Annotated in this window: 58 protein-coding genes and 3 tRNA genes (2 of these 61 running past the window's edge); 31 read left to right on the top strand and 30 right to left on the bottom strand. The window is 58.8% G+C overall.

Annotated elements, in window-relative coordinates; all coding sequences use genetic code 11:
• From tuf to ACO6TG_RS02665, 3 genes are all read right to left on the bottom strand, one after another.
• On the bottom strand, nt 1-671 hold the 5' portion of the coding sequence (gene tuf / locus ACO6TG_RS02655) for an elongation factor Tu (protein WP_422376726.1). Its footprint begins 520 nt before the window's first position; the window shows 671 of its 1,191 coding nt (coding positions 1-671); it begins with the start codon at nt 669-671; the stop codon falls past the left edge of the window.
• Nucleotides 672-838: 167 nt separating this feature from the next.
• Nucleotides 839-912, bottom strand: a tRNA-Gly gene (locus ACO6TG_RS02660).
• Nucleotides 913-934: 22 nt separating this feature from the next.
• A tRNA-Tyr gene (locus tag ACO6TG_RS02665) sits at nt 935-1,019 on the bottom strand.
• A 419-nt stretch (nt 1,020-1,438) separates the two neighbouring features.
• Between ACO6TG_RS02665 and ACO6TG_RS02670 the strand changes: the two genes are divergently transcribed.
• The 4 genes from ACO6TG_RS02670 (at nt 1,439) to ACO6TG_RS02685 (ending at nt 3,837) form a co-directional block, all read left to right on the top strand.
• Nucleotides 1,439-1,939, top strand: coding sequence for a MarR family winged helix-turn-helix transcriptional regulator (locus tag ACO6TG_RS02670; RefSeq protein ID WP_422376734.1), 501 nt, complete (start codon nt 1,439-1,441; stop codon nt 1,937-1,939).
• A 31-nt stretch (nt 1,940-1,970) separates the two neighbouring features.
• Nucleotides 1,971-2,468, top strand: coding sequence for a PaaI family thioesterase (locus ACO6TG_RS02675; protein ID WP_422376735.1), 498 nt, complete (start codon nt 1,971-1,973; stop codon nt 2,466-2,468).
• A gap of 102 nt (nt 2,469-2,570) precedes the next feature.
• Complete coding sequence (locus ACO6TG_RS02680) at nt 2,571-2,912, top strand: hypothetical protein (protein ID WP_422376736.1); 342 nt, start codon at nt 2,571-2,573, stop codon at nt 2,910-2,912.
• 109 nt (nt 2,913-3,021) lie between these two features.
• Nucleotides 3,022-3,837, top strand: coding sequence for a TrmH family RNA methyltransferase (locus tag ACO6TG_RS02685; protein ID WP_422376737.1), 816 nt, complete (start codon nt 3,022-3,024; stop codon nt 3,835-3,837).
• 100 nt (nt 3,838-3,937) lie between these two features.
• Here the strand turns inward: ACO6TG_RS02685 and ACO6TG_RS02690 are convergent, their stop codons facing one another.
• Nucleotides 3,938-5,128, bottom strand: coding sequence for an MFS transporter (locus tag ACO6TG_RS02690; protein WP_422376738.1), 1,191 nt, complete (start codon nt 5,126-5,128; stop codon nt 3,938-3,940).
• Nucleotides 5,129-5,442: 314 nt separating this feature from the next.
• Between ACO6TG_RS02690 and ACO6TG_RS02695 the strand changes: the two genes are divergently transcribed.
• Nucleotides 5,443-6,135 carry a hypothetical protein gene (locus tag ACO6TG_RS02695; protein WP_422376739.1) on the top strand — a complete coding sequence of 231 codons (693 nt, stop codon included), beginning with the start codon at nt 5,443-5,445 and terminating at the stop codon, nt 6,133-6,135.
• 6 nt (nt 6,136-6,141) lie between these two features.
• Here ACO6TG_RS02695 and ACO6TG_RS02700 read toward each other — a convergent pair whose 3' ends face one another.
• Complete coding sequence (locus ACO6TG_RS02700) at nt 6,142-7,248, bottom strand: YHYH protein (protein WP_422376740.1); 1,107 nt, start codon at nt 7,246-7,248, stop codon at nt 6,142-6,144.
• A gap of 331 nt (nt 7,249-7,579) precedes the next feature.
• Here ACO6TG_RS02700 and ACO6TG_RS02705 point away from each other — a divergent pair.
• A tRNA-Thr gene (locus ACO6TG_RS02705) sits at nt 7,580-7,655 on the top strand.
• 229 nt (nt 7,656-7,884) lie between these two features.
• Here the strand turns inward: ACO6TG_RS02705 and cpaB are convergent.
• From cpaB to cyoA, 10 genes are all read right to left on the bottom strand, one after another.
• Nucleotides 7,885-8,664 carry a Flp pilus assembly protein CpaB gene (gene cpaB / locus ACO6TG_RS02710; protein ID WP_422376741.1) on the bottom strand — a complete coding sequence of 260 codons (780 nt, stop codon included), beginning with the start codon at nt 8,662-8,664 and terminating at the stop codon, nt 7,885-7,887.
• A gap of 185 nt (nt 8,665-8,849) precedes the next feature.
• On the bottom strand, nt 8,850-9,131 hold the full coding sequence (locus ACO6TG_RS02715; RefSeq protein WP_422376742.1) for a hypothetical protein: 282 nt from the start codon (nt 9,129-9,131) through the stop codon (nt 8,850-8,852).
• The gene (locus tag ACO6TG_RS02720) at nt 9,112-10,599 is read right to left on the bottom strand and encodes a type II and III secretion system protein family protein (protein WP_422376743.1); all 1,488 of its coding nucleotides are present in this window, start codon (nt 10,597-10,599) and stop codon (nt 9,112-9,114) included. The genes ACO6TG_RS02715 and ACO6TG_RS02720 overlap by 20 nt, the downstream gene beginning before the upstream one ends.
• A 394-nt stretch (nt 10,600-10,993) precedes the next feature.
• Entirely contained in the window at nt 10,994-11,620 is a 627-nt protein-coding gene (locus ACO6TG_RS02725) for a hypothetical protein (protein WP_422376744.1), read from the bottom strand.
• Nucleotides 11,621-12,133: a tetratricopeptide repeat protein gene (locus tag ACO6TG_RS02730; protein WP_422376745.1), complete on the bottom strand. Its 513-nt coding sequence runs from the start codon at nt 12,131-12,133 to the stop codon at nt 11,621-11,623.
• A 630-nt stretch (nt 12,134-12,763) separates the two neighbouring features.
• Nucleotides 12,764-13,033, bottom strand: a complete 270-nt coding sequence (locus tag ACO6TG_RS02735; protein ID WP_422376746.1) for a hypothetical protein — start codon at nt 13,031-13,033, stop codon at nt 12,764-12,766.
• 73 nt (nt 13,034-13,106) lie between these two features.
• Nucleotides 13,107-13,412, bottom strand: a complete 306-nt coding sequence (cyoD, locus tag ACO6TG_RS02740) for a cytochrome o ubiquinol oxidase subunit IV (RefSeq protein ID WP_422376747.1) — start codon at nt 13,410-13,412, stop codon at nt 13,107-13,109.
• A gap of 10 nt (nt 13,413-13,422) precedes the next feature.
• The gene (gene cyoC / locus ACO6TG_RS02745) at nt 13,423-14,016 is read right to left on the bottom strand and encodes a cytochrome o ubiquinol oxidase subunit III (RefSeq protein WP_422376748.1); all 594 of its coding nucleotides are present in this window, start codon (nt 14,014-14,016) and stop codon (nt 13,423-13,425) included.
• 11 nt (nt 14,017-14,027) lie between these two features.
• Complete coding sequence (cyoB, locus tag ACO6TG_RS02750; protein WP_422376749.1) at nt 14,028-16,067, bottom strand: cytochrome o ubiquinol oxidase subunit I; 2,040 nt, start codon at nt 16,065-16,067, stop codon at nt 14,028-14,030.
• Nucleotides 16,067-17,008, bottom strand: coding sequence for a ubiquinol oxidase subunit II (gene cyoA, locus ACO6TG_RS02755; RefSeq protein WP_422376750.1), 942 nt, complete (start codon nt 17,006-17,008; stop codon nt 16,067-16,069). Before cyoA ends, cyoB begins: the two co-directional genes overlap by 1 nt.
• Nucleotides 17,009-17,039: 31 nt before the next feature.
• Here cyoA and ACO6TG_RS02760 point away from each other — a divergent pair, with 31 nt between their 5' ends.
• The 13 genes from ACO6TG_RS02760 to ACO6TG_RS02820 all read left to right on the top strand — a co-directional run bounded on the left by ACO6TG_RS02760 (nt 17,040) and on the right by ACO6TG_RS02820 (nt 30,864).
• Nucleotides 17,040-17,162, top strand: coding sequence for a hypothetical protein (locus tag ACO6TG_RS02760; RefSeq protein WP_422376751.1), 123 nt, complete (start codon nt 17,040-17,042; stop codon nt 17,160-17,162).
• A 173-nt stretch (nt 17,163-17,335) separates the two neighbouring features.
• Complete coding sequence (locus ACO6TG_RS02765) at nt 17,336-17,521, top strand: DUF4089 domain-containing protein (RefSeq protein ID WP_422376752.1); 186 nt, start codon at nt 17,336-17,338, stop codon at nt 17,519-17,521.
• Nucleotides 17,518-18,930 (top strand): AtzE family amidohydrolase, encoded by a 1,413-nt coding sequence (locus tag ACO6TG_RS02770; RefSeq protein ID WP_422376753.1) that lies wholly within the window; start codon nt 17,518-17,520, stop codon nt 18,928-18,930. Before ACO6TG_RS02765 ends, ACO6TG_RS02770 begins: the two co-directional genes overlap by 4 nt.
• A gap of 6 nt (nt 18,931-18,936) precedes the next feature.
• Nucleotides 18,937-19,830, top strand: a complete 894-nt coding sequence (locus tag ACO6TG_RS02775; protein WP_422376754.1) for a LysR family transcriptional regulator — start codon at nt 18,937-18,939, stop codon at nt 19,828-19,830.
• Nucleotides 19,831-19,946: 116 nt separating this feature from the next.
• The gene (locus ACO6TG_RS02780) at nt 19,947-22,001 is read left to right on the top strand and encodes an ABC transporter substrate-binding protein (RefSeq protein ID WP_422376755.1); all 2,055 of its coding nucleotides are present in this window, start codon (nt 19,947-19,949) and stop codon (nt 21,999-22,001) included.
• 200 nt (nt 22,002-22,201) lie between these two features.
• Nucleotides 22,202-23,194, top strand: coding sequence for an ABC transporter permease (locus ACO6TG_RS02785; RefSeq protein ID WP_422376756.1), 993 nt, complete (start codon nt 22,202-22,204; stop codon nt 23,192-23,194).
• Nucleotides 23,195-23,197: 3 nt separating this feature from the next.
• A complete protein-coding gene (locus tag ACO6TG_RS02790) occupies nt 23,198-24,349 on the top strand; it encodes an ABC transporter permease (protein WP_422376757.1) in 1,152 nt (383 codons plus the stop codon).
• Nucleotides 24,350-24,359: 10 nt separating this feature from the next.
• Nucleotides 24,360-25,382 (top strand): ABC transporter ATP-binding protein, encoded by a 1,023-nt coding sequence (locus tag ACO6TG_RS02795; protein ID WP_422376758.1) that lies wholly within the window; start codon nt 24,360-24,362, stop codon nt 25,380-25,382.
• Nucleotides 25,379-26,470: an ABC transporter ATP-binding protein gene (locus ACO6TG_RS02800; protein ID WP_422376759.1), complete on the top strand. Its 1,092-nt coding sequence runs from the start codon at nt 25,379-25,381 to the stop codon at nt 26,468-26,470. The genes ACO6TG_RS02795 and ACO6TG_RS02800 overlap by 4 nt, the downstream gene beginning before the upstream one ends.
• Before the next feature lie 8 nt (nt 26,471-26,478).
• A complete protein-coding gene (locus ACO6TG_RS02805; RefSeq protein ID WP_422376760.1) occupies nt 26,479-27,663 on the top strand; it encodes a 2-aminoethylphosphonate--pyruvate transaminase in 1,185 nt (394 codons plus the stop codon).
• 25 nt (nt 27,664-27,688) lie between these two features.
• Nucleotides 27,689-28,471 carry a phosphonoacetaldehyde hydrolase gene (gene phnX, locus ACO6TG_RS02810; protein WP_422376761.1) on the top strand — a complete coding sequence of 261 codons (783 nt, stop codon included), beginning with the start codon at nt 27,689-27,691 and terminating at the stop codon, nt 28,469-28,471.
• Nucleotides 28,468-29,961, top strand: a complete 1,494-nt coding sequence (locus ACO6TG_RS02815) for a sulfatase-like hydrolase/transferase (protein WP_422376762.1) — start codon at nt 28,468-28,470, stop codon at nt 29,959-29,961. The genes phnX and ACO6TG_RS02815 overlap by 4 nt, the downstream gene beginning before the upstream one ends.
• Before the next feature lie 75 nt (nt 29,962-30,036).
• Nucleotides 30,037-30,864: a trypsin-like serine peptidase gene (locus ACO6TG_RS02820; RefSeq protein WP_422376763.1), complete on the top strand. Its 828-nt coding sequence runs from the start codon at nt 30,037-30,039 to the stop codon at nt 30,862-30,864.
• Between the two features lie 246 nt (nt 30,865-31,110).
• Here ACO6TG_RS02820 and ACO6TG_RS02825 read toward each other — a convergent pair whose 3' ends face one another.
• The gene (locus ACO6TG_RS02825) at nt 31,111-31,410 is read right to left on the bottom strand and encodes a hypothetical protein (protein WP_422376764.1); all 300 of its coding nucleotides are present in this window, start codon (nt 31,408-31,410) and stop codon (nt 31,111-31,113) included.
• 214 nt (nt 31,411-31,624) lie between these two features.
• Here ACO6TG_RS02825 and ACO6TG_RS02830 point away from each other — a divergent pair, with 214 nt between their 5' ends.
• The 3 genes from ACO6TG_RS02830 to ACO6TG_RS02840 all read left to right on the top strand — a co-directional run bounded on the left by ACO6TG_RS02830 (nt 31,625) and on the right by ACO6TG_RS02840 (nt 34,961).
• On the top strand, nt 31,625-32,437 hold the full coding sequence (locus ACO6TG_RS02830; protein ID WP_422376765.1) for an NAD kinase: 813 nt from the start codon (nt 31,625-31,627) through the stop codon (nt 32,435-32,437).
• A 130-nt stretch (nt 32,438-32,567) separates the two neighbouring features.
• Complete coding sequence (locus ACO6TG_RS02835; protein ID WP_422376766.1) at nt 32,568-33,056, top strand: Hpt domain-containing protein; 489 nt, start codon at nt 32,568-32,570, stop codon at nt 33,054-33,056.
• Nucleotides 33,057-33,281: 225 nt separating this feature from the next.
• Nucleotides 33,282-34,961, top strand: a complete 1,680-nt coding sequence (locus ACO6TG_RS02840) for a caspase family protein (RefSeq protein WP_422376767.1) — start codon at nt 33,282-33,284, stop codon at nt 34,959-34,961.
• Between the two features lie 65 nt (nt 34,962-35,026).
• Here the strand turns inward: ACO6TG_RS02840 and ACO6TG_RS02845 are convergent, their stop codons facing one another.
• The 4 genes from ACO6TG_RS02845 to ACO6TG_RS02860 form a co-directional block, all read right to left on the bottom strand.
• A complete protein-coding gene (locus tag ACO6TG_RS02845) occupies nt 35,027-36,181 on the bottom strand; it encodes a DUF2336 domain-containing protein (RefSeq protein WP_422376768.1) in 1,155 nt (384 codons plus the stop codon).
• Nucleotides 36,182-36,283: 102 nt separating this feature from the next.
• Nucleotides 36,284-37,585, bottom strand: coding sequence for a transglycosylase SLT domain-containing protein (locus ACO6TG_RS02850; protein WP_422376769.1), 1,302 nt, complete (start codon nt 37,583-37,585; stop codon nt 36,284-36,286).
• 335 nt (nt 37,586-37,920) lie between these two features.
• Complete coding sequence (locus ACO6TG_RS02855) at nt 37,921-38,523, bottom strand: flavin reductase family protein (RefSeq protein WP_422376770.1); 603 nt, start codon at nt 38,521-38,523, stop codon at nt 37,921-37,923.
• A gap of 3 nt (nt 38,524-38,526) precedes the next feature.
• Nucleotides 38,527-39,123, bottom strand: coding sequence for a nitroreductase family protein (locus tag ACO6TG_RS02860; protein WP_422376771.1), 597 nt, complete (start codon nt 39,121-39,123; stop codon nt 38,527-38,529).
• 185 nt (nt 39,124-39,308) lie between these two features.
• Here ACO6TG_RS02860 and ACO6TG_RS02865 point away from each other — a divergent pair, with 185 nt between their 5' ends.
• Entirely contained in the window at nt 39,309-40,412 is a 1,104-nt protein-coding gene (locus ACO6TG_RS02865; RefSeq protein ID WP_422376772.1) for a hypothetical protein, read from the top strand.
• 270 nt (nt 40,413-40,682) lie between these two features.
• Here the strand turns inward: ACO6TG_RS02865 and ACO6TG_RS02870 are convergent, their stop codons facing one another.
• The 3 genes from ACO6TG_RS02870 to ACO6TG_RS02880 form a co-directional block, all read right to left on the bottom strand.
• A complete protein-coding gene (locus ACO6TG_RS02870) occupies nt 40,683-41,531 on the bottom strand; it encodes a lysophospholipid acyltransferase family protein (protein ID WP_422376773.1) in 849 nt (282 codons plus the stop codon).
• Between the two features lie 163 nt (nt 41,532-41,694).
• Nucleotides 41,695-43,665: a threonine--tRNA ligase gene (thrS, locus tag ACO6TG_RS02875; RefSeq protein ID WP_422376774.1), complete on the bottom strand. Its 1,971-nt coding sequence runs from the start codon at nt 43,663-43,665 to the stop codon at nt 41,695-41,697.
• Nucleotides 43,666-43,841: 176 nt separating this feature from the next.
• On the bottom strand, nt 43,842-44,297 hold the full coding sequence (locus ACO6TG_RS02880; RefSeq protein ID WP_422376775.1) for an Lrp/AsnC family transcriptional regulator: 456 nt from the start codon (nt 44,295-44,297) through the stop codon (nt 43,842-43,844).
• Between the two features lie 128 nt (nt 44,298-44,425).
• On the opposite strand from ACO6TG_RS02880, the gene ACO6TG_RS02885 reads away from it, so the two are divergent.
• Complete coding sequence (locus ACO6TG_RS02885) at nt 44,426-45,325, top strand: DMT family transporter (RefSeq protein WP_422376776.1); 900 nt, start codon at nt 44,426-44,428, stop codon at nt 45,323-45,325.
• 47 nt (nt 45,326-45,372) lie between these two features.
• Here ACO6TG_RS02885 and ACO6TG_RS02890 read toward each other — a convergent pair whose 3' ends face one another.
• The 3 genes from ACO6TG_RS02890 to ACO6TG_RS02900 are packed head-to-tail and all read right to left on the bottom strand — an operon-like array spanning nt 45,373 to nt 46,799.
• Nucleotides 45,373-45,954, bottom strand: a complete 582-nt coding sequence (locus ACO6TG_RS02890) for a class I SAM-dependent methyltransferase (protein ID WP_422376777.1) — start codon at nt 45,952-45,954, stop codon at nt 45,373-45,375.
• Nucleotides 45,955-45,969: 15 nt separating this feature from the next.
• The gene (yidD, locus tag ACO6TG_RS02895) at nt 45,970-46,320 is read right to left on the bottom strand and encodes a membrane protein insertion efficiency factor YidD (protein WP_422376778.1); all 351 of its coding nucleotides are present in this window, start codon (nt 46,318-46,320) and stop codon (nt 45,970-45,972) included.
• A 26-nt stretch (nt 46,321-46,346) separates the two neighbouring features.
• Nucleotides 46,347-46,799 (bottom strand): iron-sulfur cluster assembly scaffold protein, encoded by a 453-nt coding sequence (locus ACO6TG_RS02900; RefSeq protein ID WP_422376779.1) that lies wholly within the window; start codon nt 46,797-46,799, stop codon nt 46,347-46,349.
• 288 nt (nt 46,800-47,087) lie between these two features.
• On the opposite strand from ACO6TG_RS02900, the gene folE reads away from it, so the two are divergent.
• From folE to ACO6TG_RS02915, 3 genes are all read left to right on the top strand, one after another.
• Nucleotides 47,088-47,723, top strand: a complete 636-nt coding sequence (folE, locus tag ACO6TG_RS02905) for a GTP cyclohydrolase I FolE (RefSeq protein ID WP_094071152.1) — start codon at nt 47,088-47,090, stop codon at nt 47,721-47,723.
• Nucleotides 47,724-47,767: 44 nt separating this feature from the next.
• A complete protein-coding gene (gene hisI / locus ACO6TG_RS02910) occupies nt 47,768-48,223 on the top strand; it encodes a phosphoribosyl-AMP cyclohydrolase (protein ID WP_422376780.1) in 456 nt (151 codons plus the stop codon).
• A gap of 460 nt (nt 48,224-48,683) precedes the next feature.
• Nucleotides 48,684-49,880, top strand: coding sequence for a M10 family metallopeptidase (locus tag ACO6TG_RS02915; RefSeq protein WP_422376781.1), 1,197 nt, complete (start codon nt 48,684-48,686; stop codon nt 49,878-49,880).
• A gap of 187 nt (nt 49,881-50,067) precedes the next feature.
• Here the strand turns inward: ACO6TG_RS02915 and ACO6TG_RS02920 are convergent, their stop codons facing one another.
• Both ACO6TG_RS02920 and ACO6TG_RS02925 read right to left on the bottom strand, forming a co-directional pair.
• Nucleotides 50,068-50,499, bottom strand: coding sequence for a CBS domain-containing protein (locus ACO6TG_RS02920; protein WP_422376782.1), 432 nt, complete (start codon nt 50,497-50,499; stop codon nt 50,068-50,070).
• A 135-nt stretch (nt 50,500-50,634) separates the two neighbouring features.
• Nucleotides 50,635-51,417 (bottom strand): rhomboid family intramembrane serine protease, encoded by a 783-nt coding sequence (locus tag ACO6TG_RS02925; RefSeq protein WP_422376783.1) that lies wholly within the window; start codon nt 51,415-51,417, stop codon nt 50,635-50,637.
• Nucleotides 51,418-51,975: 558 nt separating this feature from the next.
• On the opposite strand from ACO6TG_RS02925, the gene ACO6TG_RS02930 reads away from it, so the two are divergent.
• From ACO6TG_RS02930 to ACO6TG_RS02940, 3 genes are all read left to right on the top strand, one after another.
• Entirely contained in the window at nt 51,976-52,623 is a 648-nt protein-coding gene (locus ACO6TG_RS02930) for a PAS domain-containing protein (protein WP_094071156.1), read from the top strand.
• A gap of 337 nt (nt 52,624-52,960) precedes the next feature.
• On the top strand, nt 52,961-53,596 hold the full coding sequence (locus tag ACO6TG_RS02935) for a PilZ domain-containing protein (RefSeq protein WP_422376784.1): 636 nt from the start codon (nt 52,961-52,963) through the stop codon (nt 53,594-53,596).
• Between the two features lie 513 nt (nt 53,597-54,109).
• Complete coding sequence (locus ACO6TG_RS02940) at nt 54,110-54,724, top strand: transglutaminase-like cysteine peptidase (RefSeq protein ID WP_422376785.1); 615 nt, start codon at nt 54,110-54,112, stop codon at nt 54,722-54,724.
• Between the two features lie 165 nt (nt 54,725-54,889).
• On the opposite strand, the gene ACO6TG_RS02945 is transcribed toward ACO6TG_RS02940, so the two are convergent.
• Both ACO6TG_RS02945 and ACO6TG_RS02950 read right to left on the bottom strand, forming a co-directional pair.
• Nucleotides 54,890-55,417 (bottom strand): gamma carbonic anhydrase family protein, encoded by a 528-nt coding sequence (locus tag ACO6TG_RS02945; protein ID WP_422376786.1) that lies wholly within the window; start codon nt 55,415-55,417, stop codon nt 54,890-54,892.
• Nucleotides 55,418-55,423: 6 nt separating this feature from the next.
• Nucleotides 55,424-55,750 carry a DUF6949 family protein gene (locus tag ACO6TG_RS02950; RefSeq protein WP_422376787.1) on the bottom strand — a complete coding sequence of 109 codons (327 nt, stop codon included), beginning with the start codon at nt 55,748-55,750 and terminating at the stop codon, nt 55,424-55,426.
• A 213-nt stretch (nt 55,751-55,963) separates the two neighbouring features.
• On the opposite strand from ACO6TG_RS02950, the gene ACO6TG_RS02955 reads away from it, so the two are divergent.
• Nucleotides 55,964-56,027 carry the 5' portion of a hypothetical protein gene (locus tag ACO6TG_RS02955; RefSeq protein ID WP_422376788.1) on the top strand. The gene runs 641 nt beyond the window's last position, so the window shows 64 of its 705 coding nt (coding positions 1-64); the start codon lies at nt 55,964-55,966; its stop codon lies beyond the right edge, outside the window.

The raw sequence follows: 56,027 nt of genomic DNA on the forward strand, positions 1-56,027 counted from the left end.
GAGATCGAGAACACGTCTTCGATCGGCATCAGGAACGGCTGATCCTTCGGACGCTCAGGCGTCGGGATGTAGTCGTCGACCTGAGCCATCAGCTCACGGATCGCGTCACGGCCGATGGCCGCATCGCGGTTCTCAACGGCTGCCAGAGCAGAACCCTTGACGATCGGAATGTCGTCGCCCGGGAACTCGTAGGAAGACAGCAGCTCGCGGATTTCCATCTCAACCAGCTCAAGCAACTCTTCATCGTCGACCTGGTCGACCTTGTTCATGAAGACAACCAGAGCCGGAACGCCGACCTGACGGGCAAGCAGGATGTGCTCACGGGTCTGCGGCATCGGGCCGTCTGCGGCAGAACACACCAAGATCGCGCCGTCCATCTGGGCAGCACCGGTGATCATGTTCTTCACGTAGTCAGCGTGGCCCGGGCAGTCGACGTGGGCGTAGTGACGGTTGTCCGTCTCATACTCAACGTGTGCCGTGGAGATGGTGATGCCGCGTGCCTTTTCTTCCGGCGCGCCGTCGATCTCATCATAGGCTTTCGCTTCAGCACCACCGGCTTCAGCCAGCGTCATGGTGATTGCAGCGGTCAGCGTGGTCTTGCCGTGGTCAACGTGGCCAATCGTGCCAATGTTAACGTGCGGCTTATTGCGCTCAAACTTTTCCTTCGCCATCGGCGTCGCTCTCTGTCCAATACTCAGTTCGGTCGATACGGGTCGAGGCGGGCCGCAATCCGGCGCCTTGGACAGATCCGCGAGCGACGAACTACTTCCCGTAGAACTTTTCAGGATTTCCGGGCGAAAGAGCCTTCCGTTCCGGACACTCCGATCAGCACCCATGATGGAGCGGGTGAAGGGAATCGAACCCTCGTCGTCAGCTTGGAAGGCTGCTGCTCTACCATTGAGCTACACCCGCACAACGAGAGAACCAGGAACGATGGTGGAGGAGGTTGGATTCGAACCAACGTAGGCATAGCCAACGGATTTACAGTCCGTCCCCTTTAGCCACTCGGGCACTCCTCCATCTCGTCCTGCTTCACGCCGAAGCGATCAGGATGGCTTACCGAAGAGCCCGCCTTGAAGGGGCGAGCAATCCCGTGGCGCGTGTTATGCAGATGCGGACCTCGTGTGTCAACGCTGATTTTGCAAAGAATTGAACAAAATCATGAGGACGCTCGAAACAGCTGCTTCGAACGCAACGGAATGCTCCAGCATCCATTCCCCTCACAGTGCCTGCCAACTGCTCGAATGTCACGGTTTGCCTCAGATTTTCCCGTTGATTTGCCTCCTGTTGCCCGCACCTGTGGACAACTTTGTCACTGCCTGTTTTGCGCAAGGACGCCATGAGCTTGCCTGTCGAAGCTCGCCGGATCTGTCTCAAAAACAGGATTGTACCGGCACTCAGCCTTGCCGGGATACTGTTGTTGTTGTATCTACAACATATGAACATATCCCTTGATGACATCGACTTCCTGCATATGGGCCGCACATGCCTGGGCCACGCGGCCCGCCGCACGGCCAATCTGCTGACGCGGCATTACAACAGGCATATGGTGGAAGTCGGCCTGGAGCTCACACAGGCGCAGCTGCTGGCAGCCATCGCCGACGGCTCCGCGTCCTCCGCAGCCGAAATAGCCAGGTTCCTGGGAATCGACCGCTCCACCCTCGCCCGCAATCTCAAGCCGCTTGAGGCTGCCGGCCTGATCACCCGGCAGGAAGGCCGCGGCCGCAAGGTACTGCCTGTTCTGACACCGGCGGGTGAGAAAAAGGTCATCGAGATCCACCAGACGTGGCTGAAGGCCCAGGAAGAATTGAACACACTTCTCGGCCCGGAAGGCGCGGATGCGGTGCGCAGCCAGATGTCAGCGCTCAGAAAGGCCGTCCATATCCTGGAAGACAGGGAGGCGTCTGTCCGTCCCGCTTCTTCCGAAAAGACCACCTAGTTCCGTTTCCTTCACATCAGGATTTTTCAAAATGAGTGACACGATTACCGAAAACGGCAAGACCCACACGCTTGGCGCCCTGCCCAAGAAGGCCTTTCATGAAATGACCGGCCTCGACATCTTTGAACGCATGATGGCGGGCGAATTGCCGGCGCCGCCGATCATGGTGCATTCCAATATCCGCATGAAGGAGTTCTCCGAGGGCCGCGCCGTCTTTACCGGTCAGCCAGCGAAGGAATTTCTAAACCCGCTCGGCACGGTTCATGGCGGCTGGATCTCAACGCTGATCGACACGGCCCTGTCCTGCGCGGTCCATACCACGTTGCAGCCCGGCGAGTTCTACACAACGACGTCGCTGACGGTAAACATGGTCCGCCCGCTCCAGGCCACAAGCGGAGAAGTCATCTGCGAAGGCCGCATCGTTCACAGGGGATCGCGCCTTGCCACGTCCGAAGGCGACCTGCGCGATGCCAATGGCAAACTGATCGCCCATGGCACGGTCAGCTGCATGATCATGAAGCCGAGCTGAAGGCTCTATTGTCGGCGGCCGGATTGCGGGCCCGTTAGTGGTTCGCATTCCGGCACGCTGGGAACCGTGTTCGGTTCAAGCTACAATGAAACTGGAGGAGCATTGTTTTTCTGGAGTTTGGTGCGAAAAAGAGCGGGCATTCTGTTTGGATATTTCAGTACGATCGCAATTGTGTTTGCAGCGTGCGGCTCTTTTCCCTTCGTCATTCTATATATTCTTCTGAACGGCGATGCCTTGAGTGGATACGTTCTCGACGGGCGATATTTCGTCTGCAACCGGGATAACTGCCACGAGGTCTGGCCTTTCTTTTACAACATCTCCTGGTTTTCCGGTGTCTTCATCGTTTCATGGGCTTTGGTGGGTTTTTGCAGCCGTCTAGTCGGCGACCTTCTTCTCCGCAAATTTGCGTTCCAGAAAGGCCCTCCACTTGACGACGCCGAATAAAAGGCGCTTGCACCGAGAATGCCTTTCTGAAAGCGAGCACATGTTACTGGGTTTTACCTCGCAGAGTTAACCCCTTCCCCTCCATCGCGTTTGGGTCTAGAGCTGCGCCATGAGTGACGACAAGAAACCATTCCGCCCGGGCAACAAGCCCGCCTATCGCGGCAACAAGCGATTTGCCGGCAAGCCTGCGCCGCGCCGGCCCGGCCTGCCGCCGGAAGGACCGGTGCTGCTTTATGGTCTCCACACCGTGGAAGCGGCCTTTGCTAATTCCGACCGCAAGCGGCTGAAGCTTTATGCAACGGAAAATGCGCAGCGCCGCCTGGAAGAACGGGGCGTCAGGATCGACGTTCCGGTCGAGACCATGATGCCGCGCGCGCTTGACCGCATGGTCACCAAGGACGCCGTCCACCAGGGCATGATCCTGGAAGCCGATCCCCTGCCCGCCTATGGCGCAGAACACCTCAAGGGCGCCCGGCTGATCCTGGCCCTCGACCAGGTGACCGACCCGCATAATGTCGGCGCCATCCTGCGTTCCGCCGTTGCCCTTGATGCCGACGCGGTCGTCACCACCGAGCGCCACGCCCCGGAGGAAGGTTCCGTGCTTGCCAAGGCCGCTTCCGGCGCGCTCGACATGATCAAGCATGTGCGCGTGAAGAACATGGCCCGCTTCGTCACCGAGATGAAGGACCAGGGCTTCTCCTGCATTGCGCTCGACAGCGACGGGCCGGCGAGCCTGGAAGACACACCTTTTACCGACAAGACCGTGCTGGTGCTCGGCTCGGAAGGCAAAGGCGTGCGGCAAGGCGTGCGCGAAGCCTGTGGCCTCACCGCCCGGCTCGACATGCCCGGCGAGATCCGGTCCCTCAATGTCTCCAATGCAGCCGTGCTGTCGCTTTATGTGGCCCGTATGAAGATGGGGCTCTGAGGACCGATCGGCTTCTGCCCTTGCATGTTGCATCCCGGTTTGGCGCATGTGCGACCTAACCGGGACATTGTACGTCGTTTCACCCTGAACTGGCCGCGCATCAGCTGACTTCACTGGGCCCGGGCTGGTTTTCTGCATGCGCCTTTGATACCGGACGCAGTCTCTGCGCCCTTGTCAGACACGGTGCAAAGAGCAAACTCAGCCCCACCATCGGCGCCATGACCATCAGCGCAGTGCGAATTCCATAGGCGTCAGCCAGCGGGCCGATTGCCAGCGGCCCCACAAGGAACCCGAGCAAGGCGATGAAGGACAGGACGGCGACATTGGCAGCCGCGCTTGTTCCCGGTGCCGAAGACGCCGCGGTAACGCCAAGCGGAAAGGCGAGCGCTGCTCCGACGCCCAGAACACCAAGCCCCAGAAGGGCAACGGGCACATTCGGCGCGAGCCAGATGAGGGTCAGGCCCGTCAGGCCAATCAGGGCCAGGGCCTGCCCCAACCGTCCCGGACTTGATTTCTGGCGCAGGCGATCCCCCAGAAGCCGCGTTGAGGCAAGGCACAGCGAAAAGACCGCAATGCCCAACCCGGCAAGACCCGGATGCGCCATGAATGCATCCCGCAGATAAACCGCAGCCCAGTCGGCAACAGCGCCTTCCACCAGCGTGGTGCCGAAGGTGAAGATGCAAATGCCAAGCAAGAGGGGATGCGGCAACCGGAACCCGGACGGCTTCTCCGCGTGATCTGCTTTGGTGGGCGCGGCCGGCAAGCGCCGGATCGCCGGCAGCACCAGCGCCTGTACGACCACCGCAATGCTTATGCCTGCCAATAGAGGCTCGAGACCGATACCGGCAACAGCCGAGCCGATCAGGGTTCCGGACAGGAGACCGAAACTCCAGCACCCATGCGCCCGGCTCATCACCTTGTGGCCGGTACGCGCCTCATATTCATCGGCCAGCACGTTCAGCCCCAGCTCCAGGACCGACATGGTGCTGCCAACCAGGGCCAGCGCGGCCATCAGGGCCCACGCGTTCGGCGACAGGAACGGCAGCAACATGGCGATGAGGAACAGCGGATACCAGACAAGCGTAATGCGCTTCGCACCGAGCCAGTTCGCAAGACGCCCGGCCACGAGCAATGTCGTCAGGGTGCCGATGGGCCCGCCGATCAGCGCCAGGGCCAACGCGCTGTTGCTCAGCCCGAGCTCCGTCTGGACCCCTGGAATATGAGGCAGCCAGGCCCCGAGCGCGATCGGCTGCAGATAGAAAATCAGGCAAATCCGCTGGGATTCGGTCATGAAACTGATCCGGACACTTTCGACAAGGTGGCGAGGTGATATCCGCTTGCCGCCTGTTCTTTTCGAAAAGGATGACGACAAGGGTGAGGTGAGACACACAGACACCAGACACGGAACCTGTCGGGGAATCAAGTCCTGCGAGCCTTGTTGGGCTGACGTGGCCAAAGTGCCCTAAGGGCAGTCAGATTCTTTGATGCAAGACAGACCAATCAATCAAAAAGTTTTCCAAGCAATTTCGCAATTTAAAATTGAAACACATTCCTATTCGCGACATTCTGGGATTCAGATTGCTGTCTGATCCGGAGGACCCAGGAATGTTTCCAACAACGTTGGATCCGTCGAGCGAGATCGATTTTGAGACGGTTGCCGGTCTGGTCTTCGAAGGTTCCCCTTGTTCCATATCCTTGTCGACGGCCCGCGTAGGCGCGTTTTCCATGCGGACGGAGGCAATCGACCTGGAACCGCATGAGCGACAGCCACGCGTCCAGATGCGTCAAAGCGAAGGCATTCTTCATGTTCACATCAAGAGCTCGAACGGCGACCATGCTGACGCGTCTTGTGTTCTGGGTGTAACAGGACTTGTGCCCGAAGGTGTTTCGCTCGCGGTGCGTCAACCCGCCGGCAAGATCGACCTGAAAGGAGACTATTCCAGAATCAGGGCCGATTGCGCGCAATTGAGCCTGTCCTTGTCCGGTACTGTTCGCGAACTTGTCGTGACCGGGCAAAATGCCGCCCTCAGCATTGATGGCAGGGTCGGCGATCTCAGCGCAGATCTCAACAGTGCCTCGGCCGATCTTCGGCTCGGTGACATGCAGAAATCGGACCGGTTGCAACTGAAAGCGCGCGTGCTCGCCGCAAAGATCGGCGTGCCGCCGTCAATTCAGCTTGCACAGGACATCGACGGCAATGTACGCGCGTTCAAAAGCAGCATTCCGCACGCAGCAGATGCCGCCGCGTTGCTCCGCTTGCACAGCAGGGTGCTGTCGGGGAAAGTCTATCGGCTTTGACCGGCTTCACTTCCGGGTTGGCGGCGGACCCTTGCGGCTCTGCGCTGGCCCCTCATAGGGCGTGAAGGTCGTCAAACGCGCGACGCCGAATCCGGCGGGACAGCCATCCGTGATGTAGTCGTAATAAATCGCCCGTCCCCGAAAGGTTCGGCTTTTGTCAGCCTCGAAGAAGAGACCGTAGCAGGCCTTGTTGCAATAAAAGAGGCTGCCCTCCTGCGCCCTGATTTTTCTGGCCCGGCCATTGGTCTGAAGGATCTGCTCGCCCTGAAGCGTTCCGGTCATCACATGGCAGACGTCCCGGCCGTAGGATGTGCGCGTGCTGTCCTTGATTGCAAAACGGATCGGAATACCGGTAATTTCCTTGCCAGTCCGATCGCTCCGATGGTTCCAGCGATCCCGGGCAAAATGCTGTGGCCGCCCGGCGAGGCAATGCAGAACATCCCAGCTTGAGGTGGTTTTCACATTGTAGAAATACTGTCCGGTGGCATCCTTCATGCCACGGCAGGGATCAAGATCCTGTTCGACCGCGTTCTTCTTGTCGAACCAGCCGAGGGCCAGGATCGGAAAACCGTCCATCGCGTAGCCGATCGGTTTCTTGTCCTGGTCCACCCAGGCCGGCCCGAGGTCATCGATCAGGCATTTCGGCGCGATGTGATAATGGTAGTCATCGCCGCGGCCGGCGTGGCCGCCGCAAACATCCAGCTCACCGGCTTCAAAGGCACTCGGCCGCCGCCCCGTCTTGCGGTTCACCGGTCCCTGTGTGCTCGGGTCGAAGATCGGCACGCCATTGATGGCAACCCCGACCGGCCCGGCCTCGGTCGGCGTCGGCTGCCGCGCCAGTTCCGGTTCCAGGAGGATTTCAAACTCGTAATTGTGTTCGGCCGGAAACTGTTGATTGGTGGCGGTGATGCCACGCATCATCGGGTCTTCCGGGTCGGGCAGTCCGTGTGAATGGAACCGAGCCTTGCCACGCTCGCACGATACCCGGCTGACTTCATCGGTGTAACAGGCCTTGTCGCATTTGCAGACCTTGATCTCATGCGCACGGGCGGCCAGCGGCAGACTGCCGATCAGGGCTGCGAGAAGCCCCATCCACCGAACCAACCTGATCACATGCATTTCCAGTCCTCCCTCACGGCCGATAGGTGAGCATCGCGCAGCGACCGGACGCAGGGCAACCGGTTTTGACCGTCCTGCAGATCCGCTCTTTGGTCTCCCACCTTTCCCTTCAACATCCGGCCAGCCAGGGCCGCCATGCGGTCGGGCAGTTCCAATCCAGAGCTTTCCTGCTGAAGTCTTCGCGGGACGACACCCGTTTATCCACAGCGGCTAAGCCGTTTTGGCTGAAAAGTGAGAGACTTAGGAGAATTTCCGGAATCAGAATGCAAAAAAGTTCGCCCGGGCATGGACAAGCGTGCGCAATCTGGTAGAAGCCATTCCCGGCGCCGGTATAGCTCAGCTGGTAGAGCACGTGATTTGTAATCTCGGGGTCGCGGGTTCGAATCCTGCTGCCGGCACCATTTCCCAAAAATCCGTTCAGGTCACAGTAGATACCGGAGACAGCGTCTACGCCTTCTCTCGAGTGCCCTTGGCCCATTTGATGTTCCGGCGCCAAACCTCAGGGTCGGAGGTCCCCCTGCTGGTCAAACGAGACACGCCATTTCCCGGACACGACGGCGCCTGTCCTGACCGATTGCAAATCGGCCAGTCACGCACATTACCTGCTCTGGACGGGCCTGTTGGTGCAGATCAAAACAGGGTGTTGTTGGCAACGATGGTCCACCGGCCGGACTGCACGCGAACAAATTTCGCCTGCCGTCCCATTGTCTGTTCCGCCTCAGAAACATCATAGGAATCTTCGGCGCTGCGCAACGCCAGAGCGATTTTTCCAACCTGCTGCGCCTGAACAATGATTTCCGACTGATCGGAGTTCAATTCCAGCGTCGCGGTTCGTTTGGGCGAAAGGTTCTTGGTCTCCTTCTCGCCCGCGGTCGTGCTGTCGATGGCAAGGACGCGAATGTTCTGCAAGATGGTATCGGCAACAAGGTTCTCGTCGTCGATTTCCCGCGTCAGGATCACGTCGACCTTGTCGCCCGGGAGGATGAAACCGCCAGCCGACGTCTCCTGTTCCACCTTGACGGCAATCGCAAGCTTACCCTTGGGCAGGATCGCAGCCATATACCCCTTGTCCGTGTTGATCAGCCGTTCTGCGCGGATGGCTTCACCTGAAAAGATGTGGCCTCTTGCGATCATGCCGACAAAGCTCTTGTTGGCTTTGGAATCGTCGCTCCTGATGATCACCCCGTCGGAGATCGTATTTTCCGGCCATTCACGCCACGTGACATCGGACGCCCGCACCTTCTTGCCCATGGGAATGTCCTTCACCGCGACCAGGACACCTTTCGTGACGACCACGGGTGCTGCTACGACCACCGGAGCTGCCGGACGCTGATTGTCCATCACAAGACGGAACGCCATGAAACCTGCGCCTGCTGCGAACAGGAATACCAGTATGCGAACGATCTTCATTTTCCAGTCCAGTGCATCCAGTGGGGAAATTCCTTCTGAACCCACACTAAAATCAACACCTCAAGACAAGACTTACCGAAAGGTAAAAATTAGAATCAATAAATATAAGCAATAGAGCAAAGCTGAATTTCATTGTTTTAACAAGGAACTATTGTGTAGTCAGCTTATCAAAATAATGAAAACTTTTACGGCACGGTCGCGGCCCGGTCTTCACTTCCGGGGACTTCAGGATCCCCAGGTGTCAGGTAACGTTCCTGGGCGTTGACCACCGATTTGCCGTCCCGGTCCAGGTTGGTGTTGTACGCCCGAGGCGGAAAGGGCCTTGCGGTGTGAATGGCCATGTTGGTCTCCATCGCGTTCCCGGCGCCGAACGTGACCGTGTCGCGATGGCTCATATAGTCCGCACAGCCGGAAAGCAGGGCCGCCGGCAGCAGGGCGAAGGCCCACTTAGTTCTTCGAATAGACATAGCCAGCCTCGAGTTCCAGGTCGACAATATGACCGTATGGTCCGATCAGCCCCGCCCCTTCGCGATATTTGCGCAGCATGTCCTTGTTGACCTCCAGCAGCCCAAGCGCAAACATCTCGACATCATCGGCTGGCCGGGTTTTGTCCAGTGGAGAGGCTAGATTCTCGCTGGGATTTGCCGGGCGCACGAGGCGTGGCGTCGCCACGATGACAAGATCCGTTTCCCGCTTCTGGAAGCTTGTCGATCTGAACAGAGTGCCAAGTACAGGAACCTGTCCCAGCCAGGGGATCTGATTGATATCCCGCTGGTCAATATTGTCCAAAAGCCCGGCCATGGAGAAACTCTGGCCATCACGGAGTTCAATCACCGCTTCTGCGCGCCGGGAACGGAAACCGGGATTGCCGTTGACATTGATCGACCCGTCAATGTCGCTGACTTCGGTCATGACGCGCAGGTTGATACGGCTGTTGTCGAGGACTGTCGGGACAAATTCCAATCGTACACCAAACGGCCGGTAATCGGTGGACGTCGCCACACCGCCGGCACTTGAAGTCGCGGTCTGAATGGGCACTTCCCCGCCGACATGAAACCGGGCCGCTTCGCCGCTGATCGTGGTCAGGTTGGGTTGTGCAAGACGGCGAACAAGCCCCTTGCCTTCCAGGGCATCGATAATGGTGTCGATGCGCAACCCGGCGGTTTCAAGAACTTTCGCAACAAGCGTTCCGAAAGGCAATGCCCCCTGCTGGGCCACGCTCGCACCGGTGCCAAGAACGGCAATCAAGCTGCCGGTGTTTTCATCGACGCCAGTTTGGACCCGGGCCCCGGACGTGCTGACATTGCCGTTGTCGGACCGCCCGACCCAATTCACGCCAAGGTCTCGCCCGATCGCACGGCTGGCCTCCAGAACCCTGATTTCCAGGGCGACCTGTTGCGGTCCCCGCACGCTGAGCGCATTGATCACCGGCAACTCCGAAAACTGCTGCGCAACTTCGAGGACTTTCGTCAAATCAGTCGGACTGTTGACGCTGCCGAACAGCCTGATGCGGTTGTTGACGTTGGAAACGCGAACCTGTGCGGTTGGCGCCACCGCACGGACCGCTTGGGCAACCTCGTCGAAATTCAGCTGAACGCGAACCTCGATCACGCCCAGCAGCGTTTTCCGGTCGCTGTAAATCGAAATGTTGGTCAGTCCCGGTGACTGGCCCTGGATGTAAAGTGACTGGCTTGAAAGCGGGACAATGTCCGCAACATCGGGATCGCCGACCACAAGGTCGGAAAAGGAGCGGTTGGTCCTGACAGTTCTGGTTGTGCCCGGTTGCATCGTGATTTTCGAAACACCGCCGCCGTTGACGACCAGTGTCACCTCGTCGACCTGGGCCTGTGCCACTTGCATGGAGCAACAGCCGAACACAAGCTCCCCAGCCAAGGTGGCTGCTGTCAGGAGCAACCTGGCGCGCGGGAACCGCATGTTGCAGAAGCCTGTCAATTCTCACGTGACATGAAACCACGTCCCCTTCAAGATTTTGTTTTTATCTGCGTCAGATCAGGGACGCCTCCGCCGACTCGTTACTTCGCATCTTATAGTCCTGTCGATTAACGCCTCGTGAAACACCAAAGAAGACATTGAGTCGAAAAGTATCCTTGGGACGAATTACAAGTGTAATTCTTTACAATAGCGGGTACTTTCTCAGATTTCCCTGACACCTGCTCTTACCGGTCCACACCGTCAAAACTCTGTTGACCTGCGCCCACCGGGTGAAGCCTCTTCGCCTATGGAGCATCTCCAGTCTTTCCAGACACTCTTCGTGTCTCGTAGTTTGCAACGTTCCGAAAATTCATGATCGGCAAGCAGGCCCGTCACACTACCTCTTCATCTCGTACCTGACTTTCCCGTCTGCGGTCATGACCCTGCTGAAGAGCGCGCCCCCATCTTCCGGCGGACCACCATGCGAGATTGCCGGGCTGCTTGAAGGCTGGTTCGGGACGAACCGCTGAGAGCGCTGCCCGGACAGTTCCGGGGTCAGCAAGAGTTCCGCCGTTGCCGTTCCGAAATAGGCGCCGTCATTGCGGATCAGTGTGGCAATGCGTTCAACCGTTGACGCCGGGTCCCGGCGCCCCTTGGCAACAAGGCTGACATCGGACCTGATGGCACCCATGCGTTGCTCCATTTTTGAAAGCCTGTGTTGAACACCGTTGTTCATCAAGTCTACGCGCGCCAAGATCCGTTTCTCGAACTGCTGCAAGCCCGCGAGCTCTTCCCTGACCGCGTTCAGTTCGGCATTGAGAGACCAGGACAGAAACAGCCCGCCGAACAGCAGCAGGGCAAGTACGATGGAAACGACGTTCAGGGCGATCACGACACGGATCTGGCTCAAGCGGACATGTTCCTGTCCTGCCGGATCCTCGGCCGAAACCCCGGACCGGACCAGCCTGGACAGGCTGTGGCTCCTGACAACGGTGAAGTCCGGGGGGATCGCGCTGTGTTTCATTCATCCCCGCTTCGCAAACGACACACTGTTACCCAACAGCTGCAGATTGTTTACCGTGGTTTCATTCTTCGGATCGAGTTCGTAGGCCTTCAGAAAATAGCGACGCGCTGCCACGAGATTGCCGCGCAGAAGATAGGAATACCCGACATTGTTCAGGTACTCGGGACGGCCGGGGATCATTCCCGCAAGAACCCTGTAGCCCTGGTCTGCACTGTCGAAGCGGCCGACCATATCGGCTGACGCCGCATATCCGATCCAGGCCACCGGATCCTTGGGATACACAGCAACCGCCTTTCTGTAGATCGAATAGGCCTTGCCATAGTTTTTCGCCTTGAACTGGACCTGCGCCTGCTTCAGCAATTCGTCATCTCGATAAAAGGAGACATCTGACAGGTCGTCGTTCGTGAAGGCCTTGTCGCCATAAGTCGAAAGCTCACCCAGGCTGTCCGACTGACAGCCGCTCAGGATGATAAGCAGCGCTGCAACGAGCGGGACCTTTTGACTGAGCGACATCTACATCTACCCTGACTATTCACTCAAGACGCAAACGAAAACAGAAACTCCGCAGAATTCACAGTAATTAAATTCCACTTCATAGTAATTAATAACTATCGATCAAAAATATTAAATATTGGCAAAAAACTTTAATAGATAAAATTGCCTACAAAACATCCGTCATTATGACAATGTCGCAATCAGTCTAAATAATATCTATTTTCTACTCCAAATTGCTCCTCTTGAAATCATACACCTGTTTGAATCCGTGTAATATCAGCGCCTTGACTGATTGCCGGGTTCTGAACGGGTCAACGGCTTTATTGAGACGGGGACAGCCGGGAGAGCATAACCTGTCACCACTGCAGCGGCGTAACCTGGCCGGACATTTTGTGTTGCCGCGCCATTCCAGCGCACATGAGCGCCGCCGGAGCGCGCAGATGCAAGGAAGCACCATCCCCTGGAACGGTCTCAAGCTCGCGGCGCCTGGACAAGGTGCTCGCCAGTTCAGCATTCTCCAAAAGGCAGAAGGCAATTACGGGGTCTGAGACAACAACGGCAAAGACTAAATGAAGCCTGCCCAGCCATCGAAGACTTTGGCGGGGCTTGTTTTGCAATGCTGACAGTGACGGGCCAGTCCTCGGCCTTCTACTCCACCCCGCCCATATATTTGGCCTGGTCAATCAGCTCCTGGCACTTCTTCTCGTTGCCCGCTTTCCGCTCCTTGTTGGCTTCCTGAAGCAGCGCGCGCATCTTTTCTGCCGTGGTGATGTCGATGCCCTCGCGCTGGTGGTGATCGACCGCATGTTCCACCTTGCTGATATCCTTGCTACACTGCGTAGCGGCGGTGGTGGGGACCGCCACCAGATTGAGTGCGAAAACGGCCAAACCTGTCCGGATCAAACGATTGATGTGCATGGGGTTTCCTTTTTGCTGCTGCGGCGGCGAAGGTGCCGAAGGCGTGTGGAGTCTCCCCTTTCCTGAACTCTCTCTACATCATCCGATGGTGCAGATCCGTCATGATCCAGAGGCTGCCGCCGACCATGATGAAGATCAGAACGGCTGCAAATCCAAGAAAAAAGACATTTTCCACCGGTGTCGATTTCAGGTCGAGGTGAAGGAAATAGACAAGGTGCACGATGACCTGCATCACCGCTCCGGCAGCAATGACCGCATAGGCTGGCGGTCCGGTCAGCAGTCCGGCACCAACGACTGTGAAAGGAATGGCCGTCAGGATCACGGCCAGAACGAAACCAATGATGTAGCGGGCGGCGGGACGGTCGGCAAATCTGTGCATGGCTTTGCTCCTACATCACGCCGGGCAGGTAAACGACCGAGAAAATCCCGATCCAGACAATGTCGAGAAAATGCCAGAACAATCCCAGCCGGAAGACCCGCGAGCGCACCGGCTGAGTAAGCCCCTTGACCTGGATCTGGCCGATCATCACGACAATGCCGAGACAGCCGAAGGCGACATGGAGGCCGTGGGTGCCGATCAGCGTATAGAAGGCCGACAGGAAACCTGACACGTCAGGCCCCGCCCCCTTGGCGATCATGCCCAGGAACTCGATCAACTCCATCGCCAGGAAGCCGAGACCCAGCAGCAGCGTCACAACGAGCCAGCGCACGACATGAGCCTGATGCCCGGCCCGTTGGGCGATGGACGCAAAACCGAAGGTGAGACTGGAAATCAGCAGAAGCGCCGTTTCGCCGGCCGTGTGCCGCAGGTCGAACAGCTCGTTGGAGGTGGGGCCGGCGGCTGAGTTCTTGGACAGAACCACATAGGTTGCAAACAGCAACGCGAACAGGATCGCGTCGGTCATCAGGTAGATCCAGAACCCGAATTCCCTGGCTTCCAGCGACTTCTTCTCTTCTTCTTCCAGAACGGCTGATACGGACATCCGGCCTCTCCTCAAACCGATCCCGGCAGCGGTGCACCTGAGGCGGCCCCGCGCGGCACAAAATCACGCATGTCATGCATGTCCGCCGGCGAGATCTGCGCCAGCCTTGCCTGCTCGATCTTCGCCACCTCGGCCGCGGGCAGCACATATTCGGAATTGTCGTCCGATGCCCTGATGCCGACGCAGATCAGCGACAGAACAAAACAGAGCGCAACCAGCCACCAGATGTACCAGACAAAGGCAAAGCCAAGACCGAAGGCTAGCGCACCGAGCACCGGACCGATCCAGGTGTTTTTCGGCATGACGATGTCTTCGTAGCTTGCCGGCGGCAGATAGATTTCCCCGCGGATCTTCATGTCGTGAAACGCATCCAGATCCCGCACCTCGGGCAGAACGGCGAAGTTGTAGGGCGCGGGCGGCGACGATGTTGCCCATTCCAGTGTACGGCCGTTCCAGGGATCACCGGTGACGTCCCGGGCCGAGCCCCAGTTGCGGGCGGAGACAATCAGCTGGACCGCAATGCAGACGATGCCGATCAGCACACAGACCGCGCCCAGCGCCGCCACCACCAGGTAGGGCTGCCAGTTCGGGTCGGCATAGTGTTCCATCCGTCGGCTCATGCCCATGAAACCAAGCACGTAAAGCGGCATGAAGGCGAGATAAAAGCCAATGATCCAGAACCAGAACGAGCGCAGGCCCCATTTGACGTCAAGCTTGAAGCCGAAGGCCTTGGGGAACCAGTAGTTCATGCCGGCGAAATAGCCGAACAGCGCGCCGGGGATCAGCATGTTGTGGAAATGCGCGACCAGGAAGGTCGAGTTGTGCATCAGGTAGTCGGCGGGCGGCAGCGCCAGCAGCACGCCGGTGACACCACCAATGACGAAGGTCACCATGAAACCGATGGTGAACACCATGGACGGGTGATACTCGATCCGGCCGCGGAACATCGTGAAAAGCCAGTCGAAGATCTTCACGCCCGTTGGCACTGCGATGATCATCGTGGCGATGCCGAAGACCGCATTCACATTGGCCGAGGAGCCCATGGTGAAAAAGTGATGCAGCCAGACGGTGAAGGACAGAAGCGCGATACAGGCCGTGGCATAGACCAGCGAGGCATAGCCGAAGAGACGTTTGCGCGAGAAGGTCGCGACCACTTCGGAAAAGATGCCGAAGGCCGGCAGGATCAGGATGTAGACTTCCGGATGGCCCCAGATCCAGAGCAGATTGGCGTACATCATCATGTTGCCGCCATCGCCATTGGTGAAGAAGTGAAAGCCGAGCGTGCGATCAAGTGTCAGCTGGGCGGCAACGACGGTCAGCGCCGGAAAGGCAAAGGCGATCAGGATCGAAATACACAATGCTGTCCAGGTGAACAGCGGCATGCGCATGAAAGTCATGCCCGGACAGCGGTTCTTGACGATGGTGACGATGAAATTGATGCCTGACAGCGTCGAACCGACACCGCTGACGATCAGGGCCCAGAGCCAGTAATCGACGCCGACACCCGGGCTGTATTCAATGCCGGAATATGGCGGATAGCCGGTCCAGCCGGCTTGCGAGAACTTGCCGATCACCAGCGACACCAGCACCAGTGCGGCTCCAGCGGCGGTCATCCACAAACTGACGGAGTTCAGAAAGGGGAAGGCAACGTCGCGGGCACCAATCTGCTGCGGCACGATGATGTTGATCAGACCGGTCAAAAACGGCATCGCCACGAAGAAGATCATGATCGTGCCGTGGGAAGAGAAGATCTGTTCAAAATGCTCCGGCGGCAGATAGCCCTCGCTGTTGAGCGCAATGGCCTGCTGGGCCCGCATCATGATGGCGTCGACGAAACCGCGCACCAGCATGACCAGCGCGAGCACCACATACATGATGCCGATCCTCTTGTGATCGACGCTGGTCAGCCAGTCGGTCCACAAAACCTTCCAGGCGCGCAGGTAAGTGATCAGCAAAAACACGGCGACACCGCCGCCGACGGTTACGAGTGCACCGCCCATGGCGACCCAGGAATAGAACGGCAGGGCATCGATTGTCAGACGTCCCAGCATTATGAATCCCCCTCGCCCTCGCCATGTCCCTGATGAGCCGGCCCTGAGGCAGGCGCCGAGACTGGCGCATATTTTTTCATGATGGTCTTGAAGAGGTCTGTCTCGTAACTGCTGTAATAAGTGACCGGGTCGGCAATGCTCTGCTTGTGCAGGTCCGCATAGGTGGCCGCATCCAGCGCTGATCCGCTGTCCCCCACTTTACCGTTCCAGGCCTTGAAATCGGCCTCGCTCATGGCATGCGCCTTGAAGTGCTGGTCGGAAAAACCGTCACCGGAATACATGGTGTTGCGTCCCATGAAAACGCCCGGCTCATCGGCAATCAGATTGAGCTCGGAGCGCATGCCGGCCATGGCATAGATCTGTCCGCCGAGGGCCGGGATCATCAGCGAGTTCATCACCGTGTCGGAGGTGATCTCGATCCTGAGCGGCCGGTTGGCCGGAAATGCCAGCTCATTGACGCTGGCCGTGCCCAGTTCCGGGTAGAGAAACAGCCATTTCCAGTCGAGCGCGATGGCCTGTACCGTGAAGGCCGGGTTTTTGCCCTCCGGAACGAGTGCCTTATAGGGATCGAGCCTGTGGGTGGACTCCCAGACCAATGTGCCGATGGCAATCACGATGGCCGCCGGCACCAGCCAGACAACGGCCTCGATGGTCCAGGAGCCTTCCCAGTCGGGCGTATAGGCCGCGCCGTTTTCGCGGCGCCGATAGCGCCAGGCAAAGAAGAGCGTCAGCAGGATGGCCGGTATGGCGACAATCATCATCAGCCAGAAGGCGGTGAACAGAAGGTTCCGTTCTGCCAGGGCGATGGGGCCTTTTGGATTGAGCACCGGCGCGTCGGAAAGCGCACAGCCGGTGAGCAATAAACCGGAGGCCAACACCAGGGTCAGCCGCGCCACGCCGTAAAGCCGTCGGGAACAAAGTCCGGCAATCGCGTCCAACATGGCTCCTCCTTTTTAAGGACAGAGACAGTCAATGGATGAGCCCGACGCGTCAGAACGAAGAGACAAGGGCTCGATGAAAATCGCCGGCGGCACAACACCGCCTGAATCGGAATATGTCTTTGCGGAAAGCCTAGCCGAGCCCATCGGGCAATGAAAGACGCAAGGGCAAGAAAATCCGGGGAGCCTTGCCGGCACGGTCAGCGTCTTCCGGTTGAGCTCTAAAATTGCGCCTTGCAGGGGTGCCTTCGTCAGGATCGGACTGGACATCGCGTCTGCAATTTGAAAGATGAAACAGGACGCTATCGACCGGGTGGGAAGGATCGGGGAATGCAAAAACCGTTTAACGCAAAAGAGCATGTGGCCCATATGGAAGCCGTGATGGACGTGACCATCGAGGACAGCTGGCGGCCTGTGGTTGAAATGCACATCGCAGCCATCGAGAAGGCGGCCGAGCAGGTTCTGGACTTTCCGATGGACGCCGATATTGAAGCTGCGCCGGTCTTTGTTCCATGAGCGGAGCTGACGAAACCTTGCGCTCGTGGACAGCGACACAGACCGTCTCAGCCGTTGCCAGCGGCGAAACCAAGGCCCTCGAAGTCGCCTATGCGGCTCTGCAATCCATCGAAACGCTCAATCCCAAGGTCAATGCCTTCACGGATATTCTTTCCGAGCGGGCGCTGCTTGAAGCACGCGCGGTGGATGACGCCCTTGCCGACGGCCGGACACTGCCCTTGGCCGGCGTCCCCTATGCGGTCAAGAACCTTTATGACGTTGAAGGCCTGACCACACGTGCGGGCGCCAAGATCAACCGCGAGAATCCGCCAGCAAGTGCCGATGCAACGCTCGTCCGCAAGCTGAAAGAAGCCGGCGCAGTCCTCGTCGGTGCCACACATATGGGCGAATACGCCTATGATTTCACCGGCGAGAGCGCTCATGACGGCATCTGCCGCAACCCGCATGATCTCGGCCGCATGACAGGCGGGTCTTCCTCCGGCTCCGGCGCATCCCTCGCAGCCGGCATGGTGCCGCTCGCCATGGGCTCCGACACAAACGGCTCGATCAGGGTGCCGGCGTCCTTCTGCGGCCTGTTCGGACTGAAGCCGACTTACGGCCGTCTCAGCCGTGCCGGCACCTATCCCTTTGTCGGCAGCCTGGATCACCTGGGGCCATTGACCCGCTCGGCGGAGGACCTCGCGCTCATCTTCGATGTGTTGCAAGGCCCGGACCCGGCAGACCCGGCTCAGGCATCTCATCCGCAAATCGAAACCCATGCGCATCTGGACCAGGGCATCGACCAGCTGAGGATCGCCGTCGCAGGTGGATATTTCAGGGACAAGGCCCTCCCGGAAGCCCTGAATGCAACCGATCTGGTCGCCAAGGCCCTCGGGGCCAATCTGGAAATCGATATTCCGGAAGCCGCACGCGCACGTGCCGCGGCCTACGTGATCACCGCGGCAGAAGGCTCCAGCCTGCACTTGCAGCGGATTCGGGAACGTCCTCAGGATTTTGACCCGGAAACCCGCGACCGCTTCCTGGCCGGCACAATGGTCCCTGCCGTCTGGCTGCAACAGGCGCAGCGGTTCCGGTCCTGGTTCCGGGATCTCTTCCGCAAGATCTTCGAAAAGGTCGACATTCTTCTGGCACCGGCAACCCCCTTCCCGGCCCTTGCCTCCGGCACCAAGACTTTCACCATCAATGGAGAGACCATGCCGGCCCGGCCGAATATCGGGCTTTTCACCCAGCCGATTTCCTATATCGGCCTGCCGGCCGTCACCGTCCCGATCTGGCTTCAGGGGGCAAGGTTGCCCATTGGCGTTCAGGTGATTGCCCCGGCCTGGCGTGAAGACCTCGCCTTGCGGGTGGCGCATCATCTTGAGGTCACAGGTGTTGCCAGGGCACCCGTTGCGGATCTTGCCGGCTGACCTTCCATGGCTTCTTCTCCGCCCAGACCCAAGAACACCCTGACGCTGGTTCAGCTGCGCGCTCTGGAGGCCGTGGTGCGCACGGGTAGTTTTTCGGCCGCAGCCAAGGAGATCGGCGTTTCACAACCCTCCATCTCCAATCATGTGCAAGGCCTGGAAAGCCGGTTCAAGACCAAGCTGCTCGCCAAGGTCGGCTACAGTGTCTCCGCAACGCCCGCGCTTCAGGGTCTGTTGCCGCGTATCCGGGCCGTTCTGGCCCTGGTCGGCGATCTGGAAACAGAGCTGTCACACCACCGGGCGCTCGCCTCCGGCGAACTCCGGATCGGTTACTCGACCTATCAGCTTGCGATCCCCAGGATCTCGACCTTCATGTCCAGTCATCCGGACATTGCCATCGAAGCCCGGGCGCTTGCCACCCAGGACATTCTCGATCTTTTCGAGGAAGGCGAGATCGACATCGGCTTCATCACCGGCCGGGAAGTTCCGGCGGGCCTCGACGGCGAATTACTGGTCAAGACCCGCATCGTCATCGCCGCCCCGCCCGATCACCCGCTGGCCGCTCAAGACAAGGTCACCTGGGCTGATGTCGGCAACCTCGCGTTTTTGCAGCGCGAGGGCTCTTCGGGCACACGGAAGATCTTCGAGGCCGCCGCGACCATAGCCGGCCAGAAACCCAGGACCATTTTGGCACTCGGGTCCTGGGGGTCGATTGCCACCCTGATCCGCTCCGGTGTCGGTGTGGGAATCGCCATGGAAGCGGAAATCACGGATCGCGACGGCTGTATTGCGATCCAGATCGACGACCCGTCCCTGGTCGCCCATCATTATGTGGTCTGGCACAGGGACATGGCCAATGTCGCCGCGGTCGAGGCCTTCCGCAAAAGTCTCAGGGGTGTTTGACACTTCGGTGTCAGAGCTCAATCTATAACAAAAAGCTATACAACTGGAATATTCATCAAACTGTTATAAAAGGGACGTCATTAGGCCTCGCAAACACTCCCGTCGAGGAAACCGCAATGACCATCAAATCCCTTCTCCTGTCCGGCGCTGCGCTGGCCGTCATGGCCTCGCCCGCACTGGCCAACTGCCCTCCTGTCACCGTTGCCGACATGCAGGGTCTCACCGCCGACTATCCGCAGCAGTTCGAACTGGCCGAGTTCCAGGAAAAGGCCTCCTGCGCCGTTGCCTTCACAGAAAACCCGGCGATCAATGACCTGAACGGCAAGATCCTCGGCAACGAGGCCCTGCCGGCCGTCGCCGAACGTCTTCCGGCCGAGCCGCTGGTTGTGGCCCCTTACGAAAAGATCGGTACCTATGGCGGCGTCCTGACCGGCCTGTCCAAGGGCACCGAATCCGGCACGTCCGACCTTTTGTCTGTCCGTCACGTCAACTTCGTGCGCTATGCCGACGACTTGCAGACCGTCGTCCCGAATGTTGCCAAGGGTTGGGCCTGGAACGACGACTACACTGAGCTGACCATCACCCTGCGAGACGGCCACAAGTGGTCCGATGGCGAGCCCTTCACCGCTGAAGACGTCGCCTTCTGGTACAACGACATCATCCTGAACCCGGATGTCTACGAAAAGACCCCGGGCCGCTGGCTGTTCGCGGGCGAACCGGTCAATGTCGAAGCTGTTGATCCGCTCACCGTCAAGTTCACTTTCCCGGTTCCGACCCCGGGCATCCTGAACCGGTTTGCCGTCGATTATGGCCAACCGTTCCAGCCGAAACATTTCCTCGGCCAGTTCATGCCGAAATACAATGAAAACGCCGAAACGCTCGCCAAGGAACACGGTTTTGAAAACGCGGCAGCAGCCGTCGATTTCTACTATGGCGGCTCCGACTGGAAAGACGTTCCGTCTCCGCTTCTGAAAGACGCCGACAAGGCTGCCAAGATCGGCCGTGCCGTCGTGCCGACGCTGGAAAGCCACATCGTCGTGGAAGAAAGCGCGGAAGGCCGCAAACTGGTTGCCAACCCCTATTTCCACATGGTCGACACCGCCGGCAACCAGCTGCCTTACATCTCCGAAATCTCCGAGACCTATATCGGCGACAAGGAAGTGCAGAACCTGAAGATCATGAACGGCGAAGTGGTCTGGAAACAGCAGGCCGTCTTCCTCGAAGACTTCCCGCTCCTGAAGGAAAACGAAGGCAAGGGTAACTACACCGTCTCCTTCGCGCCGACCTTCGGTGAGAACGTGTTCTTCTCCTTCAACCGGACCCACAAGGACCCGGTCCTGGCGGAACTCTTCTCCGACATCCGCTTCAACCGCGCCATGTCGATTGCCATGAACCGCGGCGAGATCAACGAGATCGTCTATCTCGGTCAGGGCACACCGATGCAGGGCGTCCCGGCAGAACCGAAGACCGTGTCCTTCATCTCCGAAGAGATGCTCAACAAGGACATCGCCTACGATCTCGACGGCGCCAAGGCACTTCTCGCCGAAATGGGTCTGAAGGATGCCGATGGTGACGGCACGCTTGAGCGCCCGGACGGCAAGCCGCTGGTGGTTCGCCTCGTCTATTCCACGCAAGGTGTTCCGGTGAAGATGATGGAACTGGTGCGCGACTACTGGTCCGCTGCCGGCGTCCGCATCGACCTGAAGGAAGTCACCTCCGACGAATATCGTGCGGCCGGCAACAACAACGACCTGGACGTGACCACCTGGAAGTATGACGGCAATGCCGGTCCGACCATTTCCCAGGATGTCACGGTGTTCATTCCGCCGTTTGGTGACTATTTCAACCCGGGCAACGGCTTCGAATGGGCCGCCTGGAAAGAAACCGACGGCACGCAGGGCACCGAGCCGCCGGCTGATATCCAGAAGCTCTGGGATCTGTCGGAAAAGTTCATCCAGGTCGAAATGGGTTCTGAGGAAAGCAACAGGCTGGGTGCGGAAATCGCCCAGATCCATGTCGACAACATGCTGAAAATCGGCACCGTCGGCGACATTGTTGCCCCGTTCATGTTCCGCAACGACCTGAAGAACGTGAAGCCGATCAAGGCCAAGACCTACGACTTCTACTGGGTCTATCCGTACCGTCCGCAGCAGTGGTCTCTGGAACAGTAAGTCATTGACTTAAGGCCGGGGCGGCAGGGCTGCCCCGGCTCACCACACTTTCCCTTGTCATCCCTGCGCAGGCAGGGATCCAGTAAACACCGGCCTTATTGGAACCGGCAACGGCCCTCGGGTACTGGATCCCGGATCTGCGCTTCGCTCCGTCCGGGATGACAACACGATGCTGATGCCATCATTCCAGGAGAGGTTGCATGCTTCGGTTCACACTTGAGCGCTTCGTGGGCATGGTGATCACCATGGCGCTCGTGTCCGTGATGGTGTTCATCATCATGGAAATTCCGCCGGGCGATTATGCCGACCGCTACGCCTTCCGCAAATTCTCCGGCACCGGGGTCAGCGTCACCGAGGCCGACATCGAGGCGATTCGGGCAGATCTCGGTCTCGATAAGCCGATGGTCTTCCGCTATTTCGACTGGATCGGCGGCATTGTCCTGCGCGGCGACTTCGGTCAGGCCTTCGCCTTTGAGACCTCCGTCGTCAAGGTGATCGGCGACAAGGCCTGGCTGACACTCGGCATTCTCCTGACCACGCTGGTCCTGACCTACGCGATCTCCATCCCGGTCGGCATCTATGCCGCCGTGAAGCGCGGCTCCTCGCTCGACTATGGCCTGACCGTCTTTTCCTATCTGGGCCTGGCCCTGCCCAACTTCCTGCTGGCGCTGATCCTGCTTTATTTTGCCAACAAGTGGTTCGGCGCCGATATCGGCGGACTGTTTTCAGCGCAGTATCAGAATGCGCCCTGGTCGCTGGCCAAGGTCTGGGACCTGATCAAACATCTCTGGCTGCCGGCCGTCGTGCTCGCCTGGTCTGCCGTCGCCTACCAGATCCAGACCATGCGCGCGACCATGTCCGATGAGCTAAACCGGCTCTCGGTCACTGCGGCGCGCGCCCGCGGCGTGCCGGAAGGCAAACTCCTGCTGAAATACCCGGCAAGGCTCGCCATCAACCCGATCGTCTCGACCATCGGCTTTGACGTCAACCGGATCTTTTCCGAGCTGCCGATCGTCGCCGCCGTGCTTGGCCTGACAGAACTCGGCGAGCTGCTTTTGAAAGCCTATCTCGATCTCGACATGTATGTGGCCGGCGCCATCCTGCTGCTGCTCACCTTCATCATCGTTTTCATGAATTTCGTTTCCGACCTATTGCTGGCGTGGCTCGACCCGCGCATCAAACTGGGGGCCTGATCAATGACGGACGCAACCGCAGACGCCCTCTCCAAAAAAGAAGAAAAGGAACGCCAGCAACGGCTGAAATACTATTCGGCCTCGCAATGGACGCTGATCTGGTGGCGCTTTCGCCGGCACAAGGCCGCGATGGTCGCCAGCTTCCTGCTGGGCCTGATGGCGCTCCTCGGCATCTTTGCGGAGTTTGTCGCTCCCTACGGCCCGACCACGCGCGATGCCAAATATATCGACGGCGCGCCGCAGATCCCGATCTTCTGCGACCAGAACGGCTGTTCCGCCGTTCCCTTCATTCACGGCGTTTCGACCAAACGCGATCCGGTCACCTTGCGCGCGATTTCCGTGCCCGACCCGGAAAAGCGAGTCTACGTCACCTTCTTCGCGTCCGGTGAAGACACTCTGGTGCTGGGGTTCATTCCCACCAACCGCCATCTCTTCGGACTGTCGGACCCGGACGCGAAACTGCATCTCTGGGGCACGGATGACCTGGGGCGTGATGTCTTCTCGCGCACCATGTATGCGACCCGCACCTCGCTCTCGATCGGCGTCCTGGGCGTTCTGATTTCCTTCGCGCTCGCGCTGATGATCGGCGGAATTGCAGGCTATGCCGGCGGCATGACCGACAACGTTATCCAGCGCGTCACGGAAGTGGTGCGCGTTGTGCCGATCATTCCGCTTTATATGGGTCTGGCCGCCGCCATGCCGAAGGAATGGTCGACTACCCAGGTCTATTTTGCCATGACGCTGATCCTTGGGCTCTTCGGTTGGCCGACGCTTGCCAGACGCATACGATCCCAGCTCCTCTCGATCCGGGGAGAAGACTATGTGGTGGCCGCCCGGTTGGCAGGGGCCAGACCCGGCCGGATCATCGGCCAGCACATGCTGCCGAGCTTCACCAGCTTCATCATCGTCGATCTCGTGATCTCCTTCCCCTACATGATCCTGTCGGAAACAGCCCTCTCCTTCGTCGGCCTTGGTCTGCGCCCACCCACCGTTTCCTGGGGCGTGTTGCTTCAGCAGGCACAGTCGGTTCGGGTCATCGAACAGACCCCGTGGCTGTTCATTCCGGCCATATTCGTGGTGGTCGCCGTGCTGGCCTTCACCGTCATCGGCGACGGACTGCGGGACGCGGCCGATCCCTATGGCGATGCAAGGTAAGGAGAGCGACATGCTGAGCGTTGAAAACCTCTCCATTTCTTTCCGCACCGATGAAGGCCTGATCACACCGGTGCAACGCGTCAGTTTTGCGGTCGAGGCCGGCAAGACACTGGGCCTCGTCGGCGAGAGCGGCTCGGGAAAGTCAATCACCACAAAGGCCCTGATGCGCCTTCTGCCCGGCAATGCCAGCCTGTCCGACGAGACCCGCATCACCTATCGGGCCAAGGACGGCAGGGAGATCGAGATCGACAAGATCAAGCCGAAATCGCGCTCGCTCCGGCATCTGCGTGGCGGCGAGATCGGCATGATTTTCCAGGAACCGATGGCGAGCTTTTCGCCGGTCTATACGATCGGCAACCAGATGATGGAGGCGATCCGCCTGCATAGGAAATGCGGCAAGCGTGAAGCGCGTGAGCTGGCGGTGGAAATGCTCGACAAGGTCGGCATTTCCAATCCGTCGGACCGGATCGACCAGTACCCGCATGAAATGTCCGGCGGCATGCGCCAGCGCGCCATGATCGCCCTTGCCCTGTCCGCAGGTCCGGCCCTCCTGATTGCCGACGAGCCGACAACGGCACTCGACGTGACGATCCAGGCCCAGGTGCTCGACCTGATGCGCGACCTCCAGCGTGATCTCGGCATGGCGATGATTTTCATCACTCACGATCTGGGCGTTATCGCCCAGATCGCGGACGAAGTGGCGGTCATGTATCTCGGCACCATCGTTGAACGCGGCGCGACCCGGGACGTCATCCGCTCGCCTCAGCACCCCTATACGCAAGGCCTGCTCAAGGCGATCCCCAGCCTCGACACCCTGCATGACCGGCTGTCGCCGGTACCCGGTGACATTCCAAGTCCGACCGAACGGCCGACCGGTTGCCCGTTCCACACCCGCTGTCCTGAATTCATCAACGGGATTTGCGATGTGAACCCGCCTCACGAAGTCTCCCGGGGGCCTGGTCGCTCCGTACGGTGCTGGCTTCACAGTGACCAGGCCAGCGGTGGCCAGAGTGGCGGAAGGAGCGCGGCATGAGCAACACACTCATTGAAGTGAAGGATCTGGAAGTCCGGTTTCCGATCCGCAAGAAGAAGCTGTTTTCATCCGAAGTGAAACAGTTGCGCGCCGTCGACGGCGTCTCCTTTGACATCAAGCGCGGCGAGACGGTTGGCCTGGTCGGGGAATCCGGCTCCGGCAAGACCACCGTCGGACGGGCCATCCTGCGCGCGATCGATCCGACAGACGGCGAAGTGGTCTTTCACACCAACGGCCATGACGTGGACGTTGCCCATGCCGAAGGCGAAGAGCTGCGCAAGTTCCGCCAGCATATGAACATGGTCTTTTCCGAAGGCTCGGTGCATCTGTCGACACTGGCCGCAGACAGGCTGCGCCTGTTCCGCTCCAAGATGAGTCTCGTCTTCCAGGATCCCTACTCTTCCCTCAATCCACGCATGACCGTGCGCGACATCATCGCCGAACCGCTGATCGCCTCCGGCATGATGAAGGATCGCGCGGCCATCGACGAACGGGTCCGGGAGATCGCCGGCCGCTGCAAACTGAATCTGGAACACCTGCGGCGGTTTCCGCACGCCTTTTCCGGCGGCCAGCGCCAACGCATCTGTATTGCCCGCGCGCTTGTCTCCAGACCCGACTTTGTCGTGTGCGATGAAAGCGTCTCCGCGCTCGATGTCTCCATCCAGGCAGAAATCGTCAACCTGTTGAAAGACCTGCAGGAAGAGATGGGGGTGGCGTTCCTCTTCATCGCGCACGATCTGTCGGTGGTTGCCCAGATGAGCCACCGGGTCGCCGTCATGTATGTCGGCAAGTTCGTTGAATATGCGCCGACCGAAAAGCTCTTCTTCGAACCGAAACACCCCTATACCCATGCGCTTTTGTCCGCGATCCCGCAGGCGGATCCGGATGCGCATTTTGATCCGATCAAGCTGCAGGGTGAAATTCCGAACCCGCTTGACGCGCCCTCCGGATGCCGGTTTCACAGCCGCTGTCCTTTTGCAAAAGACCGCTGTGCAAGCGAGGTTCCGGACTGGCAGGAAGTGGCCGAGGATCACTTTGTCGCTTGCCACTACACCGCCGATTTCGACTTCTCCCGCAAAAGAGCCTAGGTGAAACGATGACAAAAAAAGACGCCTTAGACCGCCCCAGACTCGGTGAACCCTTTCTTCTGACACCCGGGCCGCTGACAACCTCGGCCGCCGTCAAGGAAGCCATGCTGAGAGACTGGGGCAGCTGGGATGGTGACTTCAGGGCAATGACCGCCACCATGCGCGCCTCGCTCCTGGAGTTGCTCGGCGACGGTGCAGACGCTTACGACTGTGTTCCGATGCAGGGCAGCGGGACTTTTGCCGTTGAAGCGATGCTCGCCAGCTTCACGCCGAAAGACAAAAAGACCCTGATCCTGAGCAATGGCGCCTATGGCAAACGCGCTGCCGAGACGATGGCCTATCTCGGACGCCCGGTCGAACTCCTCGACAAAGGCGACTACCTGCCGCCACGCGGCAACGAGGTTGCGGCCCTGCTCGCCGCCGACCCGGAAATCTCCCATGTGGTCGCGGTCCACTGCGAGACCAGTTCCGGCATCCTCAATCCGGTCAAGGAAATCTCCGACGCGGTTGCCGCGGCCGGACGCACACTCCTGATCGATTCCATGTCCGCCTTTGGCGCTGTTCCGCTGGAGCCCGCAGAACTTGCCTTCGACGCAATGGTGTCTTCGGCCAACAAATGCATCGAAGGCGTGCCCGGCTTCGGCTTTATCCTGGCCAGGAAATCTGCGCTGGAAACCTCAAAAGGCAACAGCCACTCCCTCAGCCTCGACATCCATGCCCAATGGGCACATATGGAAAAATCCGGTCAGTGGCGTTTTACGCCGCCCACCCATGTCGTCGCCGCCTTCCTGGAAGCCCTCAAAGGGCACAAGGACGAGGGCGGCGTCGCCGGTCGCGGGGCACGCTACACACGGAACCGGGACGTGCTGGTTGCGGGCATGCGCGAACTGGGCTTTGAGACCCTGCTCGATTCTGAATGGCTGTCGCCCATCATCGTGACGTTCTTCTGTCCGGCCGATCCGGCCTTCTCCTTCCCGGAGTTCTACGACCGGATGAAAACCCGCGGCTTCATTCTCTACCCCGGCAAGCTGACCGTCGTTGAAAGCTTCCGCGTCGGCTGTATCGGCCAGATGGACGAACACATCATGCGCGACGTCGTTGCCGCTGCCGGCGACGTTCTGACCGAGATGGGCGTTGAAAGTGCCGCACCGCCGGCCGAGGCGCTGGTGGAACGCGCCCGCCTCGCCGCCTGACCCAACAAGAAAAAGGAAAAAACCCATGAGCAAGTTCAAAGCCGTCGTTTTTGACTGGGCCGGAACCATGATCGATTTCGGCTCCTTCGCCCCGATGGGCGTCTTCGTCAAGGCGTTTAAAACGTTCGGCATCACCGCTTCCATCGCTCAGGCGCGCGCGCCAATGGGCAAGCCGAAATGGGACCACATTCGCTCCATGATGGACGACCCCGACATCGCCGCGCAGTGGGCCGACAAATACGGTGCAGCCCCGACGGATGCGGATGTCGACAAGGTCTATGAGGTCTTCGTGCCGATGAACGAGGACGTCGTGGCCGATTTTGCCGATCTCGTTCCAGGGGCGAACGATGTCATCAAGGATCTGCGCGCCAAAGGCATCAAGATCGGGTCCACCACGGGCTACACCCGCTCGATCATGGAACGCGTTCTGCCTCGTGCCGCCGAACAGGGCTATGAACCCGACAACCTCATCTGCGCCGACGACCTGCCCGAAGGCCGTCCGGGCCCGCTCGGCATGTATCAGTGTTTTGTCGATCTGGTCGCCTATCCACCAAGCGCCGTGATCAAGGTTGACGACACCGAGCCCGGCATTGCCGAAGGCGTTGCCGCCGGCTGTCTGACGGTCGGGCTGGCGCTCTCCGGAAACTACGCCGGCAAGACCCCAGATGAACTTGCTGCCTTGCCGGAGACCGAAGTCGAGGCCATTCGACTTCACGCTACGGCAAAGCTCAAGGAAGCCGGTGCGGACTTCGTGATCGACACCGTCGCCGATCTCCCGGCACTGCTTGAACAGCTCGAGGCAGCATGAACAACCGGCCGAACATTCTGCTGATCACGGCAGACCAGTGGCGAGGCGATTGCCTCGGCACTGTCGGCCATGAGGTGGTGAAAACACCGCATCTGGATGCCTTTGCAGAAACCGCAACGGTGTTCGAACAGCATTATGCGGCGACGGCCCCCTGCTCTCCGGCACGCGCCTCGCTCTATACCGGGCTCTATCAGCGCAATCACCGGGTCGTTGCGAACGGCGCGCCGCTGGATGACCGTTTCGACAACATTGCCCGCGCTGCCCGCCGCGCCGGCTACAAGCCGACACTCTTCGGCTATACCGACACTTCGCCGGATCCGCGTCTGCATGACCCGAACGATCCGGCGCTGACGACCTATGAGGGTGTGCTGCCGGGCTTCGATGTGGGCCAAAGTCTGCCGGAAGACGACAAACCCTGGCTCTCCTGGCTCGCCACACGTGGCCATGATCCAGGCAGCATCGAGTCGATCCACCAGGTCGAGCCGGAAGATGGCGAACGGATTTCCTGCAAGGCGCCTGCCTATTCCAAAGAGGATACCCAGACCGCTTTCCTGACCAACCGCTTCCTGTCCTGGCTCACCGAACAGGAAGGCGAGACGCCGTGGATGGCGCATATCTCCTTCCTGCGCCCGCATCCACCGATCACCGTCCCGGCGCCTTACAACACACTGTATGACCCGGCAGACGGACCGGATTTCGCAGGCGGCACCACGCCGGAAGAGGAAGCTGCTTTCCACCCGCTCGTTGCCGCGCTTCAAAACCACCAGCGCCTGGCCAGCCATATCCCGGGCGCGACGGAACATGTGCGCGACCTGACGCGGCACGACCTGAAACGCCTCCGCGCGCTCTATTACGGCATGATTTCCGAGGTTGACGCCCAGCTTGGCCGGATCTTCGACGCTCTAAAACCGCAGAATAACACGCTGATCATTTTCACCTCCGACCATGCGGAGATGATGGGTGATCACTGGATGCTCGGCAAAGGCGGCTTCTATCGCGAAAGCTATCATATCCCGCTTATGATCAAGGCGCCCGGCGGCGCCAAGTCCAACCGGGTGTCGGCCTTCACCTCGGCCACCGACATCTTCCCGACGCTGCTCGATCTTCTGGAACTCGATCCGGAACACGCCCCGGACGGCGCGAGCCTCTTACCCTATCTTTCCGGCGAAACACCGCTCGGCTGGCGGGACGCGGCGCTGTTTGAATTCGACTACCGGGAACTGGCCAAAACCAATCCGGACCTGTTATCGGACGCCGCCGGCAAGGGGTCGACGGCCGTCGTCTCCCGACTTGGCCCTAACTGGCATTACGTCCACGCGTCCGGGCTGCCGGGTCTTCTGATGGACGCAGCGGGCGGCACACTGGAGAACAGGGCCGCAGCGCACCCGGAGATCGTCCTGGCGCAACTGGAAACCATGCTGTCGGAACGTCTGGCCCATAATGACGAGACCCTCGCGCGGACCCTGGTCTGGGACTATTACGCGCAATAAACGCGCATATCTGCCCTGTTTTAGGTCCCGTTAAACCGTGTCGCTGAGAATGACACGGAAACGGGACCTGAAAACATGCGCAAGTTGTCGAGGAAATCCAGTGGCAAGAGGCCAGCTCACGGCGGCAGCCGGAGAAGCGTGCGTCTTGCAGGCCTGATGCTATCGGCGCTGGTCGCACTGCCCGCCGGGGCCGTCGAGTTGAAGATCATCGACAGCACGGATGCCCCCTGGCCCTCGATCGGCCGGGTCAATGTGGCCGGCTACCGGTCGACATCCATGTGCACCGGTACGCTGATCGCGCCCAATCTCGTGCTGACCGCCGCCCATTGCCTCTACAACAAGAACACCCTGCGCCCCTTCCCGGTTGACGATTTGCTTTTCATGGCCGGTGTTCGCCGCGACGAATATGCGGCCCGGCTCGAAATCGCCTGCGTCCATCCGGATGCCGATTATGTCCCGCGCAAGCGGCCGAAACTGCGCGATGTCCATGACGATGTCGGTCTGATTGTCCTGAAGGAACCAAGCACGCTGCCACCTGTCCAGGCCCTCTCGCTCGAAGAAGCGGCTGTTCTGACCAAGGACACACGTTTCCAGTCCGTCGGCTATCGCCGCAGCCGCCGCTTCCTGCCGACCGTCGTCGAGGACTGCAAGGTCATGGGCACGGCCGAAGACAGCTGGGTCACCAACTGCGCCTCGGAAGCTGGTGCATCAGGTGGACCGCTCCTGGTCCAGACCCCGGATGGTCTCCGCGTCGCTGGTGTGATGTCCGCCAAGATCGACGACGTCCGCTCGGCGATTGTGCCGTTTTTCGAATGGCAGGAGCTGCTGGAGAACCCGCGCTGTGGCGAGGCAGAAGCGGCTGCAGTGCCGGCGCTGAGGTTGTCGACGGAAGAGAGTGAATAGCCCTTTTATTTCGCAATATTCATTTCCGCGCTCTGGTCCTGTCACGGAGCACCATCAACCAGGAGATAAACGGAGGAAAACAGACGATCCAAAAGATCTTCGGTTCGGCAGCAAGCTTTCCATAATGATTGATCATCAGCATCATGAAGGTCAGCAGCACCCACATTGCAACGAACCAAATCCAGTCAGCTTTTCTCCATTTCCACACATCTTCGCTCCTCCATTATTTCAGGACCTTCCAACACCTTAGACAGATCGCCTTTGCAGATCATGTTTCTTCAAACCTGCCCTGACCGCCCACAAAGAGACCAAGACAAGAAGCAGGAGTTCCAGAACTGGTGACACCACAGCGAACAGGAATGAGTTCTGGAGGTCTTCGAATTGCTCTTTGAGTTCACCAAGGTCGTTCGTCTCCCAAAACTCCATACTCCAGAGCTCAGAGTTCCAAACAATCACAAACCCCATCACGGTCGACAGCACGAACCAAATCAGACAAAAGCGCCAGGTAATGCTCCACCAGACGGGCAGTGTTTCCTTGTAAGTCATCGCATTCAATTTCCCTGATCACCGGCATTGTCATTTTTCAGAATGGAGAAGGCAGTAGCGTAGTTTCCGCTCTTCTGCCAACTCCCGCTAATTTTTCACTGCCCCTGAGCATCAACCCCGGCTATGGTGCTGATCCGATGTCCGGGAAGAGCCGGTCTCCGAGCCGGGGGCAAGTCATCCCGGCAAGACCGTCAGGCAAAATACGTCGCAGGCCATGAACCAGTCCCCACCACCGCCCAGTCCTGAAAACGCGCAGCCGGTTTCGACGGAGAAGCTGGCCTTTGTTTCAAGCGACACGGAAGAAGCCATGAAGGCGCGCCGGGAGCTGGCGCATCGCTATGGCAGCGTGCCGGTGACCGATGCCGATGTGATCGTGGCGCTTGGTGGTGACGGCCTGATGCTGCAGACGCTACATGCCCACATGGGCAGCGGCACGCCGATCTACGGCATGAATCGCGGTTCGGTCGGCTTCCTGATGAACGAATATCGCGACGAGGATCTGAGGGACCGTCTGTCGAAGGCGGATGTCACGACAATCCGGCCGCTGGAAATGACCGCGACCGATGAGGACGGCACGGTGCACAAGGCGCTTGCCATCAACGAAGTCTCGCTGCTGCGCCAGACCTCGCAGGCCGCTCGCCTGCAGATCTCGGTGGATGGCCGCAACCGGCTGGAGGAACTCGTCTGCGACGGCATCATCGTGGCGACACCTGCCGGCAGCACGGCCTATAACCTCTCCGCACACGGCCCGATCCTGCCGATCACGGCCCAGCTTCTGGCCCTCACCCCGATCAGCGCTTTCCGGCCGCGCCGATGGCGGGGCGCCCTTCTACCGAACTGGGCGCAGGTGGACATCGACATTCTCGACGCCGGCAAACGCCCGGTCAGCGCCTCGGCCGATCACACCGAAATCCGTCGGGTCACCTGTGTCTCGGTGCGGGAAGCCACAGACACGGAAGGGTTGATCATGTTCGATTCCGACCATGGCTGGGACGAGCGCATCCTGACGGAAATGTTCCGCTATTAGGGTTCGGGTCCGGTTGCGGAAACTCCCTGTTAAGCATGATTGACCATACTGCCGCCAAAGGCTTTTCAGCCGAACAAAGAGGGCATTCCGCGTTATGGCCGACACAGCCAAGGATCAGGAGTACGAAATCTTGACCCCTCCGACCGATCTCAGATCGAAGGTTCGTGAGCTCACACCCCGTGAGGCCAAGAAATTCGACCCGGTCAAGGCCGCAGAAGCCGCCCTGCAGCGGATTTCCTCCCATTTCGGCAACTGGATGGACAACGAGACCAGGGACCTCCTGAGCGCCTGGGAGAGCATCAAGATCGACGGCCTCACCGAAGACGGCCTCGCCACGCTGTTCCAGGCCGCCCACAACATCAAGGGCCAGGCCCTGACCCTCGGTTTTCCGCTGGTCGGCCAGGTTGCCGCCGGTTTCTGCCATCTGATCGAGAACATCCCCTCCCCTGACAAGCTGCCGCTCGAACTCGCCGGCCGCTATGTGGAAGCCATCCGCGCCATGGTCATGGAAGGCGCCAAGGACGATGCCAACAAGACCGGGGTGGAACTTCTTGAAACGCTGCTCAGCGTGACGGACGACTACCTGGCGCAGTTTCCGAAGAAGGATGCGGACGCCTAGCTGCGCGCGCCGGAAGGAATTTCCCACCGGCTTGTCTTTCCGCAAGGATGAAAAGCCTGTCAACGATCAGTCCCCTTGCGCCTACGCGGGTCATGGGCCGGGCGTTTGACACAAGCAAAGCGCAATCATAGCATTCATCGAATCTGGAGAATGACTATGAAACACTTTCTCTTCATTTGTTTTTTGTTTCTGATTTCAACCGTCTCCGCAAAGGCGGAAAAAAGAGTGGCTCTCGTGATTGGCAATTCCGCCTATCAACACGTGGCTGAGCTGAAAAACCCCTATAACGACGCCAACGCGATGGCCGAAAAGCTCGAAGCGCTGGGATTTGAAGTTGTCTCCGGCGTGGATCTGGACCTGCGCGCCATGCGCCGGACGTTCCGGCAGTTTGTCGGCAAGCTCGACCAGGCCGATCTCGCGCTTTTCTTCTATGCTGGACACGGTCTGCAGGTGCATGGCGAAAACTATCTTGTGCCCGTCGATGCCGAGCTCGGGTCGCATCTCGATCTCGATTTCGAGACTTTTCCAGCCAACCTGATCCTGAATGCAATGGAAGATGCGACGGATATCAATCTGGTCTTCCTGGATGCCTGCCGCAACAACCCTTTCACCAGAAACCTTGCACGGTCGATGGGCACACGGTCTGCAGCTGTTGGGCGTGGCCTTGCCAAGATTGGATCAGGTGTCGGCTCCCTCATTTCCTTTGCCACCCAACCCGGAAATGTCGCGCTGGACGGTGACGGAGAGAACAGCCCGTTCACTTCCGCGCTGGTCAAACATCTCGGCACTCCCGGGCAGGACATCACCCGAGACCTCGTGCTGGTTCGCCGGGACGTTTTGACGGCAACCAAGGGCGAACAGGTTCCATGGGAAAACTCCTCGCTTACCGGCGAGGTCATCTTGAGAGAAAAGAGCCCAGAGCCGGAGACGCCCAAGATCAATCCCCAGATCGAGCTGACCTACTGGGACACTATCAAGAACGGTCAAACGGCGGATTATTTTGAAACCTATCTGAAGCGTTATCCGGACGGTCAATTCGCAGACCTTGCCAAATTGCGCATTCAGGAAATCAAGACGGCAGGGGAAAGAAACCGGATAAACCGCCAGCGCCAGGACACGGCCGCGGAAATCGCCTATTGGCAATCGATCCAGACAACACAGCGTCCGGAGATGCTCGAAAGCTACCTCACCCGATATCCGGGCGGGATCTACACGGATCTGGCCCGATTGAAACTCGACGCATTGAAGCAAACGATCTCAGAGGACAAGAAGAAGGGTCAGCCGGAGACCTCGATTGCGCTCAATACACCCTCCGGCACGGCTGCGCCAGCCGCCGAGACAGGCACAGAACAGCAGCTTGCCAGTCTGACGCCCGACCCCACAAGCGCAGATTCACTGGCGCCGGCAGTGGCTGCGGTTGACGAAACGCAACCGGCGCTGACCGAAAAGGAACTCGCAAGAGCCATGCAATCTGAACTCAATCGGCTTGGCTGCTCGGTTGGCGGTGTGGATGGCGTTTGGGGTAAGCGGAGCAGAAACGCGCTGAAAATCTACGCCAAAGAGACGAAGATCGAGCTGGCCTCTCTGGATCCCAGCCCCGCCATCCTTGACGGTCTCAAACAGTCGACCGGACGTATCTGTCCGTTGACCTGTAGCCGCAATCAGGAACTGAAGAACGGCAAATGCGTAGCAATCAAGCGAGAGACTCCACCGGGCAGCGGCACAAACACGCAAAAGGCCACACAATCCGCAGGCAATTGTCCGTCCAATCCGACGGCCTATGGCAACAAGATCATCGGCAGGGTGCCGACACTGGGACGACCGACCCTGTCTCATCCCTGCGGCAGGAAACTGACTTGCTGGGGTTCGAAGTCAAGCTGGAACCTGACCTGCAAATGGATCTGAGCCGTTCTCTCCGGCATTCTTAAGCCGCATGGCAGCTCAATGCCTGTAGAGCGACCGCTGTTGCCTCACGCAGCAGCCGTCACCTGCAATCCGCTGTTCTTCAGCAGCAGCCGCGCCTCCAGGCGGGCGACGTCAATGGCGAAGCGGCGCAGGAAGGCAACGACGTCTTCATCCGCTCCCAGCGCGCCATCCTGCATCTCGGCCAGCAGCGTTTCGGTGAGCATGCGCGCTTCATCCAGCGGCAGGTCATAGGTGAAATCCGCGTCGGCCTGACGGGCGATGTCGATGGCCAGCAGAAAGGCCTGGTGGGCGCGTAGCGGCAGGCCGGCTTTTCTGAGGATGGCCTGAAGCGCCGACCGGCGCACGCTCACCAGCAGCTTGCACAGACGGGGCAGCGGCACACCACCAAGATTGGCCAGCGAGGCTGCAAAGAACCGCAGGCGGCCGCAGCAGACGGCGCGCAGCAACAGCCTTGTGGTCAGTTTGCCGCTCTCGCGCAGATGCTCGACAAAATCCGGCAGATCCTCGGCGCCGGCTTCCAGCGCCAGACGCAGAACAACCTTGTCCTCCGCGTCGCTCAGAAAGGTTGCTCGCTGGTGTTCCGGCACCCGCTCCAGCACGATTGGGTGGTCATCCAGGTTTTGCGCCAGCCGCATCAGCAGCTGAAAGCGCATGGCAAGGGGCAGGTCGCGGGTTTTCAGCAGCTGGTCGCAAAGGTCCGGACGGTCCTCGAACCGCTGAGCCAGGCGCAGAAGCGAGGACTGCAACACTTTCGCAGATCGATTTTCCAGCAGCACCCGACAGGCAGCCTCACAACCGACTTCACAGATTGCCGCACAAATGGAGGCCGGCAGACTGTCCCGTGCGGCGATAGCGCACTGAGCATCATCACTGCCCTCAGCCAACAGGTCGACCAGTTCGGCTTCCGTCAAGATCGGTGACCGGGTCAGGATCGGCAAGGCAACCTCGTCGACGTCATGGGCAAGACACCTGATGACATGGCCGGGAGAATGCGGGCTCGAAGCGAGCACATTTGCAATCGCCTTGCGCACAGGGCGACTCGGATCGTCGAGAAGAATCGTCAGGGCTGCGGCCATGCTGGTCCGTTCCTGGCTGCCCGGGTCGGCGGCCAAATACCGTTCCGCAAACTCCTGTGCGGCCTGTATGTCCAAGGTGCGCTCATCATCGTCGCTGGCGTGCAGAATGTCGTGTTGGGTCATGGCGGTAAAACGATCTTCCCATATGTGCAGGTTAATCCTGACATCAAAGGCTTAACGATCGGTTCACCATAATTTTGCCAAGGTTCAGAAAGCGCTGCCGGCTTATGCTGGCGGCAGCAATTCCCGTTGTTCCTCTTCGGCCTTCAGCCGCAAGAATCGGGTCAGATCCAGAGGGCCGCCCTGATTGGCCAGTGCCAGTTCCTGGGCCTGCACCTGACTGGAAGCCCCGGAAAGCGCACTGTAGAGAGCTGCTTCCTCGACCGCCGCAAAGGCTGATGCAAATCGCGGATTGACATCGGCCTGGGAAGACCCCTGGTCATTGCGGAAAAGGGCTTCAAACGGGTTGGCGGTTTCCGTTGCCTGGAAGGCAGACAGAACACGTGTGGTGGCGTCGAAATCCGTACCCTCAATGGACGCTTCCCGAGGGTTCTGAGGTGTTGGCCGAGTGGCCGCTGCCACAACGGTTTCCTCAAGGAAGGTCGCGCCAGGTGTCGTTTCGACAGGTTTGCCCGGGCGCGCGTCGGGTATCGGGACCTTGGCCACAGCCAGTTCCAGAGGAGTGTCTTCCGGCAATTGCGGGACCGCAGGCTCGGCAGCTGCGACCTGCACAGGCGGCTGCGGCTTGGACCGCATCGCAAAGGCCGCGGCAGGGTCACCGGCAAGATGATCGAAGTTTTGCGGGGCGACCGGAGCGCCACGCACGGGCTTGGCATTCGGCAGTGTCGCGACCTGAAGCAATTCTCCGGACGTGCGCAGGTCTTTCTTGCCGCTGGCCTGGGCAATCATGGTCACCGCGTCATGTTTGGACACGATAACTTCGTAGACTTCCTGCATCGACCGAGCCTTGCCATTGCGCTCATAGAAGATGGGCTTGTTGGCACGAGCCTGCGCGGAAAACATCTTGTCCGCGCGCATGTCCGGATTGGCGTTGGTGGCGTCGATCAGCCTGCTGGCACCATGGGCCCCCAGGAAATGCGCCATGTAGAGTTCACCGTCGGTCGGCTCCCGGCCGATCTTGCGCTCCAGATACTGGGCATTTTTCTGTGTCAGCGCCCCTGCCATGGTCGACGAGATTTCCGGATCCTTGCGCAGGTCCAGTATCTCGCGCCGCATTTGTGGGTCGCTCACATAATATTTGCCGCTCTTGGCCCGCTTGATGTGGTCGGAGTATTTGTCCAGCCCGTGTTTCGGCCCGGCTTCCTTCATTGTTTCCAGCCAGGTGGATTCAATGAACTGGAACAGCCCTGTTGCACTGGACGTCTTTGCTTTGGCAGACGGGTTGAATGATGACTCCCGTGCGGCCGTCTTCACCAGGTAGTCAAAAGACGTACCCGTTGAAGTACTCGCAGACTGAAACGCAAGCTCGATCCGAGACGCGACCGAGGCAGTATCAGCAACCCGCATGGCGCTTTCTCCTCGACGGAACTAAGTTATTACTTCGTTAACTTTCACGCCCAAATGGTTAACAAAACCTTAACAACACACAGGAGGCGCTTATAGAGGTCTCAAGCTGAGTTCTTTTTTGTTTCAGCCTGGGCAGATCTACTAATGGATGGATCCGGCAGTGTGGACATCAAGAGAAATCCGGACCTTTTCTTGGGAAAAACGCGCCAAGAAAAATCTGCAAAGCAACGGCTTCTTAACCGGCTGAAAGCGAGTCGGCAACCGTTTCATGAAAAAAGGCGCCGACTCGGCCGGCGCCCTGGGATGTTGGCGGTCAGACACCGCGTGCAGGCCGACTAGACCTTGGGCCGCCCCATCTGGAAAACTTCACCGACAGCGGCATAATCCATGTAGCCGAGCCGCGACAAAGGCTTGTAGCGCGTCACATCGACAAGACCGTCAACGAGGACGCTGTCATCGATGTGAATGCCGACAACCTGCCCGAACACCACATAACTGTCCGTTTCTGTGCCATCCAGGCCCGTCATACGAAGCGTCTGCAGGTGTCTGCATTCCAGCGCGGTGACCGCATGTGCGACCCGCGGCGCCTTTACCAGCCGGGACGGCGCCATATCCAGTCCGGACAGGTCGAATTCGGAGGTGCCATGCGGAACAGCGGCCGAGCTCTGGTTCATCTGGTCCTTCAGATCAAGGCTGACCATGTTGCAGACAAATTCACCCGTTGCATCCACATTGCCGACACTGTCCTTGTAGCCGGAGGAGGAAAACATCACGATCGGTGGTGTGTCGCAAACGGCATTGAAGAAACTGTAGGGGGCGAGATTGGGTTTGCCTTCCTGATCCAGCGAAGAGATCCAGCCGATGGGTCGCGGCGCGACAATGGCCTTGAACGGATTGTGCGGCAGGCCGTGGTCGTTTTTCTCGGTTTCGTAGAACATGTGTCAGTCAGTCTCGGTCCAGTTGGAAATCAGGTCGTCTAGGTCGGGACGCGGCCTTTCGACCGGTGGCTGCGTGGCAGTCCCGATTTGAATGAAGCCGGCAAATCGTTCACCCGGGCGCGCTCCCAGATAGGCAGCGGCCTGTTCATCGAAAGTGTACCATTCGGTCAGCCATTGTGACGCGTAGCCCGCAGCAGCAGCGGCGGTCACAAGGTTCATGCAGACCGCGCCTGCGGAGAGCTGCTGTTCCCAGACCGGAATTTTGGGGTGCTCAGCCGCCTTGCTGACCACACCGATAATCAGGGGCGCACGTGTGAACCGGGTCAGTTCCTTGTTTTTCTGATCGTCATCCAGCGGCCCGTTGAGCGCACCATATCTCTGTGCCAGCCAGGCCCCTATCTTCCGGCCGTCGTCAGGCCTGAAAAGGATAAAACGCCAGGGTGCCAGTTTGCCATGATCGGGCACGCGCGCGGCGATCGTCAGAAGATCCCTGACCTGATCTTCCTCCGGGCCTGGTTCCGACATGGTAATGGCAGGGTGAGAGCGGCGCTTCCGCAAGAACGCCAGGGTGTCCGGTGAACCGGTCTTGAAATCCGACATGAATGTCCTGTCCCGCCTGTTGTGTTATGATCCACGTAATTCATTGACCGTAATTGTCAACTTTGATGACTGGGTCTTGAATTTGCCCGAATTTCAGGGCCTTTAGGCAGGCTTGGAGCGCCTTTGGGGTTTGCGACTCAAATCACTGGTTATATTTCTCGAGCCATAATGATAATGAAGTGGGCATGTTGAAGACCGCAACCGTATCAGCCCTGTCCCAATGGACACGCACCGCCAAGAATGGCGCCATTGGCGCGCTGATCTGCGCCATGCTCCTGATGGGCTTTGCAAGCTCACCCTTTGCACAAGATGCCGAGTTGCCGCCGGTTCCGGCTGTAAAACCGGACCCGAAAGCGCCGCCCACCATTTCCGACTCGCCAATCGTCAACCTGCTCGACCGTGAGCCGGAACCGCTTTTTTCCGACATCGTGGTGGAGTCCCCCTATGCACCGACCTCATTCAAGGCGACAGGGGTCAAGGGCGGTCTGCACCAGGGCGCGCTCTATCTCATGGCCAAGTTGACGGCGGACAGCCCTCCCCTCAATGACGACCTGATCTGGCGGATCTATTCCGAAACCACCAATGCCGATGGCCGGTTGCAGCTGGTCGCCACCTCCCGAGGCGGGGATGCCGAGTTCCGGCTCGACCCGGGTGCCTATCTGATCCATACCGCTTACGGCTTTGCGCAGGCCACCAACCGCATCGTCATCGGCAAGGAAGTCCAGTCGAAGATGGTCACGCTCAATGCCGGCGGCATCAAGTTCGGCGCGGCGCTCAAGGATGGCGACCCGCTCGACAGCAAACCTGTTTCCTTCGACATTTTCGGCATGGAATTCAACCAGCGCGGCGAACGCAACGTGATCGCCAGGAACGTGAAGCCCGGATCCATAGTCCGCCTTAGCGCCGATACCTATCACGTTGTCAGCCGCTATGGCGCCGTCAACGCCGTGGTCCGCGCCGATATTCAGGTCCTGCCGGGCAAACTGACCGAAGCCACGATTTTCCACAAGGCTGCCGATATCACGCTCAAGCTGGTCAATGAACGCGGCGGCGAAGCCATCGCCAATACCACATGGTCCGTCCTGAGCCCGGGTGGTGATGTCGTGGTCGAGGCAACCGGTGCCTTTCCGGATTTCGTCCTTGCCGAGGGTGAATATGAGGCGCTCGCGCGAAACAACGGCAAGACCTACCTGCACACGTTCCAGGTTGATCCGGGCAACGACCGGGAAGTCGAAGTGGTCACCTCAATCAGTGAACTGTCAGGTCAACAAACGACCGCAAACAACTGATTTCGCAGATTTAAAGACCCGCGCCTACCATCAATTCATTTCATCCCGTCGTCTCATGGCTTGACCATGGGACCCGACGCATTGCGACTGCCCAAGGCAAGGTTTCAGCAAACGGCTGAGGCCGCAGTCTGGTTTGCCGGATCAAGCCCGGCAGTGAAACTGGAAAAGAGACAATTGGATCTCGGCTAGCGACCGGCAATCAGGTGTCACCCTCGCCAACGCAGCAACTTCCGCTTCGCGTCGTCCGCAAGCATCGTCAAAATGGTCTGTTCAGCCGCGACGGCTCAGCAGCCGTTTCTTGGCATTTGCAGGTGCCATTTCCATCACCTTGGTCTGCAGGAAGTCCATGATTTCCTTCTGGTCCCGAAAGCCCGACAGGGTTTCGAACGGGATCGGATTTCCGGCACGGGCGGTGATGACGGAACCAAGAATGCGCCGGAACTCCCGAACCAGCAACGACAGGCGCAAGGTCAGTGAATACTTGCTGACCAGATGGAACAGCCAGGAGTTCTGGCCGTCAAAATAGAGCGGCAGAACGGTTGCCTTGGAAGAGCGGATCATCTTGGCGGTGAAGGTCTTCCAGGGCAACTCTTCCGCGCGCCCGAAAGGCTTGGCAGCCGTTGCGACCCCGCCACCGGGAAACACGATGATGGTCGTTCCTTCCTCAAGCAGGCGCAGGGCCTCCTTGCGGGTTGCCATGTTGGTCTTGAGCGCTTCCTTGGTTTCCTCAAAATCAACCGGCAGCGAGAACGGACGGACTTCGGGAACCTTCAACAGTTCGTTGTTGATGAGGATCTTGAACGGGCGGCCGAGTTTTTCAGCCAGGGCCAGGACTGCAAGACCGTCGCCAATGCCGTAGGGGTGATTGGCAATCAGCACCAGCGGACCTTGCGGCAGGTTTTTCGGCGGCCACTCACCGTCTTCCACGGCGACATTCAGATTGATCAGGCCGAGCAGGTCGCTCCAGATATAATCGGACGTGCCGACCATCGTCTCTTTCCAGACCTCGTAGATGTCGACCAGCTTGCGGCGGCCCGACATGCCTTCAATGGCACGAATGGTCCACCGCTTCAGCGGTGGATGGTCCGGATTGGCGTAACTGAATTCAGCGTAATCCACGGCGATCGTCTGACCCTGAGAAGTTTCTGGCAAATTTGGAACCCATTACCAGAACTTCTGTTTCACGAATGTGACAACGCATTGCCCATCACCAAGGGGGTATGCCCCAAGGGAAGGGCAATGCGCAACCTGTCAGTTTTCTCCTAAATCGGAGGTAACCAGGTTATTTCAAGTCCGGCGGGGTCGCTTCCTCGACAAAAGCTGCCACGGCTTCGTCCAGCCCAAAGGATTTCTGGTCCTTGGAGCCGAGCCGGCGAACGTTGACGGTTCGCTCTTCAGCTTCCCGCATGCCGCAAACGATGATCACCGGGACTTTGGCCAGCGAATGCTCGCGGACCTTGTAGTTGATCTTCTCGTTTCGGAAGTCGGTTTCCACCTTGAGGCCCTGGGCCTTCAACATGTCGGCGACTTCCTGCCCGTAGGCATCGGCTTCAGAGGTGATCGTCGCCACGACGATCTGCAACGGCGCGAACCACAGCGGGAAGTGACCGGCATAGTTCTCGATCAGGATACCGAGGAACCGTTCCATCGAGCCGCAAATGGCCCGGTGGATCATCACCGGCGTCTTCTTCTCGCCGTTGTTGTCGACGTAGAAAGCGCCAAACCGCTCCGGCAGGTTGAAGTCCACCTGTGTGGTGCCACATTGCCATTCACGGCCAATGGCATCACGCAGGGTATATTCGAACTTCGGACCATAGAAGGCCCCCTCGCCCGGCAGGATATCGGTTTTCACACGGCCTTCGGATTCCGCCTCGATCTTCTTGAGAACGTCGGCCATCACCTCTTCGGCATGATCCCAGGCTTCGTCGGAACCGACCCGCTTTTCCGGCCGGGTCGACAGTTTGACGACGATCTCGTCAAAGCCGAAATCCTTGTAGACCGAGAGGATCAGTTCATTGATCTTCATGCACTCGTCGGCCATCTGCTCTTCGGTGCAGAAGACATGGGCATCGTCCTGGGTGAAGCCGCGCACACGCATCAACCCGTGCAGGGCGCCCGACGGCTCATAGCGATGCACCACGCCGAACTCCGCCATGCGCAGCGGCAGGTCGCGGTAACTCTTCAGGCCATGCTTGAAGATCTGCACGTGGCCCGGACAGTTCATCGGCTTCAGGGCGTAAACCCGGTCGTCTTCACTTTCCGGATCGGCACACTGCACGGAGAACATGTTCTCCTTGTACCAGCCCCAGTGCCCGGAGGTCTCCCAAAGCGAGGTATGCAGGACTTGCGGCGCGTTGACTTCCTTGTAGTCCTCCTTCAACACCCGTCGCTTGTAGGCGATCAGGCTCTGGAACATATCCCAGCCCTTGGGGTGCCAGAAGACGACGCCGGGCCCCTCTTCCTGGAAATGGAACAGGTCCATCTCCCGGCCGAGTTTGCGGTGGTCGCGCTTTTCAGCTTCCTCCAGCATGTGAAGGTAGCCCTTCAGCTCCTTCTCATTGTGCCAGGCGGTCGCATAGATACGGGACAGCATTTCGTTGTTGGAATCGCCACGCCAATAGGCACCGGCCACCTTCATAAGCTTGAAGGCGTCGCCGATCTGCTTGGTGGAGACCATATGCGGTCCGCGGCAGAGATCCAGCCACTGGCCCTGCTTGTAGATCTTGATGTCCTGGTCTTCCGGAATCGCATCAACCAGCTCGACCTTGTAGTGCTCGCCCTTGGCGGCAAAATAGGTCTTGGCTTCCTCGCGGGTCCAGACTTCCTTGGTGAACTGGGCGGCACGCGCAATGATCTCGCGCATCTTCTTCTCGATCACCGGCAGGTCGTCCGGATGGAACGGCCAGTCGTCACCGCTGTCCGGATGAACCCGCTTGAAATCGTAATAAAAGCCGTTTTCGATCACCGGACCGATGGTCACCTGGGTGCCCGGCCACAGTTCCTGCACGGCTTCGGCCATCACATGGGCCGCATCGTGGCGGATCAGTTCCAGGGCACGCGGATCGTCGCGGGTAACGATCTCGAGCTTGTGGTTTGCGGTGATCGGATCGCTGAGATCCTTCAGTTCTCCGTCAAGGGTCATCGCAACGGCCTTCTTGGCCAGCGATTTGGAAATGCCCTCGGCAACGGCAAGACCGGTGGTGCCCTGCTCGTACTCGCGCACGGAATTATCGGGGAAAGTCAGCTGAATCATAGTCATGTCTCCTGCTCACTCCTGCAGACAAGGCAGGTAAGCTTTTCAAAGGTTCGGGAACGCTGGGTGGCATACGGGATTCAGACTGATCCGGCAAGCTTTACCCGGGCTTTCCGCTCGTTTTCAGCGCAAGTGTGTTGATTATGCGTCTGCGCCGAAAGCCCCGGCGCGAGGTTTCAATCGTCTTCCGTTACCACCAGAGGCGGCGGCCGTCTCTGGATTGGCTGCGATTTCACGATAGCGGTGCTGGTCTCCGCCTTGTCGGAGATCTTGTCCAGGATACCGTCCAGCAGTTCAATCGACGGCACTGCCAGGCGGGCGATGAAACAGTCTTCGCCGGTGACCTTGTCGCACTCACAAAACTCCGGGATGTCCTGGATCAATTGCCGGACGATGTGGAGTTTGCCCGGCAGCGGCCGGATGCGCACGATCGCCTGCAGGCTGTATCCAAGCGCCTTGGGATCGATATCCGCCGTGAAGCCGCGGATGACGCCCCTTTCCTGCAGCCGCCGGATGCGCTCGGACACTCCCGGGGAGGAAAGTCCGGCTTGGGTCGCCAGCTCCTTCAGCGACATCCGTGCGTCCCTGATCAGGGCTTCGATAATTTTCTGATCCGTTGCATCCAGTTTCATATTTTCAACTCTGCCGTCTCGACACCTTCCAAAATAAACCAAAAGCCAAAAACAACCTAATTCTGAGTGTAGAGCCCTGCCCGCGACTTTGTCAGACTTGCCTCAACTTAAAGCAAACGGAGGCTCACATGGACAGAACTCTTCGCGGCGCCGCCGAAATGACGACGGCAATGGCAATCCTCGGTACCATCGGCCTCTTCGCGGTGCTTTCGGGCCAGCCTGCGATCGATGTCGTTTTCTGGCGCTGCGCCTTCGGGGCGCTGACGCTCCTGATCATCTGCGCTGCGATGGGACTGTTCCGGAAGCAGATCACCTGGAAACAGCTTCTCGTCGCCGCGATAGGCGGTGTTGCCATTGTCGTCAACTGGGCCATGATCTTCAGCGCGATTGGCCAGATCTCCATCAGCGTCGCGACAGCGGTCTACAACATTCAGCCCTTCATTCTCGTCGGGTTCGGTGCCCTCTTTCTGGGCGAAAGGATCACCGCCAACAAGCTTGGCTGGCTGGCCATTGCCTTTGCTGGTGTGGTTGTCATCGTCCTGTCCAAGCCCGAAGCAGCCAGTTACGCAAGTTCCAATCTCGCGCTTGGAATTCTGCTCGCGATTGGTGCGGCCTTCTTCTGGGCGGTCGCGGCCCTGCTCACCAAGAAGCTCTCCGGCACACCACCGCAGCTGATCGCCCTGGTCCAGGTCTGTGTCGGCATCCTGATGCTGGCACCGTTTGTCAGCTGGAACGCGCTGCCGGAAGGCACAATCGCCTGGAGTTCGCTGATCACGCTCGGCGCGGTCCATACCGGGATCATGTATATCGTCATGTACAGTGCGGTTCAGAAACTGCCAACCTACCTGCAAGGCGCGTTTTCGTTCATCAACCCGGTCGTCGCCTTCCTGGTCGACTACGCCGTCTTTGGCTACAAGCTCCAATTGCCGCAACTGGGCGGCGCGGCCGCAATCCTTGTGGCCGCCATGGGAATGACCTTTGGCTGGCAGCTGATCCGCAGCCGTAAATCGGAAGCCTGCGCGTCCTGACTGGAAATTGAAGACCGGGGCTGATGCGCGGCCTGGTCCTCAGAAATTCAATCGCGCTTCACAAACAGATATCCACGTTTCGCGAGGACAGGCACCCAGTTCGCCGAATGGTCATCAAGAACGTTCTGAAAGCCGGCAATGTTCGATTTTTCATCGGCAATCAGCAACCAGCCACCAGCCTTCACCGCAGGAAGAAGGCGTTTAAGAAGGTCAAGTCGAACAGGCTCATCCAGCATATGCAGCGTCCTGTCGATCAGCACGATGTCGAAGTCTTCTTCCGGTGCATAGTGCTCCAGATCAGCGACAACACCTCTGATCGGCAGATTTTCCCGCACGGCGTCGGCACCTAGTTGCTCGATACCGCTTGAAGACAGATCGACCCCTGTCACCGAGTGTCCGAGACGGGCGATGAAAAGCGCGTCTCGTCCTTGCCCGCACCCGACATCCAGAACAGAAAGTCCCGACGCATCCAGTCGATTGAAGAAGTCCACAAATGCCTGCGTGGGCTCTCCAAGGGCGTGGGGTGTTTCTCGATAAAGCAGTTCGTAATCGTAGGCCATCCCGCACCGATAGAAGGCGACAAACAGGCTCGTCAAGGCGAACCCCGCACCACCCTGCGATCTCAACAAGATCTGTCCGGCCGCCTAATCCAACCGGTGCTCTTCTGGAATGTGCGCTCCTGTCCAGCGACCATAGCGCCAGGGCAGAAACCAGCGGGCTTTGTCCGGCAGTTTCTCCGGAACCGGGTCAAAGCCAGAGGCCCCCAACGGGTTGCATCTGAGGATCCGGGACAGGCCAATCCAGCCGCCCGCCCAGAAGCCGAACCTGCGGATGGCCTGCTCGGTATAGTCGGAACAGGTCGGCGCATACCGGCACCCTCGCCCCATAACCAGCGACAGGGAATGGCGATAGAGCCAGATCAGGCCAATGGCCAGCCGGCCAGGTACCGAAAGAGATCTACCGCCGGGGTGCGGTCTGGTATTCGGGGAGCACATGACGCAGCAGCATCTCGTCGCACCGGTCAGGCGACCGCGCTGTCTTCCGTGGCGCGCGCCTCGATCTGGTCGAGCGCATCGACGACCGCATCAAAGGTCAGCAGGGTCGACGCATGCCGCGCCTTGTATTCGCGCACGGGTTCCAGAAACTTCAGATCCGCAAACCGGCCCTGGGGAGTTTCACCGCCCTCTTTCAACATGGCGCGCATGCTTTTTTGGACCTCACGCAGTTCGGCCGCGCTGGCACCAACGATATTTTGCGCCATGATCGACGACGACGCCTGCCCGAGGGCGCACGCTTTGACGTCATGAGCGAAGTCGGACACCACACCGTCCTTCATGGAAAGATCCACGATGACCGTTGATCCACAAAGTTTCGAATGGGCCTTTGCAGTAGCGTCGGGATGATCAAGCCGGCCGATCCGCGGGATATTTCCCGCAAATTCCAGGATCTTGGCGTTATAGATGTCGTCGAGCATAACTCGCCTCTTCGTGAATGCCTGTGATGCGCGACACATTGATGGCGCATAGCTTTTCTATATATAGATCAGACGCCACGGCAATTTCGCAAGGGGCAGAGTGGTCGCAGTTGGTCATATCGGGTGCCGCAATGGCGCTTGAAACCGGCTTCTCCCTCTCAGAAACTGTGCGTTCGCATTTTGTGTGGAGTATGATACACGTCCGCGGCCCAAATGCCCGGGTATCCTGATCTGTGCACAGGCGAGCGCCGTATGACGAGTGACAAGGGTAAAGTTGCGAGGATCCCAATGGACGCAGTCCTGAAGCCGGTTGAAAAATCCTTCGAAAGAAAGACACCGGACCAGTTGCATCGGCCGAGCCGTGAAGAAGCGGAAGCGGCGGTGCGTACGATTCTTGCCTGGACCGGCGACGATCCGGACCGCGAGGGCCTGCTCGACACGCCCAAGCGCGTGGTCAAGGCCATCAGCCAGCTCTATAGCGGCTATTTCGAAGATCCGGCCGAACATCTGGCGCGCACCTTCGAAGATGTCGGAGGCTACCAGGACATCGTGCTGGTGCGCGGCATTCCGTTCCATTCCCATTGCGAACACCACATGCTGCCTTTTATCGGCGAGGCCCACATCGCCTATTATCCGGCGGAAGGTGTGGTTGGCCTCTCCAAGCTCGCCCGCGTCGTCGACATTTACGCCAAGCGCCTGCAGACGCAGGAAAACTTGACGGCGCAGATCGCATCGGTCATTGACGATGCTCTGGCACCGCGCGGCCTTGCCGTGATGCTCGAAGCGGAACATCAGTGCATGACCATGCGCGGCGTCCAGAAACCGGGGGTCTCCACGATCACCACTCAATTTACCGGCGTGTTCCAGGACGACCCGGCCGAGCAGGCCAAGTTTATGTCCCTGGTGCGTGGCAAGGGTCTCTAACCTTCTTCCCTTGCCTGACTTCATTCTGGCAAGGGCTCCTGAAAATGTCCCAAATTGAACTCTCCGAACGCGGCGACAAGAAGACTGTCGAAGACGGCGAACTGCTGATGCCGAAATTTGACGGCGACGGTCTGATCGTCGCCGTTGTCACGGAAGTGTCCTCTGCAGAAGTGCTGATGGTCGGCTACATGAATGCCGAAGCCCTCAAGCGCACGATCGAAACCGGCGAGGCCTGGTACTGGAGCCGCTCGCGCAAGGGGTACTGGAAGAAGGGCGAAACCTCCGGCCAGATCCAGCAGGTTCATGAAATTCTGACTGACTGCGATCAGGACGCCCTTGTGCTCAAGGTGTCCGTGGCGGGCAATGGCGCCACGTGCCACGTCGGCTACCGATCCTGTTTTTTCAGAAAGGTCGTAAAGCCGGAAGACGGCGCAGTGCGTCTGGAGCGCGTCGAAGCGGAAAAGGTCTACGACCCGGCCGACGTCTACGGCAAGCCCTGATACAGCTCCCGCCCACCAATTCGGTAGAATTCGTCCCGGCGTGACAAAAGTTCCGTCAAAAGGGGCGAAAACTTCTCCTGAAAACCTCGCTCCAAATCTGTCCGGGATTGAGAGCTTCCGCGGATTGCATAACTGATGTGCCACGTGCAACCGGCCACAAATCCTGGCTGCGAGCGGCCTGGTCTCAGCCTGCATCCCTGAACTGTGAGGCGACGCCTCCCCCCTTTAAAAAAATGCCCAGCTCTACCTGCAGCCTCGGCCCAGACCGAGGTGTGGGCAATCTGTTATACAATTTTATATTGCTTTTTCTCATTATACAATTTTAGGTTGATTTTTGTTGATGAACGCTCGGTTCGGCAACCCCGAATTGCAGCACGGTCATCTCCAGGCTCGCAACGCCCCACCCGGACGGACCGGGAAAAAGGGCAAGGGCAACACTTTCAGAAAAGGGACCACACTCATGACGGACCAGAAATCCGCAAAGCCTGTCTCCGCGGCGGCAACAAAACCCAGCTTCACGAACGAACAGATCGCCCATCAGCTGACCGACAATTTCTGGATCAGGGAAGGAGAGCCCACTCGACACTTCGACATCCCGGTTGGCGGGACCATCACCGTCAATTATGCGGGACTGACGCAAAAGGGTCAGTTCTACGCCCACTACGCCCTGGAACTGTGGTCGGACGTGACCGGCATTCAATTCGTCACCACCCGCGGCCAGGCAGACATCATGTTCGATGACTGGGACAGCGGCGCCTACGCCTATTCAAACCTCAATTCGGACGGAAGCATCGACCAGTCCTTTGTGAATGTCTCGACATCCTGGATTTCCGGAGACGGTTACAATCTGAGCAACTACTCGTTTCAGACATACATTCACGAAATCGGCCACGCGCTCGGACTGGGACACGCCGGCAATTACAACGGCTCCGCCGACTACGGCATCGACAATGACTATGCCAATGACAGCTGGCAGGCGACGGTCATGTCCTATTTCAGCCAAACGGAAAACACCGCGATCGACGCCGATTTTGCCTATGTCGCCACGCCGCAGGTCGCCGATGTCATGGCAATTCGCGCACTCTATGGCAGCTCCGGTGACACGCGGACCTCTGACACCGTTTACGGTGACAACGGCACTGCTGGGTCAATCATGAACCACATCATCGGCAACAGCACGCCGACGACCTATACGATCGTGGATGACGGTGGCATCGACACCCTCAATTTCGCAGACACAGGTCAGGACCAGACCATTGATCTGCGGGAACAGGCCATATCGAGCGTCCGCGGTGTCGATGGCAATCTGATCATCGCCCAGGGGACCCGAATCGAAAACGCCATCTCAGGGTCGGGCAACGACCTGATCGTCGCCAATGATCTTCAAAATATTCTGACAGGGGGCGCAGGCAACGACAGGTTCGTCTTCCATGACGCGGCAAGTCCATCAGCGAACATTGACACAATCACGGACTTTGAAGACGGCAGCGATCTCATCTGTTTTGTCGATGACGATTTGGGGCCTGCACTCAGTTTCGGACTTCTGGACTTCTCCGCAGTCGGCTCGGATGTGAGCATTCAATTCAACGACGACCAGATACTCCTGGAAAATGTCAGCCTCGCGAGCCTGGACGTAAGCGACTTCCTGTTCGTTTAGCGCCGCCAGCAATTTTCCGGTCCCGTTGACGCCCCTTACCGGACCGGAAAGGCCGGCGTCCGTTCTCCCGGACGCCGGCCATTTGATTTCAAGGAGAAAATGCCCGATCACGCAGTCTGCAAAGCAACGCTTGTTTCACAAACGCAAGACAGCTTTTGACATGTAACCGGGCCGTCACCCGGCAAGGTCAGGCCATCGTGATGTAGCTGCGCATCTGCTCGGCTTCGAGCTCGACCTGTGCAATCTTGAACTTGACCACATCACCGATCGAAATCACGCCGGTGAGCTTGCCGTCCTTGACGACCGGCATATGGCGGAAGCGGCCCTGGGTCATTCGTGCCATGACTTCGTTGATGTTGTTCTCTTCCGTGCAGGTGACAACATTCTTGGTCATGATGCCGGACACCGCCAGCTGAAGCGCCGACGGTCCCTGTGTGCCAATGACACGCACGATGTCACGCTCGGAGACAATGCCCTCGATCTCGTTGTCGCCGTTGCAGACGACGACGGCACCAATCTTGTGTTTTGCCAGGGTTTCACAGATTTCGCTAAGCAGCGCGTTGCTTTGCGCGGTAATCGTTTCGTGGCCTTTCCCACTGAGGATTGCGGCTACGGTCATCCAAACACCTCCCATGGCATCTCTGTCCCGCTGAATGCGGAACAAACCCATCATGGCAAAAAAATCTGCTTGCGCAAACCGTTGTGGTGCAAGTCGGATTTGAACTGCTGAGGGACGGAACCCCGGGGGCTGCCGCTACCGTCGGCGCGGCACCGGATCGAACAGCGGAAACAGGGCAAGACCGGCCAGGAAACCGCCGATATGGGCCTGCCAGGCAACACTTGCCGGCGCCCCCGCCCCCGCGCTGCTCGTCAGGCCGATAATAAGATTGAGCCCAAACCAGATGCCGACAAACACCTGTACTTGTCGGTCGCGGAAGCATTTCTGAAGCGACTGTGCCGGCACAAAATAGGCTCGGGGATCGCTTGTTCTGAAGACCCCCAGAGGCCCGCCAAATTCGTAGACGAACCGGATGGCAAGTGCCATGTGTCCGGATACGGCCGCAGATGCGCCGATCATTGGCGAGGGACTGCCCCAGTTGGTCGCCAGATGGGCCAGAGCCCCGCCCACCGCGCACAGGGCCGACAACAGCAGAAACCTGCCTGTTCCGAACCGACGCGCAACGGCCGTCCCGAAGATCGCCATCCAGGCCAGATTGAACATGATATGCGTGACACCGCCGTGCAGCAGGCTGTAACTGACAAAACCCCAGATGCTGGACAGAAGCGCCAGCGGCGACAGATTGAAGAATGCTGCATATTTCTCTGGCCAGAAGGCGAACAGGGCCAGCACCCAACGATCGAGACTTTCGGGTAACAGCAGAGAGCGGACGGCGTGTATCACCACCATCACTCCCCCGAGCCAGAGAATCACATCCGGCAGATTGACCGCACGGGGAGACGGCGGACGCTGAGGTTCCTGCGCCTTCTTGGCTTTTTCGCGCCGGGCGCGCTCTTCGTCAAACCGGTATACGTTCATGAAACCTCAGCCTTGTTGCTCTTCTTTTCTAAGCAAGATCCGGGACAAAACAAGGGCGCCCCATCAGCCAATAGCGTCGATCACGCAGTATGGTGAATGCAAATAGGGCGCTGCCGGTGACAGGACGACGCTCAAAACAAAACGCCGGCTATCTTTCGACAGCCGGCGCCTTGCGATGCCCCCCTATAGTCGGTCGCGTCCCCACGCGCCCGGTATTCGGACATGTGTTCAATTTGGCCGGCGCTTGTTTTCGCGAGACCGGCTCTTGGTGGCCGTTCCTAACGCTCCGCAGCCTTGCCAGCAACAACAGGTTCCTCCCACCCGCCGTCTTCATGAACTAATTATTAAGCTGCCAGCACTTTGTCAGCATAACAAGCTTTACCAAGAATTAACCTTAACATTCCCCCGCAGCTCAAAGTGACGGTGACACAGAGACTTGGCACGCCCCCTGCTTAGTACCGGTCAAATACAAACAGGGAAAAACAAGCGTCCCGTTTTGAAACAGGTTCTGTCTTGAGACGAAACACCGGACGCAGATTGGCAACGAGGCGTAACCAGATGAAACACGGCGTAACGCAGACACTCTATAACTACTGGGACAACCTTCGCGGCGCACGTCCGGCTCCCAATCGCAGCGAAGTCGACCCCGGTGAAATCCGTGGTCTTCTGGGTGACACCTTCATCCTGGAGACCAACGGACCACAGGATGTCCGCTACCGCCTGGCAGGAACCCGCCTGTGCTCAGCACACTGCCGGGAGCTGAAAGGCCGAAACTTCCTGCGAGGCTGGAGCGTCAAGGATCGCGAAGCTCTGGAAAGTCTGATCGCCGCCATCACCGAAGATGCCGCTGCCGCCGTGATCGGCGTCAACGGGCACACGGAACGGGGCCAGATCCTGCAGATGGAGATGCTGCTGGTCCCACTGAATGTTCCAGGTGAAGGCCGCATCCGCATCCTTGGCAGCTGCACGCCCATGGAAAAACCTTACTGGATCGGCCTGCATCCCATTTTGAACCAGACCGTCAGCAGCCTGCGTCTGGTCTGGCCGGATGAACGGCCGTATTTCGTCGACGCGCCGGCAACGACCATCAACCCCATTCTGCCGCGTTTCACCGCAGAAGGACTGACCATGCCGACCCCGCCCCTGCCGAAAGGGGCTGAACGGAAAGTGGGACACCTGACGGTCTATTCCGGCGGCAAGTCCTGACGCGCTGCCTGCCAATCCCTCTTCCAGTCCCGGATCGAGATTCGTTTTGATCCGGGGCTGGTTTGCTCTGCGTCACCTTTCCACAATTCGATGGCGCCTGAACCATCGGCCCCGACCTGCACCATCCCTAGTATTTTTGCCAGTCTGAAGGCAAAACATCCGCACTTATTGAGCCACACGTCATTTTTGTCTGCTCCGAGCCTAGACCTTGACGCCGTAACGGCTACACTCTTACACATCGTTAACCCCAGCTGCCTAAAGTGATCGAGAGACGTCTTTTGAATCGCATCTCAGCCGGGGGAAGTGCGATTTGCGCACGGTTTTGGATAGAACAGGCATGAGCGCCGGATTGGCAACAGCACCAGAAGGAAGCAAATCGCTTCAAGTCACTGATCGCCGGCGACACCAACGGGTTCAGGTGAATATTCTGGGCCGGTTCATGCTTGAGGACCGGCGCGAATACCCTTGTCAGGTGATCGACATGTCACCGGGTGGCATGGCCATGATCACGCCAGTAACCGGCAAGGTTGGCGAACGCGTCATTGCCTATCTTGATCATCTGAGCCGTGTGGAAGGCCGCATATCACGGCTGATAGACGGCGGCTTTGCCGTCGAACTGCGTAACACCGTCCGCAAGCGCGACAAGATCGCCAATGTCCTGACCTGGCTTGCCAACCGTGACGAGCTTAATCTTCCGGAAGACCGGCGCCACGACCGTTTCGTCCCGAAAAACCCGATGACCAAGATGATTCTGCCCGACGGTTCGGAACATGTCTGCCGGATCTTCGACGTGTCCTTGTCAGGGGCGGCAATCGCCACCGATATTGTTCCGGAGATGGGCGACAGGATCACACTCGGCAAAATGACGGCACGCGTGATCCGCCGCATCGAGGGTGGCATTGCAGTTGAGTTTGCTGCGGTTCAGAGCCGGGAACTTCTGGAACTGCACATTTCCGCGCCGGAAGACGACTGATCTATCCTGAAAACTGAAACTTAAAGTGCCGTTCTTGGCGTGACTCTTCTTTTGGGTCACGGGACCATCGCGTCACGCCCGGTTTCCCGTCTGCACATGGTCCGGAATACGGGACTCATCTGGTTTTGAGCCCGAGTGACCGGCAGCAACCCTGTTAATTTTTGCAGGGACACACCAAGCAGGGCTGCGCTTTTTTCAAGAAAAACAACTTTTTTCAACGCGACTTCGCCGCACAAATACACCCAACGTCGTCGTTCCGAGGCGCTCCCCTGACCGCCGGTATCGCTCACCCGAGATGAGGCGCACTCCTCTTTTTGTTTTATGTTCAAGAACTTGTCGGAGAAATAGACAATTTTAGATAAGTCTGAGTCAATGTTTATTCAAACAATACTCAAATTAACATAAAATAATATTAGAATTAAACTCAAATATTCATCTAGTTTTACTTTGAAGATTTTCTTGAAGTAAAAGTCATTCCGGCATCGTTACGTCAGCCTTGGGGAGGGCGTTACGATGAATCTACTTAAATCAACTTTGCTTGCATCAACTCTGGTTTTCACTGCCATTGGATCGGGGACCTCGGCTCATGCCGATCCGGGCCGCTTCATGGACATGCACAAATCGGTGAAGGCACCGGTTGGACACGTCCAGTTCTGCAGAGACAACGGCTGGGCCTGTCCGAATGAACGGTATGAGCCGGTGGTCGTCCGTCTGGACGAAGCCAGGTGGAACGAACTCATTGCCATCAACGCGGAAGTAAACCGCCGCATCCACCCGATGACCGACGCGGATCTGTTCGGCAAGGAAGAACACTGGTCCTACCCGGTCAATGGATATGGCGACTGCGAAGAATATGTCCTTGAAAAGCAACGGGTCCTGATCAAAGCCGGGTGGCCCAAAAGCGCCCTCTTGATCACTGTTGCCAAGGACACCCAGAATTCCGGGCATGCGGTCCTGACGGTGCGTACGGATCACGGCGACATGATCCTCGACAACCAGATCGAGGCCGTTCTGCCCTGGTACTCAACCCCTTACCGCTACATCAAACGTCAGTCCGCGAGCTCACCTGCGAAGTGGACCGGCATTTCAGATACGCGTGTGACCACGGTCAGCAGCGTGTCAAACTGACAATTCGGGATTGGCCGGCACCCCCGGCCAAAAGGACGATCCGGTCGCGTCCCCACCCTCCCCATCCCTACCACGACCGGATCCAGGGAACCGGCCCGCCCCCCGCAGGCCGGTTCCCGTTTTTTTCAGATCATGGATATGAGGGAGCTGACCCTGCGATGCCGGTCAGACGGCCTTGAGACCGGCCTTGAACCTGCGCCAGTTACGCACATAACCGTCGGCCGAATTGGCAATGCTCATGGCGATCTCGTCCGGCAAGGTTTTTACCACTTTGCCAGGAACGCCGACCACCAGCGAATTGTCTGGAATTTCCTTGCCTTCCGCGATCAGCGCATTGGCGCCGATGATGCAATTGGAGCCGATGACGGCTCCATTGAGCACCGTTGCGCCCATCCCGATCAGGCTGTTGTCCTTGATGGCGCACCCGTGAAGGATGGCCTTGTGGCCGATGGTGCAGTTGTCACCGATGGTCAGCGGATAGCCCATATCCGTATGGAACACACAGCCATCCTGCACATTGGAACGCGCGCCGACGGAGATCGTTTCATTGTCCCCCCGCAACACGGCGCCGAACCAGACGCTGGCCGCCTCTTTTAGAACCACGTCGCCAATCAGCGTCGCGTTTGGGGCAACCCAATAGTCTCCGGTATCCGGGAAAGCGGGGGTTCGGCCATCAAGAGCGTAGATCGGCATGACGGATCAGCCGTAGCCGACTATGACAAGAGCCACATTCATCACCATCACGCCGGAGCACATGCTCCACATGCCCGCGATCGTGGAAGAGGCAACCAGCCAGCCGAGCGGCCGCTTTTCAATCCGGCGACCCCGAATGGCATTGCGCATGATGATGAAAGGACCGGCAAAGACGCAGAGGAAGATGCCTGCAAGAAACGCCAGCAAACCCTCGCCAGCGAGGCTGAACTTGGGCGGCTCGTGGGTCACCAGCTGGTAGAGGCTGCCCAGAACGCCGGCGGCGACAAAGCCCGCACAGGCAATGTATCCAACGATTAGAAGATTGAACAGCACGCCCGTTAACCCCTTGTTAACTCTTTCCCTTGGAAAGTGATTAAGAATTCCTAAAGGGTCAAGAGCAAAGACTGTGCCGGAAAGGCAAATGGGCGAAAATCCAGACATTCTGCCGGTTTCCGCGGATACCACGACTTCTCCACTCGGGACATCTGTGCCGATATTGGACATGCCGTGCCAAAAGGGGGCGGTCCTGAATGGGACGGCGGAACAATGATCCCCGTCACGCTGCCGGAACCCAGCAAATTCCAACCGCGCTTTTTCAATTTGCTGTTTT

The organism is Roseibium sp. (genome assembly GCF_965233565.1).
Classification (GTDB): Bacteria; Pseudomonadota; Alphaproteobacteria; order Rhizobiales; family Stappiaceae; genus Roseibium.

Bases quoted from the DNA above. Each gene is read 5' to 3' on its own strand.
- ACO6TG_RS02670 (WP_422376734.1), top strand. From the start codon at position 1,439: ATGAACATATCCCTTGATGACATCGACTTCCTGCATATGGGCCGCACA.
- ACO6TG_RS02675 (WP_422376735.1), top strand. From the start codon at position 1,971: ATGAGTGACACGATTACCGAAAACGGCAAGACCCACACGCTTGGCGCC.
- ACO6TG_RS02685 (WP_422376737.1), top strand. From the start codon at position 3,022: ATGAGTGACGACAAGAAACCATTCCGCCCGGGCAACAAGCCCGCCTAT.
- ACO6TG_RS02690 (WP_422376738.1), bottom strand. From the start codon at position 5,128: ATGACCGAATCCCAGCGGATTTGCCTGATTTTCTATCTGCAGCCGATC.
- ACO6TG_RS02695 (WP_422376739.1), top strand. From the start codon at position 5,443: ATGTTTCCAACAACGTTGGATCCGTCGAGCGAGATCGATTTTGAGACG.
- cpaB (WP_422376741.1), bottom strand. From the start codon at position 8,664: ATGAAGATCGTTCGCATACTGGTATTCCTGTTCGCAGCAGGCGCAGGT.
- ACO6TG_RS02715 (WP_422376742.1), bottom strand. From the start codon at position 9,131: ATGTCTATTCGAAGAACTAAGTGGGCCTTCGCCCTGCTGCCGGCGGCC.
- ACO6TG_RS02720 (WP_422376743.1), bottom strand. From the start codon at position 10,599: ATGCGGTTCCCGCGCGCCAGGTTGCTCCTGACAGCAGCCACCTTGGCT.
- ACO6TG_RS02725 (WP_422376744.1), bottom strand. From the start codon at position 11,620: ATGAAACACAGCGCGATCCCCCCGGACTTCACCGTTGTCAGGAGCCAC.
- ACO6TG_RS02730 (WP_422376745.1), bottom strand. From the start codon at position 12,133: ATGTCGCTCAGTCAAAAGGTCCCGCTCGTTGCAGCGCTGCTTATCATC.
- ACO6TG_RS02735 (WP_422376746.1), bottom strand. From the start codon at position 13,033: ATGCACATCAATCGTTTGATCCGGACAGGTTTGGCCGTTTTCGCACTC.
- cyoD (WP_422376747.1), bottom strand. From the start codon at position 13,412: ATGCACAGATTTGCCGACCGTCCCGCCGCCCGCTACATCATTGGTTTC.
- cyoC (WP_422376748.1), bottom strand. From the start codon at position 14,016: ATGTCCGTATCAGCCGTTCTGGAAGAAGAAGAGAAGAAGTCGCTGGAA.
- cyoB (WP_422376749.1), bottom strand. From the start codon at position 16,067: ATGCTGGGACGTCTGACAATCGATGCCCTGCCGTTCTATTCCTGGGTC.
- cyoA (WP_422376750.1), bottom strand. From the start codon at position 17,008: ATGTTGGACGCGATTGCCGGACTTTGTTCCCGACGGCTTTACGGCGTG.
- ACO6TG_RS02760 (WP_422376751.1), top strand. From the start codon at position 17,040: ATGGATGAGCCCGACGCGTCAGAACGAAGAGACAAGGGCTCGATGAAA.
- ACO6TG_RS02765 (WP_422376752.1), top strand. From the start codon at position 17,336: ATGCAAAAACCGTTTAACGCAAAAGAGCATGTGGCCCATATGGAAGCC.
- ACO6TG_RS02770 (WP_422376753.1), top strand. From the start codon at position 17,518: ATGAGCGGAGCTGACGAAACCTTGCGCTCGTGGACAGCGACACAGACC.
- ACO6TG_RS02775 (WP_422376754.1), top strand. From the start codon at position 18,937: ATGGCTTCTTCTCCGCCCAGACCCAAGAACACCCTGACGCTGGTTCAG.
- ACO6TG_RS02780 (WP_422376755.1), top strand. From the start codon at position 19,947: ATGACCATCAAATCCCTTCTCCTGTCCGGCGCTGCGCTGGCCGTCATG.
- ACO6TG_RS02785 (WP_422376756.1), top strand. From the start codon at position 22,202: ATGCTTCGGTTCACACTTGAGCGCTTCGTGGGCATGGTGATCACCATG.
- ACO6TG_RS02790 (WP_422376757.1), top strand. From the start codon at position 23,198: ATGACGGACGCAACCGCAGACGCCCTCTCCAAAAAAGAAGAAAAGGAA.
- ACO6TG_RS02795 (WP_422376758.1), top strand. From the start codon at position 24,360: ATGCTGAGCGTTGAAAACCTCTCCATTTCTTTCCGCACCGATGAAGGC.
- ACO6TG_RS02800 (WP_422376759.1), top strand. From the start codon at position 25,379: ATGAGCAACACACTCATTGAAGTGAAGGATCTGGAAGTCCGGTTTCCG.
- ACO6TG_RS02805 (WP_422376760.1), top strand. From the start codon at position 26,479: ATGACAAAAAAAGACGCCTTAGACCGCCCCAGACTCGGTGAACCCTTT.
- phnX (WP_422376761.1), top strand. From the start codon at position 27,689: ATGAGCAAGTTCAAAGCCGTCGTTTTTGACTGGGCCGGAACCATGATC.
- ACO6TG_RS02815 (WP_422376762.1), top strand. From the start codon at position 28,468: ATGAACAACCGGCCGAACATTCTGCTGATCACGGCAGACCAGTGGCGA.
- ACO6TG_RS02820 (WP_422376763.1), top strand. From the start codon at position 30,037: ATGCGCAAGTTGTCGAGGAAATCCAGTGGCAAGAGGCCAGCTCACGGC.
- ACO6TG_RS02825 (WP_422376764.1), bottom strand. From the start codon at position 31,410: ATGACTTACAAGGAAACACTGCCCGTCTGGTGGAGCATTACCTGGCGC.
- ACO6TG_RS02830 (WP_422376765.1), top strand. From the start codon at position 31,625: ATGAACCAGTCCCCACCACCGCCCAGTCCTGAAAACGCGCAGCCGGTT.
- ACO6TG_RS02845 (WP_422376768.1), bottom strand. From the start codon at position 36,181: ATGACCCAACACGACATTCTGCACGCCAGCGACGATGATGAGCGCACC.
- ACO6TG_RS02850 (WP_422376769.1), bottom strand. From the start codon at position 37,585: ATGCGGGTTGCTGATACTGCCTCGGTCGCGTCTCGGATCGAGCTTGCG.
- ACO6TG_RS02855 (WP_422376770.1), bottom strand. From the start codon at position 38,523: ATGTTCTACGAAACCGAGAAAAACGACCACGGCCTGCCGCACAATCCG.
- ACO6TG_RS02860 (WP_422376771.1), bottom strand. From the start codon at position 39,123: ATGTCGGATTTCAAGACCGGTTCACCGGACACCCTGGCGTTCTTGCGG.
- ACO6TG_RS02865 (WP_422376772.1), top strand. From the start codon at position 39,309: ATGTTGAAGACCGCAACCGTATCAGCCCTGTCCCAATGGACACGCACC.
- thrS (WP_422376774.1), bottom strand. From the start codon at position 43,665: ATGATTCAGCTGACTTTCCCCGATAATTCCGTGCGCGAGTACGAGCAG.
- ACO6TG_RS02880 (WP_422376775.1), bottom strand. From the start codon at position 44,297: ATGAAACTGGATGCAACGGATCAGAAAATTATCGAAGCCCTGATCAGG.
- ACO6TG_RS02885 (WP_422376776.1), top strand. From the start codon at position 44,426: ATGGACAGAACTCTTCGCGGCGCCGCCGAAATGACGACGGCAATGGCA.
- yidD (WP_422376778.1), bottom strand. From the start codon at position 46,320: ATGTGCTCCCCGAATACCAGACCGCACCCCGGCGGTAGATCTCTTTCG.
- ACO6TG_RS02900 (WP_422376779.1), bottom strand. From the start codon at position 46,799: ATGCTCGACGACATCTATAACGCCAAGATCCTGGAATTTGCGGGAAAT.
- folE (WP_094071152.1), top strand. From the start codon at position 47,088: ATGGACGCAGTCCTGAAGCCGGTTGAAAAATCCTTCGAAAGAAAGACA.
- hisI (WP_422376780.1), top strand. From the start codon at position 47,768: ATGTCCCAAATTGAACTCTCCGAACGCGGCGACAAGAAGACTGTCGAA.
- ACO6TG_RS02915 (WP_422376781.1), top strand. From the start codon at position 48,684: ATGACGGACCAGAAATCCGCAAAGCCTGTCTCCGCGGCGGCAACAAAA.
- ACO6TG_RS02920 (WP_422376782.1), bottom strand. From the start codon at position 50,499: ATGACCGTAGCCGCAATCCTCAGTGGGAAAGGCCACGAAACGATTACC.
- ACO6TG_RS02925 (WP_422376783.1), bottom strand. From the start codon at position 51,417: ATGAACGTATACCGGTTTGACGAAGAGCGCGCCCGGCGCGAAAAAGCC.
- ACO6TG_RS02930 (WP_094071156.1), top strand. From the start codon at position 51,976: ATGAAACACGGCGTAACGCAGACACTCTATAACTACTGGGACAACCTT.
- ACO6TG_RS02935 (WP_422376784.1), top strand. From the start codon at position 52,961: ATGAGCGCCGGATTGGCAACAGCACCAGAAGGAAGCAAATCGCTTCAA.
- ACO6TG_RS02940 (WP_422376785.1), top strand. From the start codon at position 54,110: ATGAATCTACTTAAATCAACTTTGCTTGCATCAACTCTGGTTTTCACT.
- ACO6TG_RS02945 (WP_422376786.1), bottom strand. From the start codon at position 55,417: ATGCCGATCTACGCTCTTGATGGCCGAACCCCCGCTTTCCCGGATACC.